Here is a 57,108-nt window from a genome sequence, read left to right on the forward strand (position 1 = left end):
GTGAGCAGGGCGCCGAGGAGCAGCAGGAACAGCAGGGCCAATTGATCCACGGGCCCACCCTGCCACGTATGCCCGTTCTGTCCGCCGATACCCCCTGTGTACGTCTCCGCGCGGCGGGTGCTACGGGGGCGGCGGGCCGCGCCGGAGGGCCGGACGGCGCCGCCGGTCCGCTACAGGGCCCTGCGCATCGCCCGGTGCGGCATGTCCGCGTCCGGGAACTCGGGGCCGTACGCCGTGTAGCCGAGCCGCTCGTAGAAGCCGAGGGCATGGGTCTGGGCGTGCAGGTCGACGGCGGCCAGGCCGCGCTCGCGCGCCGCGTCCTCGATGCCCCGCACCAGCGCCGCGCCGACGCCGAGGCCACGGGCCGCCCGGACGACCGCGAGCCTGCCGAGCGAGCCCACCGAGGCGTCGGCTCCGGTCCTCCCGGCGGCGTCCGCGCCGTACAGCAGGCGTCCGGTGCCCAGCGGCAGCCCGTCCGCGCCGACCGCGAGGACGTGCACCGCCGTCCCGTCGAACGCGTCGTACTCCAGTTCGCCCGGCACGCCCTGTTCCTCGACGAAGACCTCACGGCGCACCGCGAAGCACGCCTCGCGGTCCTCGGCGCCGACCGCCTCGCGCACGGTGCACGCGCCGGTGGCGGTCACCGGCTCTCCGAGGCGATCCGGTCCAGGGCCCGCTGGAGGTCCTCGGGGTAGGTGCTGGCGAACTCGACCCAGGAGCCGTCGCCGGGGTGCTCGAAGCCGAGCCGGACGGCGTGCAGCCACTGCCGGGTCAGCCCGAGGCGCTTGGCGAGCGTCGGGTCGGCGCCGTAGGTCAGGTCGCCGACGCAGGGGTGCCGGTGGGCGGACATGTGCACCCGGATCTGGTGGGTGCGGCCGGTCTCCAGCTTGATGTCCAGCAGCGAGGCCGAGCGGTACGCCTCGATGAGGTCGTAGTGGGTGACGGAGGGCTTGCCGTCGGCGGTGACGGCCCACTTGTAGTCGTGGTTCGGGTGCCGCCCGACGGGGGCGTCGATGGTGCCGCTCATCGGGTCGGGGTGCCCCTGGACCAGCGCGTTGTAGCGCTTGTCGACCGTGCGCTCCTTGAACTGGCGCTTGAGCGAGGTGTACGCGTACTCGGACTTGGCGACCACCATCAGACCGGAGGTGCCGACGTCGAGGCGGTGCACGATGCCCTGGCGCTCGGCGGCGCCGGAGGTCGAGATGCGGTACCCGGCGGCGGCGAGGCCGCCGATGACCGTGGTGCCGGTCCAGCCGGGGCTGGGGTGCGCGGCCACTCCGACCGGCTTCATGATCACGACGATGTCGTCGTCGTCGTGAATGATCTCCATGCCCTCGACGGGCTCGGCGACGATCTGCACCGGAGCCGCGGCCCCCGGCATCTCGACTTCGAGCCACGCGCCGCCGCTGACCCGCTCGGACTTGCCGACGACGGCGCCGTCGACCTGGACCTTCCCGGCGGCGGCCAGCTCGGCCGCCTTCGTACGGGAGAAGCCGAACATACGGGCGATGGCGGCGTCGACGCGCTCGCCCTCCAGGCCATCGGGAACGGGCAGGGTGCGGATCTCGGGACTCGTGCTCACCCGTCGAGTATGCCTTGTGCGGAAGGTGCCGCGTTCTGCGTCAGTCCTTGTGGACGGTGCCGTCGGGGTCCAGACCCCGGAAGGACAGGATCACGATGAGGATGCCGCCGCAGACGATCGCGGAGTCCGCGAGGTTGAAGACGGCGAAGTGCGCGGGCGCGATGAAGTCGACGACGGCGCCCTTGAAGACGCCCGGGGAGCGGAAGATGCGGTCCGTGAGGTTGCCGAGCGCGCCGCCGAGCAGCAGTCCGAGCGCGATGGCCCAGGGCAGGCTGTAGAGCTTCCGGGCCAGCCGGATGATCACGACGATCACGGCCGCCGCGATACAGGTGAAGATGATCGTGAAGGCCTCGCCCATGCCGAACGCGGCACCCGGGTTGCGGATGGCGTCGAAGCGGAGCAGATCGCCGATCACCTCGATCGGCTCGCGGCCCTCCAGCTTCTCGACCACCAGCATCTTGGTGCCCAGGTCGAGCAGGTAGGCGAGCAGCGCCACCACGAAGAGCGCGAAGATCTTCCGGCGGCCCCTGGGACGCTCCTCGACGGCCTCGCCGCCGTCGGCGTCCACCGCGCCGCCCCGGGCGTCCGCGCCCCCGGCTCCCGCGCCGCCGTCCGGCGTCGTGGCGCCCTCCGGCGCGGCCGTGCCGTCACCGGCCGCCGTCGCCTCGGAGGCGGCCGGGTCGTCGGCCCCTGCTGAATCCGGCGTACCGATGATGCGCTCCGCCTCTGCCACGTGAGTGAGTCCCTCGACCTCGATGCCTGACCGTGCCCCGAGGGTACGGCACAGGCGTACGAGACCCGCAGCCGAGACCTCAGCCGCGCCGCTCCTGCCGCTGCTTGTCCTCGACGCAGAGCGTGGCCCGGGGGAAGGCCTGCATCCGCGCCTTGCCGATCGGCTTCCCGCACACCTCGCACAGGCCGTACGTGCCCGCGTCGAGCCGTTCCAGGGCGTGCTCGGTCTGTTCCAGCATCTCGCGGGAGTGGGCGGCGAGGGCCAGCTCGTGCTCCCGGGTGATGTTCTTGGTGCCGGTGTCGGCCTGGTCGTCCCCGGCGCCGTCGCCGGAGTTCCGCATGAGACCGGTCAGCTCCTCCCGCGAGTGCGCCAGCTCGCTGCGCAGCCGGAGCACCTCGGACTGGAGGGTGGTACGGGCCTCGGTGACCTCGGCCGGGGTCCACGGCTCCTCGCCGGGCCGCACCGCCAGCCCGCCGGTACGGGCCGTGGGCACCACGGCCCCGTCCTCCTCGGCCGTGACGCCACCCGCGGTCTTCTTCGCTGTCACCGTCCTGGCTCCTGTCCGCTGCTCGGCGGCGGGCGCCTTCCCGGCGGCCGCCTTCTTCGCCCGGGTCCTCCCGGGCGGCTTCTCCCCGGCGGCGGCCGGGTCCCCGGCACCCGCCACCGCCGCCTTCTTCGCGGTGGCGGTCTTCGCGGCGGTCTTCCCGGCCGTGGTCCTCTTCGCCGCCGCGCTCTTCCCGGCCACCGCCTTCTTCGCGGCGCGCTTCTTCGCGGCGGGCGTCTCCGTGACGTCCGCCGCGCCCGGGTCCGCCGGCGGTCCACCGGCCGGTGGCGGCGCCCCGGCCACGTCCTCGGCACCCCCGGCCGGACCGGTGGAACCGGCGGCCGAGGTCTTCTTCGCGGCGGTCTTCTTCGCCACCATGTCGCGGCCCCTTCACATTTTGTGATCTTGCTCGCGCACCGTGGTGGGACGATAAATCGGCCCGGGGCCCGCGGCAACGGGGCACGCCGCCGTTCCCGCCCCGCCCCCGCCTCCCTCGGGGCGGACCTGCCTCCGTTGTTCCCAGCTCCCCGCCGGGTAATCCGGCCCGCCCTCCCCCACATGGCCGCATCCCGGGTCCGGCCGCCGCATATGGCCATTCGGGTCACGGGAAATCCGGTCCGCCTTCTCCGCCCCGGGCCCTTACACTGGGCGGAGCGAAAGGCTTGGATGGGGACGAGTAGCGTCGTACGCGGCCATGAGCGACCCGGGGACGGTGAGAGCCCGGGGGTCAGCCCGATGTGAAGCATCACCCCGGAGCCGTCGGAAGAAAGCCGCAGCACGACGCGGTGACTAGACCCGGCGTCGCACCCCAATGAGGGGGCTCGGGGCGTGCCCGCCCTGGGCCAAGGAGGGTGGTACCGCGGGAGCAGCGCTCTCGTCCCTCCGACGGAACGACACCAGTCCGCCGGAGGAACCGATGACACCGCCGCAGTACCGCCAGGTGCCCGCCCAGGTCGACCTGCCCTCGATGGAGCACGCCGTGCTCGATCTCTGGCAGGAGAACAAGATCTTCGCCAAGAGCCTGGAGCAGTCCGAGGGCCGCCCGGAGTGGGTCTTCTACGAGGGCCCGCCCACCGCCAACGGCATGCCCGGCGCGCACCACATCGAGGCCCGCGTCTTCAAGGACGTCTTCCCCCGCTTCCGGACCATGCGCGGCTACCACGTGGCCCGCAAGGCGGGCTGGGACTGCCACGGCCTGCCGGTCGAGCTCGCCGTCGAGAAGGAGCTCGGCTTCTCCGGCAAGAAGGACATCGAGGCGTACGGCATCGCCGAGTTCAACGACAAGTGCCGCGAGTCCGTGACCCGGCACACCGACGCCTTCGCCGAGCTGACCACCCGCATGGGCTACTGGGTCGACCTCGACGACGCGTACCGGACCATGGACCCCTCGTACATCGAGTCGGTCTGGTGGTCGCTGAAGCAGATCTTCGACAAGGACCTGCTCGTCCAGGACCACCGGGTCGCCCCCTGGTGCCCGCGCTGCGGCACCGGGCTGTCCGACCACGAGCTGGCGCAGGGCTACGAGACGGTCGTCGACCCCTCGGTGTACGTGCGCTTCCCGCTGACCTCCGGCCCGCTGGCCGGGAAGGCGGCGCTCCTCGTCTGGACGACGACCCCGTGGACCCTGGTGTCGAACACGGCGGTCGCCGCCCACCCCGAGGTCAGCTACGTGGTCGCCACCGACGGCGACGAGCGGGTCGTCGTCGCCCAGCCGCTGCTGGAGAAGGCGCTCGGCGAGGGCTGGGTCACCACCGGCGAGTCGTTCACCGGCGCGGAGATGGAGCGCTGGACCTATCGGCGCCCCTTCGACTTCATCGAGTTCCCCGAGCCCGCGCACTACGTCGTCAACGCCGAGTACGTGACGACCGAGGACGGCACCGGTCTGGTCCACCAGTCCCCCGCCTTCGGCGAGGACGACCTCAAGGTCTGCAAGGCGTACGGCCTGCCGGTCGTGAACCCGGTCCGCCCCGACGGCACCTTCGAGGAGGACGTGCCGCTGGTCGGCGGCCTCTTCTTCAAGAAGGCCGACGAGGCGCTCACCGCCGACCTGGACGCGCGCGGGCTGCTCTTCCGGCACATCGCGTACGAGCACAGCTACCCGCACTGCTGGCGCTGCCACACGGCCCTGCTCTACTACGCGCAGCCGTCCTGGTACATCCGTACGACCGCGGTCAAGGACCGGCTGCTCGCGGAGAACGAGCGGACGAACTGGTTCCCCGACTCGGTCAAGCACGGCCGCTTCGGCGACTGGCTCACCAACAACGTCGACTGGGCGCTCTCCCGCAACCGCTACTGGGGCACCCCGCTGCCGATCTGGCGCTGTGAGGACGACCACCTGACCTGCGTCGGCTCCCGCGCCGAGCTGACCGGGCTGACCGGCACCGACCAGTCCGGGCTCGACCCGCACCGCCCGTACATCGACGCCGTGACGTTCGCCTGCCCCGCCGAGGGCTGCGGGAAGACCGCGACCCGCGTCCCCGAGGTCATCGACGCCTGGTACGACTCGGGCTCGATGCCGTTCGCGCAGTACGGCTACCCGTACGAGAACAAGGAACTGTTCGAGAGCCGGTACCCGGCGCAGTTCATCTCCGAGGCGATCGACCAGACGCGCGGCTGGTTCTACACCCTGATGGCCGTCGGCACCCTGGTGTTCGACAAGTCCTCGTACGAGAACGTGGTCTGTCTGGGCCACATCCTCGCCGAGGACGGCCGCAAGATGTCCAAGCACCTGGGCAACATCCTTCAGCCGATCCCGCTGATGGACCAGCACGGCGCCGACGCCGTCCGCTGGTTCATGGCGGCCGGCGGCTCACCGTGGGCGGCCCGCCGGGTCGGCCACGGCACGATCCAGGAGGTCGTCCGCAAGACCCTCCTGACGTACTGGAACACGGTCGCCTTCCAGGCCCTGTACGCGCGGACCGCGGGCTGGGCGCCGAGCGCCGCCGACCCGGCCCCGGCCGACCGCCCGGTCCTCGACAAGTGGCTGCTGTCCGAGCTGAACACGCTGGTCGCCGAGACGACCGAGGCGATGGAGTCGTACGACACCCAGCGCACCGGCAAGCTCGTCTCGGCCTTCGTCGACGATCTGTCGAACTGGTACGTGCGCCGGTCCCGCCGCCGTTTCTGGCAGGGCGACAAGGCGGCCCTGCGCACCCTCCACGACGTGATCGAGACGGTCACGCGGCTGATGGCCCCGCTGACCCCGTTCATCACGGAGCGGGTCTGGCAGGACCTGGTGGTGCCCGTGACGCCGGACGCCCCGGAGTCGGTGCACCTGTCCACCTGGCCTGAGGCGGACACCTCCCGGATCGACAGGACGCTCTCCGAGCAGATGCTGCTCGTCCGGCGGCTGGTCGAGCTGGGCCGCGCCACCCGCGCGGAGTCCGGGGTGAAGACCCGTCAGCCGCTCTCCCGGGCCCTGGTCGCGGCGAACGGCTTCGCTGCCCTCTCCGAGGAACTCCGGGCGCAGATCACCGAGGAGCTGAACGTCAGTTCCCTGGCCTCGCTCTCCGAGGTCGGCGGTTCGCTCGTCGACACCACCGCCAAGGCGAACTTCCGTTCCCTGGGCAAGCGGTTCGGCAAGGGCGTCCAGGACGTGGCGAAGGCGGTGGCCGCGGCCGACGCGGCGGCGCTCTCCCTGGCCCTGCGGACCGGCGAGGCGAGCCTGGAGGTGAACGGCGAGACCATCACCGTCACCCCCGAGGAGGTCATCATCACGGAGACCCCCCGCGAGGGCTGGTCGGTCGCCTCGGACGCGGGCGCCACGGTCGCCCTGGACCTGGAGATCACCCCGGAGCTGCGCAAGGCCGGTCTGGCCCGTGACGCGATCCGGCTCATCCAGGAGGCCCGCAAGAACAGCGGTCTGGACGTGGCCGACCGGATCGCCCTGCGCTGGCTGACGGACTCCCCGGAGACGGCGGAGGCCCTGACGGCCCACGCGGAACTGATCGCGGACGAGGTCCTGTCGACGGACTACGCCCAGGCCGAGGCCGACGCGTCCTACGGGGCGCCGTTCACGGACGAGTCGCTGTCCCTGACGTTCCGCCTCCGCAAGGCCTGACGTCCCCGGAAGGCCCGGCTCCCCGGAAGGGGGAGCCGGGCCTTTCGCCTACCCGCTCCGGAACGGCAACCCTCGGACTCCCCCGCGCCGCCACCCCCGTGCGTCCGGGTCCGGGGTGGGGCCCATGTTCCGGGCAGGGCTGGCCCCGGATCCAGTCAGGGGCGGGGGGGTCCCGCCGCGGGCGGGCCCGTGCTCCTGGCCGCCGCCCGGCCCCGCACGGCCCAAGTCCGTGTCACGGACCTGCCCATGAGCCCGCCCGGCACCCCATCGCCCCGCGGCCGTGTCGGCCCGCCCCCGCCCACGGCAAAGGGCCGGGCCCCCGGTTTCCCGGGGGCCCGGCCCTTCAGCCTGCCGACGGCTACGCGCTCATCGCGCGACCGCCCGCCGTCAGTTGTCGTCCTCGTCGATGAGGAAACCGCGCATCGGCGCGGGCGCCTGCTGCATCGGCTGCGGAGCCTGCGGACGGACCGGAGCCATCGGCTGGGTCATCGCCGGAGACATCTGCTGCTGACCGCCGTAGGAGGGGGCACCGCCCATGGACGGCGCACCGCCCATCGCGCCGGTGCTGCCGTAGGACGGCGCACCCGCACCGGCCGAGGCCATCGACGGGGCCGGCGGCAGGGAGGCCGCCGCCGGGGTCCGCGGCGGGGCCAGCGAGTCGTCGGCCTGCGTCTCCAGCTGACGCAGCTGCGACTCCAGGTACGACTTCAGCCGCGTGCGGTACTCGCGCTCGAAGCCCCGCAGGTCCTCGACCTTGCGCTCCAGGGTGGCGCGGGCGGACTCCAGGGAGCCCATGGCGACACGGTGCTTCTCCTGCGCGTCCCGCTCCAGGGCGTCCGCCTTGGAACGGGCGTCCCGCTCCAGGCCCTCGGCACGCGAACGCGCCTCACCGACGATCTTGTTGGCCTCGGAACGGGCCTCGGCGATCGCCTGGTCGGCGGTCTGCTGGGCCAGCGAGAGGACACGGGCGGCACTGTCGCCACCGGGGCCCTGCTGCGGCTGCTGCATCTGCGGCGGCATCTGCTGCTGCATCTGCTGCGGGTGACCCATGGGGCCGCCCTGCATCTGGCCGGGACCCATCGGTCCGCCCTGCATGGGACCGCCCTGCATCGGGCCGCCCTGCATGGGACCGCCCTGCATGGGTCCGCCCTGGAGCTGGCCGGGACCCATGGGTCCGCCCTGCATGGGACCGCCCTGCATCGGGCCGCCCTGCATGGGGCCACCCTGCATCTGGCCGGGACCCATCGGTCCGCCCTGCATCGGACCGGCGGGAAGCTGGGGGGCACCGGACGGCAGCTGCGGCGGGCCCATCTGCGGCGGCTGCTGCTGGACCGGCGGTCCCGATATGGCGGCGGGCACCGGCGCGCCGGGTCCGACGGGACGGTCCTGCGGCTCCGGGGGCTTGCGCATGCCCTGCTGCTGCTGGTTCTGCGCGGCGGCACGCGTCGCGGCGGCCAGCTTGGCGCGCAGGTCCTCGTTCTCGCGGAGCAGGCGGGTCAGTTCGGACTCGACCTCGTCGAGGAAGGCATCCACCTCGTCCTCGTCATAGCCTTCTCGAAGGCGGACGGTCGTGAACTGCTTGTTCCGCACATCCTCGGGAGTCAGCGGCATCTCTTCTTCACCTCTACGTAGTCGTCGGCAGTCGGCAAGACCGTATCGTCCACATTCACCTCGCGAAGCTGCTCACGAGGGAGATCAGGATGTAGACGATGATCATCAGAACGAAGAAGGACAGGTCGAGTGCCACGCCCCCGAGACGCAGCGGCGGGATGAGTCGCCGCAGAAGCTTGAGCGGTGGATCGGTGACAGTGTAGGTGGCCTCAAGGACGACCACCATCGCCTTACCGGGTTGCCATGAACGGGCGAACTGGAAGACGTAGTCCATGACGAGCCGGACGATCAGTAGAACCAGGAAGCACATCAGCGCGATGTAGACCACTTGTAGTGCGACGCCCATCCCGCGCTTCCCTCTCCCCTGGCTTTCGTGCTCTCAACTTGTTCCGGCCGCTTCGCGACCGGTCCGTCCGGTTCTCGTGTTCTCAGCTCTGGTTGAAGAATCCGCCCTCTGCGATCCGGGCCTTGTCCTCCGCCGTGACATCGACGTTAGCAGGCGACAACAGGAACACCTTCTGCGTCACGCGCTCAATGCTGCCGTGGAGCCCGAAGACGAGTCCGGCGGCAAAGTCGACAAGTCGCTTCGCGTCGGTGTCGTCCATCTCCGTGAGATTCATGATCACCGGAGTGCCCTCACGGAAGTGTTCCCCGATGGTACGGGCCTCGTTGTAGGTCCGGGGGTGCAGCGTGGTGATGCGGTAGGGCTCCCGCTCGGACACGACCTTGGGCATGATCACCGGCGCGTTCTTCTCCAGGCTCGGGCGTTCGGGTGTGATGGATGCCACGGGGGCAATTCGGGCCGGACGTCCGCTTTCGGCGAGTACCGGGACGGAATGGGCGATCGGCTCCCGAGGGGCCGGAGGCTGCACCACTCGCACCGGTTCCTCTCGCTCCACCTGGCGCGGAGGGGTGTGCCGCCGGTCGCGCTCGGGCTCCGGCTCCAGCTCGGGTTCGAAGTCGTCGTCGGGGTCGAACCCCCGGCCGTCGTACCCATCGTCCTCCACGAGGCCGAGGTAGACCGCCATCTTGCGCATCGCGCCGGCCATTCTCTGAGTCCTCCGCTCTGTGGTGGATCGGCCTCGTCACCAAGTGTGCGATCCACGGGTCGTTCCGCCTGTTTTACGGAATGACCATATTTTCTGCTGTGGTCCGACCTGCTTGGCGACGTTACCCGAGCTTCGGGCGGACTCCGAGTACCGCAGTACCGACGCGTACGTGTGTCGCCCCGGCCGCCACGGCCTCATCGAGGTCCGCACTCATCCCTGCTGACACCATGTTCGCAGCCGGGCGGTCCGCGCGCAGGACAGTCGACAGATCCATCAGCCGGTCGAAGGCGGCGCGTTGCCGCCCGGCGTACGGACCGGCCAGCGGGGCCACGGTCATCAGTCCGTCGAGCCGCAGCGCGGGAGCCGCGTCGACCGCCGCCGCCAACTCCTCGATCCCGTCCGGGGCGATCCCGCCCCGGTCGCCCCGCTGACCGGACTCCGCGTCGAGCGCCACCTGGAGGAGACAGCCGAGCTCACGGCCCGCCCGCTCCGCGGCGGCGGAGAGCGCGGAGACGAGCCTCAGCCGGTCGACGGACTGGACCACATCGGCGTAACCGACCACGGACCTGACCTTGTTGGTCTGCAACTGGCCCACGAAGTGCCAGGTCAGGTCGAGGTCGGCACAGGCCGCCGCCTTGGGGGCGGCGTCCTGGTCCCGGTTCTCGGCGACGTGCCGCACCCCGAGCCCGTGCAGGATTCTGACGTCGCTCGCGGGGTAGGTCTTGGTGACGACGACGAGCGTCACCTCCTCCCGCGCGCGACCGGCGGCGGCACAGGCGGCGGCGATGCGCGCCTCCACCCGGGCCAGGTTCTCGGCGAGTTCCGACGTGCGGTCCGTCATGTCTCTTCTCAGTCCAGCCAGACATATCCCGCGAGTCGCCCGGTGGTGCGATCGCGGCGGTACGAGTAGTGGTCAGCGGATTCCAGGGTGCAGATCCCGCAGGACCGCCGGTCGGTGACGCCCAGTCGGTCGAGCTGGGCGAGCACTCCGGCGGTGACGTCGACGGCGGGGGTGCCCCAGCTCGTCTCGGCGCTCGCCGCGGGTTCGGTCTCCGCGACCTCGGCGCGCATCGCCTCCGGCACCTCGTAGCAACGCCCGCAGACGGCGGGGCCGGTGCGGGCGACGACACGGGCGGGATCGGCGCCGAGCCGGACCATGGCCGCGAGGGTGGCGGGGACGACCCCCGCCACCATCCCGGGACGCCCGGCGTGGGCGGCGGCCACGACCCCGGCGACGGGGTCGGCGAGCAGGACCGGGACGCAGTCCGCGGTGAGCACGGCGAGGGCGAGGCCCCGCCGGGCGGTGACGAGCGCGTCCACCGGGGGGATCTCCCCGGTGGGCCACGGGCCGTCCACCTCGGCGACGTCGGCGCCGTGGACCTGGTTCATCCAGACCACCCGCGCCGGGTCGAGGCCGAGGGCGTCCGCGGCGAGCGCCCGGTTGGCGCGCACGGCCCCGGGGTCGTCCCCCACCGCGCCGCCGAGGTTGAGCTCCTCGTACGGAACGGCGCTCACCCCGCCCCACCGGTCGGTGAAGGCGAAGTGCGCGCCGTTCGCGTCGAAGCGTCGACCTATCACTTCAGGAAGTCCGGGACGTCCAGCTCCTCGGCCTGGGAGTCCGCGTACGGGCGGGCCGGCGGAACGACCGGCGGGGCGGGCGGCAGCGGGATCTCGTTGACGGCCGGGACCGGCTCGACCGGAGCGCGTACCGGCTCCTCGCGCGGGGCGACGGTGCCGAGTCCGCCCATCGGGCGGGAGGTCTCGGTGTGGCGGGGCGCCGGAGCCGGCTCCTCGCGCTTGCCGGAGGCCGAGCCCATGATGGTGTCCCGGCGGGCCGGCGGCTGACCGCCGTCGAAGCCGGCCGCGATGACGGTGACCCGGACCTCGTCGCCCAGGGCGTCGTCGATGACGGCGCCGAAGATGATGTTGGCCTCGGGGTGGGCGGCCTCGCTGACCAGCTGGGCAGCCTCGTTGATCTCGAAGAGACCGAGATCGCTGCCGCCGGAGATGGAGAGCAGTACGCCGCGGGCGCCGTCGATGGATGCCTCCAGGAGCGGCGAGGAGATCGCCATCTCCGCGGCGGCCACCGCGCGGTCGTCGCCCCGGGCGGAGCCGATGCCCATGAGGGCCGAACCGGCCTCGGACATGACCGACTTGACGTCGGCGAAGTCGAGGTTGATCAGGCCGGGGGTGGTGATGAGGTCCGTGATGCCCTGGACGCCGCTCAGCAGCACCTGGTCGGCCGACTTGAAGGCGTCGAGCACGGAGACCTGACGGTCCGAGATCGACAGGAGCCGGTCGTTGGGGATGACGATGAGGGTGTCGACCTCTTCGCGGAGTTCGGCGATGCCGTCCTCCGCCTGGTTGGCGCGACGGCGGCCCTCGAAGGTGAACGGCCGGGTGACCACACCGATCGTCAGGGCGCCGAGCGAGCGCGCGATGTTGGCCACGACGGGGGCGCCGCCGGTGCCGGTGCCGCCGCCTTCGCCTGCGGTGACGAAGACCATGTCGGCCCCCTTGAGGACCTCCTCGATCTCCTCACGGTGGTCCTCTGCCGCCTTGCGACCGACGGCCGGGTTGGCCCCGGCCCCGAGGCCGCGGGTGAGTTCACGGCCGACGTCGAGCTTGACGTCGGCGTCGCTCATCAACAGCGCTTGCGCGTCGGTGTTGATCGCGATGAACTCGACGCCCTTGAGGCCGACCTCGATCATTCGGTTGATGGCATTGACACCACCGCCGCCGACACCGATGACCTTGATGACTGCGAGGTAGTTCTGCGGTGCTGCCACGTCGAAGGCCTCTCGCCTCGAGTTACGTGCGTCGCCGCGCGTTGGTCGCGCTGCTCCGACGGATGCCGATTGGGACGGTCCGAAACGCCGACCCAAACCCTAACGTTCAAGTTTAGGGTTACCAGTGTCTCTGTTCGCTGGACTCTTCCGAACAGGACACTAAGTCGACAAGTGGCGCACGTTCAACGAACACGCCGAACCTCCCGTTTTTCTTTTCACCCTATGTGATCACCCGTAGCGCTGGCCAACCAGGGTGCTGGCCAGGGGCGATGTGCGTCAACTCCCGGACGAGGCGGGCGCCGTGGGGGCACTTACATCGAAGTGCCCCGCTTTGGGGGTGGCCTTCATGAGCGCGGTGAGGACCCGGGCCTTGACCGGACCGTGTTCCCCGCTGCCCCAATAGACGGTGCGCTCCCCGCTCAGCTCCAGAGTGACGGAGTCGTACGAGGTGACGCGCACGACACGAGTGTCCCGGGCGATTCGGGGCGGGAGTTCACCCCGTACGCGCACCGCCTCGTCGAGCAGCCGGTCCGCGCCGAAGCGGCGGAGGCTGGGCGAGGAGGCGACGTCCAGGACGAGCCGGGGGACGCCCTTGGGGGCGGTGGGCACCGTGGCGAACCGCATTCCGGTCCTGTCCACTTCGGTGAACCTCCCCCCCTTCTCCATCACGAGGACGGGCTGCCGTTCCGTCACTTTCAGGCCGATTCCGTGTGGCCACGAGCGGACCACGTCCACCGACTCGACGCGCGGCAGCCGGGCCCTGATCCTGGCCTCGATGCCGTCGGTGTCGACGGAGACGAGGGGGGCGCCCACCGGCACGGCGGCGACCGCCTCGACCTCACGCGGGGTCAGCACCGCCGTGCCGTAAGTCTTCACACGTTCCACACGGAACCAGGAGGAGCCGTAGAGCGCCCAGATCCCGGCGACCACGAGCACGAGAACGCCGGACGCGATGAGGAGCGTTCGGGTGCCGGGCACCCGGAACCTACGATTCCGGGCACCCTCGCCGGACGGACCACCCGACGGCCCCTTCGGCCTGCTCGTGCCGCTCTTCTCGGCCGTCGTCGGTCCGGCTGCCATCCGGCGCCTCCTGCCCTCAGCCGCCGCGCTACGCCTGACGGCGGGCGGCGATCGCCTCGTACACCATGCCGACGAGCAGGTCGTCGGCGTCCCGGCGGCCGAACTCGGCGGCGGCGCGGGACATCTCGTACAACCGGTGCGGATCGGCCAGTACGGGCAGGACGTTGCCCTGCACCCACTGCGGTGTCAGCTCCGCGTCGTCGACGAGGAGTCCGCCGCCCGCCTTCACCACCGGCTGGGCGTTGAGCCGCTGTTCGCCGTTGCCGATCGGCAACGGGACGTACGCGGCGGGCAGCCCGACGGCGGAGAGTTCGGCGACGGTCATCGCACCCGCGCGGCAGAGCATCATGTCGGCGGCGGCGTACGCGAGATCCATCCGGTCCACGTACGGTACCGGCACGTACGGCGGCATACCGGGCATGTTGTCGACGCGCGGCATCTCGTTCTTCGGGCCGACCGCGTGCAGGATCTGGATGCCCGAGCGCTGGAGCACCGGAGCGACCTGCTGGACCACCTCGTTGAGCCGCCGGGCGCCCTGCGAGCCGCCCGAGACCAGCAGCGTCGGCAGGTTCGGGTCCAGCCCGAAGGCGGCGCGCGCCTCGGGCCGCACCCGGGCCCGGTCCAGGGTGGCGATCGTGTACCGCAGCGGGATGCCGATGTAGCGGGAGTTGCGGAGCTTGCTGTCCGGGGTGGCGACGGCGACCCCGGCCGCGTACCGCGAACCGATCTTGTTGGCGAGTCCCGGCCTGGCGTTGGCCTCGTGGACCACGATCGGCACCCCGAGGCGCTTGGCCGCGAGATAGCCGGGCAGGGCCACGTAGCCGCCGAAGCCCACCACGCAGTCCGCCCTGGTGCGCTCCAGGACCTGCTCGGCAGCCTTGATCGTGCCGCGCAGCCGCCCGGGGACGGTGATCAGTTCGGGGGTGGGCCTGCGGGGCAGCGGTACGGCGGGGATGAGCGCCAGCTCATAGCCCCGCTCGGGCACCAGCCGGGTCTCCAGACCCTTCTCCGTGCCCAGCGCCGTGATCCCCACGGTGGGGTCCTGCCTGCGCAGGGCGTCCGCGAGGGCCAGCGCGGGCTCGATGTGGCCGGCGGTCCCCCCGCCGGCGAGTACGACATGCACCGAAATTCACCGCTCTCCGGACGGACGCTTCTTGACGCGCCGTCGCATCGACTTCCATCTCACCCCGGCCCGCTTGCCCCAGCCGGGGCGGCGCATGGCCAGGGCCGCTTTCGCGGCGGGTTCCTGTCGCGCGAAGGCGATGAGGAGCCCGACGGCGAACATGGTCGGCAGCAGGGCCGACCCACCGTAGGAGAACAACGGGAGCGGGACACCGGCGATCGGCAGCAGACCGAGCACCGCACCGATGTTGATCACGGCCTGCGCCGTGATCCAGGTGGTCACACCTCCCGCGGCGAACCTCACGAAGGGGTCCTCCGTGCCTCCGGCCACGCGGATACCCGCATAGCCTAGGGCCGCGAACAGGGCGAGTACCGACAGCGTCCCCGCGAGGCCCAGTTCCTCACCGGTGACCGCGAAGATGAAGTCGGTGTGCGCTTCCGGCAGTTGGCCCCATTTCTCGACGCTCGCGCCGAGTCCGGAACCGAACCAGCCGCCCGAGGCCAGCGCGTAGATTCCGTGCGCGGCCTGGAGGCAGGGGGCTCCCTCGCCGCCGGGATCGGTCGCGCCGATGCAGTCGAAGCGCCTCATCCGGTTGTCGCTCGTCTTGATCAGCAGGAAGCCGATCGCACCGGCCACGGTGAGCACCCCGGCGAAGAGCCGGGTGGGCGCGCCCGCGGTCCACAGCAGGCCGAAGAGGATCGCGGCGAGGATGATCGAGGTGCCCATGTCGCCGCCGAGCATGATCAGGCCGAGCAGCATGAAGGTGCCGGGTACCAGGGGCACCAGCATGTGCTTCCACTGTGTGAGCAGTCTCATGTCGTGCTTGCGGGCGAGCAGGTCGGCGCCCCAGAGGATCAGCGCCAGTTTGCCGAACTCGCTGGGCTGGAGCTGGAAGGGGCCGCCGAGGGAGATCCAGTTCTGGTTGCCGTTGACCGCGTGCCCTATCCCGGGGATCTGTACGAGCACCATGAGGAAGACCGCGCCGACCAGGATCGGGTAGGCGAGGGCCCGGTGCAGTTTGACCGGCATCCGGGAGGCGAGCAGGAGGAGTCCGGTGCCGAGCAGGGCGGCGAAGAACTGTTTGCGGAAGAAGTAGGAGGGCACCAGGTCGTAGGTGAGTGCCGTGATCATCGAGGCGGAGTAGACCATCACCAGGCCGAGCGTGGTGATGAGCATCCCCGCGCCGATGATCACGTAATAGGCGGTGAGGGGCCGGTCCCAGGCCTTCCTGGCCCGCTCGTGGAGGCCCCTCAGGCCTCCTCGGGGCCGTCCCGGCGGTGCGGGGGCCCGCCCTCCGCCGCGTGCGGCGGAGGGCCTGCGAGTCCCGACGATCTTGCTCGGCATGGTCGCTGCCCCCTCCGGTCGTGCCCGGTACGGCCGGACCCTCCCCGTCGGGCGGGTCAGGCGTCCCCGGTGGCGGCGAGGGCGCGGACGGCGTCCGCGAAGGCCTCGCCCCGCTTGTTGTAGTTGGTGAACATGTCCATCGAGGCGCAGGCCGGGGCGAGGAGGACCGTGTCCCCCGGGCGGGCGAGCCGGGCCGCTTCGCGGACCGCCTCGGACATCGCCCCAGTGTCGGTCCGGTCGAGGTCCACCACCGGGACCTCCGGGGCGTGTCGCGCGAGGGCTTCGCGGATCAGGGCCCGGTCGGCGCCGATCAGGACGGCCGCGCGCAGGTGCTTCGCCGACTTCCGGACGAGTTCGTCGAAGGTCGCGCCCTTGGCGAGGCCGCCGGCGATCCAGACGATCGGGTCGTAGGCGGCCAACGAGGCTTCGGCGGCGTGGGTGTTGGTGGCCTTGGAGTCGTCGACGTACGCGACTCCCCCGACCTCCTCGACCAGTTCGATGCGGTGCGGGTCGGGCCGGAATGCCTTCAGTCCGTCCCGTACGGCCTTGGCGTCCACGCCGAAGGCGCGGGCCAGGGCCGCGGCGGCGAGCGCGTTGGCGATGTTGTGCGGGGCGGGCGGCTGGACGTCGGCGACCTCGGCGAGCTCCTGGGCGTTCTCCCGCCGGTTGTCGACGAAGGCCCGGTCGACGAGGAGGCCCTCGACGACGCCGAGTTCGGACGGGCCGGGGGTACCGAGGGTGAAGCCGATGGCCCGGCAGCCCTCCTCGACGTCGGCCTCGCGGACCAGGTCCTCGGTCGCCGGGTCGGCCCTGTTGTAGACGCAGGCGACCTGGTTGCCCTCGTAGATCCGGCCCTTGTCGGCGGCGTACGCCTCCATGGAGCCGTGCCAGTCGAGGTGGTCGGGCGCCAGGTTGAGCACGGCGGCCGAGTGCGCCCGGACCGAGGGGGCCCAGTGGAGCTGGTAGCTGGAGAGCTCCACGGCGAGGACGTCGTACGGTTCCCCGCCGAGGACGGCGTCGAGGAGCGAGACGCCGATGTTGCCGACGGCGGCGGTCCGCAGACCGGCCGCCTCCAGGATGGCGGCGAGCATCCGCACGGTGGTGGTCTTGCCGTTGGTGCCGGTGACGGCGAGCCAGGGGGCCGCGTCCGGGCCCCGCAGCCGCCAGGCCAGCTCGACGTCGCCCCAGACCTCCACGCCCGCCTCGGCGGCGGCCGCGAAGAGCGGCTTGTCGGGCCGCCAGCCCGGGGTGGTGACGATCAGCTCGGTGCCGGTCGGCAGGGTGGCCCCGTCGCCGAGGCGGACGGTGATGCCCGCCGCCTCCAGGTCCGCGGCCTGGGCCCGGGAGCGCTCGTCGTCGCCGTCGTTGACGACGGTGACGTGTGCGCCCCGGGCGGCCAGGACGCGGGCGGCGGGGATGCCGGAGACGCCGAGGCCCGCGACGGTGACCTTCTTGCCGGTCCAGTCGAGCTGTTCTGTCACTTGTCCGCTGCCCATCCCGCGTAGAAGAGGCCCAGGCCCACGATCACGCACATGCCCTGGATGATCCAGAACCGGACGACGACCAGGACCTCCGACCACCCCTTGAGTTCGAAGTGGTGCTGGAGGGGGGCCATCCGGAAGACGCGCTTGCCGGTCATCTTGAACGAGCCGACCTGGATGACCACGGACATGGTGATCAGCACGAACAGGCCGCCGAGCAGCGCGAGGAGCAGCTCCGTACGGGAGCAGATGGCGAGACCGGCGAGCGCGCCGCCGAGGGCGAGGGAGCCGGTGTCACCCATGAAGATCTTGGCGGGCGAGGTGTTCCACCAGAGGAAGCCGAAGCAGGCGCCCATCAGGGCGGAGGCCACCACCGCGAGGTCGAGCGGGTCGCGGACCTCGAAGCAGGCGCTGGGGTTGGTGAGGGTCAGCGCGTTGGCGCAGGACTCCTGGAACTGCCACAGCCCGATGAACGTGTAGGCGCCGAAGACCATCACGGAGGCGCCGGTGGCCAGGCCGTCCAGACCGTCCGTCAGGTTCACGCCGTTGGACATGGCCAGGATCATGAAGAGCGCCCAGACCACGAACAGCACCGGTCCGATGGTCCAGCCGAAGTCGGTGATGAAGGAGAGCCGCTCGGAGGCCGGGGTGAGGCCGCGTGAGTCGGAGAACTGGAGCGCGAGCACCGCGAAGGCGATGCCCACGATCAGCTGTCCGGTCATCTTCGCCTTGGCCCGCAGGCCCAGCGAACGCTGCTTGACGATCTTGATGTAGTCGTCGAGGAAGCCGACCAGGCCCATGCCGGTCATCAGGAAGAGCACCAGCAGGCCCGAGTACGAGACGGGCTCGCCAGTGATGACCTTGGCCAGGGCGTACGCGATGAGCGTGGCCAGGATGAAGGAGATGCCGCCCATGGTGGGCGTGCCCTTCTTCCCGGCGTGGCCCCGGGGGCCGTCGTCGCGGATGAACTGCCCGTATCCCTTGCGGGCGAGCAGCTTGATCAGCAGCGGGGTACCGATCAGTGTCAGGAAGAGCCCGATGGCCCCCGCGAAGAGGATCTGCCTCATCGGCCGGTGACCTCGCCCTCGGTGTCGAGGAGGGCCAGGGCGACCTGTTCGAGACCGACCGACCTGGAAGCCTTCACAAGGACGACGTCCCCCGGTCGCAGCTCACTGCGCAACAGGTCGACCGCCGCCTGCGCGTCGGACACGTGCACCGACTCCTCACCCCACGAACCCTCGTTATATGCGCCCAGTTGCAGCCAGGACGCTTCCCTGTCCCCGACCGCGACGAGCTTGCTGACGTTGAGCCGGACGACCAGCCGTCCGACCGCGTCGTGCTCGACGAGCGATGCGTCACCGAGCTCGGCCATCCTGCCGAGCACCGCCCACGTACGAGCCCCTCGGGCCTGTGCGGCCCTGCCCATGGACGCGAGCGCGCGCAGGGCGGCTCGCATGGACTCGGGGTTCGCGTTGTAGGCGTCGTTGACGATCGTCACGCCGTCCGGACGCTCGGTGACCTCCATGCGCCAGCGCGACAGGGTGCCCGCCCCGGAGAGCGCGGTGGCGATCTCTTCGACGGACATTCCCAGCTCGTGCGCGACGGCGGCCGCGGCGAGCGCGTTCGACACGTGGTGCTCACCGTACAGGCGCAAGGTCACGTCGCTGCACCCGGTGGGTGTGTGAAGCCGGAAAGAGGGCTGTCCGGTCTCCGTGAGGCGGACGTTCTCGGCCCGTACGGCCGCTTCGTCCGCTTCGCCGAACAGGGTCACGCGGGCCTTGGTGCGGCTCGCCATGGCGCGGACGAGCGGGTCGTCGGCGTTGAGGACCGCGATACCGCCCTCCTCGGCCGACGGCAGTGCCTCGACCAGTTCGCCCTTGGCCTGGGCGATCTGCTCCCGGCCGCCGAACTCTCCGATGTGGGCGGTGCCCACGTTGAGGACGAGGCCGATGCGGGGCGGGGTGAGGCCGGTGAGGTAGCGGATGTGGCCGATGCCCCGGGCGCCCATCTCCAGGACCAGGTGCCGGGTCTCGTCGCCCGCGCGGAGCGCGGTGAGCGGCAGGCCGATCTCGTTGTTGAGCGAACCGGGCGTCCACACCGTGGGGGCGTGCCGGTCGAGGACCTGGGCGATCAGGTCCTTGGTGGAGGTCTTGCCCGCCGATCCGGTGAGGGCGACGACATCGGTGCCGAGCCGTGCGACGACCGCGCGGGCGAGGGCCCCCAGCGCGGTCTGGACGTCGTCGACGACGAGGGCGGGTACGCCGACGGGCCGGGCGGCCAGTACGGCCACCGCACCGGCGGCGACGGCGCGTTCCGCGTAGTCGTGGCCGTCGACGTGCTCACCGGCGAAGGCCGCGAAGAGGCTGCCGGCCCGCACTTCCCGGGAGTCGATGACGACGGGCCCGGTGATCCGGGCGGCCGGATCCGGTATGTCGTGCGCCTGCCCGCCGACGATTTCGGCGATCTCGGCGAGGGAGAGGGCGATCACTGCTTCATCCCTGACTGTTCTGGTGGCTGTCTGTTCCGCTCGGCGCGGTGGTCTGGGTGTGCAAGCGGTCGGCGATGGCCGCGCGCAGGACCTCACGGTCGTCGAAGGGGCGTACCGTTCCGGCGGCCTCCTGGCCCTGTTCGTGGCCCTTGCCCGCGACCAGGACGGTGTCGCCGGCCTCGGCGCGGGCGACGGCGGCGGCGACGGCCGCGGCGCGGTCGGCGAGGACGAGCACCTCGCCGCGTTCCTCCGCGGGCACCTCGGCGGCGCCCGCGAGCATGGCGGTGAGGATCACGAGGGGGTCCTCGGAGCGGGGGTTGTCCGAGGTGAGGACGGCGGTGTCGGCGAGCCGGGCGGCGGCGGCGCCCATCGGGCCGCGCTTGGTGGTGTCCCGGTCGCCGCCGCAGCCGATGACCACGTGCAGACGGCCGTCGGTGACCTCGCGCAGGGAGCGCAGGACCGACTCGACGGCGTCCGTCTTGTGGGCGTAGTCGACGACGGCGAGGTACGGCTGGCCCGCCTCGACGCGCTCCAGCCTGCCGGGGACGCCGGGGACGGCCGCGACGCCCGCGGCGGCGGCCTCGGGGTCGGCGCCCGCGGCGGCGAGGGTGGCGAGGGCGGCGAGGGTGTTGGCGACGTTGAACGGGCCGGGCAGCGGGGCGGTGGCGGGAACCCGCTCGCCCCGGGGGCCGACGGCCGTGAACGTCGAGTCGTGGGAGCCGAGGACGAGGTCCTCGGCGCGCCAGTCGGCGTCGGCGCGGCCTTCGGCGGAGAAGGTGACGACCGGGACGGTCGCCTCTCCGGCGAGCCTGCGGCCGTACGCGTCGTCGAGGTTGACCACGCCCAGGCGGCTGCGCTCCGGGGTGAAGAGCGAGGCCTTGGCCCGGTAGTAGTCCTCCATGCCGGAGTGGAACTCCATGTGCTCCGGGCTGAGGTTGTTGAAGACGGCGACGTCGAAGACGCAGCCGTCGACCCGGCCGAGCACCAGGGCGTGGCTGGAGACCTCCATGGTGACGGCGTCGACGCCCCGCTCGCGCATGACGGCGAAGAGGGCCTGGAGGTCGGTGGCCTCGGGGGTGGTGCGCTCGGACTTGATGCGCTCGTCGCCGATCCGCATCTCGACGGTGCCGACGAGTCCGGTGCGGTGTCCGGTGCCGCGCAGTCCGCCCTCGACGAGGTAGGCGGTGGTGGTCTTGCCGGAGGTGCCGGTGATGCCGATCTGGAGGAGGTCGTCGCCGGGCCGTCCGTAGATCCGGGCGGCGAGTTCCCCCATCCGGCCGCGCGGGTCCTCGACCACGAGGACCGGCAGGCCGGTCGCGGCGGCGCGGTCGGCGCCCGTCGGGTCGGTGAGGACGGCGGCGGCGCCGAGCCCGGCGGCCTGGGCGGCGAAGTCGGCGCCGTGGACGCGGGCGCCGGGCAGGGCCGCGTAGAGGTCGCCGGGGCGCACGGCCCGGGAGTCGTGGGTGATGCCGGAGATCACGGCGGTTCCGGGGGTGTCTGCCCCCAGCTGCGCGGCCAGGTCGCCCAGGGGTGTCGGGCGGGCCTGCTCCGGCCGGGGCGGGGTCGTTCGGTACTGATCAGCGTGTGGCACGGCGGTGAGCGTACCGGGCGCACCCTGTGGGGGGCCAAAAGAGCCCGGGGCCTCGCCGGAGTTCGATTTCCGGTTCCCGGATGGGGGGGTGATCGTTGTCACTGGTGCTCCCGGAGTGTCACGGGGTGGGGTCGAAGGTGACCGGCAGTCGGGCCGGTGTGACGCCCGTGGGGGCGATGTGGAGGGTCTTGAGGGCGAACTCCATGACCTTCTTGTAGATGGGTCCGCAGATCTGGCCGCCGAAGTAGCTGCCCTTGGTGGGGTTCTGGATGGCGCAGTAGACGGTGATCCGTGGCTCGTCGGCGGGGGCGAAGCCCGCGAAGGAGGCGGTGTAGCCCTTGTAGCGGCCGAGTTCGGGGTCGACGCGGTTGGCGGTGCCGGTCTTGCCCGCGACGCGGTAGCCGGGGATGGCGGCCTTGGTGCCGGTGCCCTCCTCGTTCCCGACGACGGACTCCAGCATGGTGGCGAGGGTGTGGGCGGTCTTCTCGCTGACGACCCGTGATTCCTTGGGCTTGGGGCCGGGGGCGAACCGTCCGTCGGGGCCTTTGCTGCCCCGGACGAGGGTGGGTTCGACGCGTACGCCTCCGTTGGCGATGGTCGAGTAGACGGAGGCGGCCTGCATGGCGTTGAGGGAGAGTCCCTGGCCGAAGGGGATCGTGTACTGCTGGGAGGTGGACCAGTCCTGGGGCTCGGCGAGGATGCCCGGGGTCTCGCCCGGGTAGTTCAGGCCGGTGGGGCTGCCCATGCCGAACTTGCGCAGGTAGGCGTGGAGGACCCGGTTGGACTCCGGCTGGGTGGCGCCGAGCCGCCCGGTGGCGAGGATGGTGCCGATGTTGCTGGACTTGGCGAGGACGCCGTTGAGGGTCAGGTACCAGGTCGGGTGGTCGATGTCGTCCTTGAAGAGCCGGTCGCCGCGGTGGAGCCGGTTGGGGACGGTCACATGGGTGTCGGGGGCGGCCTTGCCCTCCTCCAGGACGGCGGCCATGGACATGACCTTGCTGGTGGAGCCGGGCTCGTAGGCGTCCTGGAGGGCCGCGTTGCCCATGGAGGCGGCGTTGGCGGCGGAGAGGTCGTTGGGGTCGAAGCCGGGGGCGTTGGCCATGGCGAGGACCTCGCCGGTCCTGGTGTCCTGCACGATCACGTAGCCCCGGTCGGCCTTGGACTTGCGGACCTGGTCGGTGATGGCCTGCTGGGCGGCCCACTGGATGTCCCGGTCGATGGTCAGCTCGATGTCGGAGCCGGGGACGGCGGGGGTGCCCTGGGAGCCCGCGGTGGGTACCTGGCGGCCGCCGGACTGGGTGAAGCGGATCTTGCCGTCCTTGCCCGCGAGCTCGGGGTCGAGCATGGACTCGACGCCGCCCGCGCCCCTGCCCTCGGCGTTGACGTATCCCAGTATTCCGGCGGCGAGCTCCCCGTTGGGGTAGACGCGCTTGGTGCTGGGCTCGCTGAGGACGCCGCCGAGGAGGTTGACGCCGTTGCCGCCCGCGGAGCGCTGGGCCTTCTGGCCGTAGACCCGCTTGAGGTCCCTGATCTGGTTCCAGACCTGCGGGGTCTGCTTGCGGGCCAGCAGGGTGTAGCGGGACTTGGGGGTGCGGAGCTTCTTCGCCAGTTCGGCGGGCTCCTTGCCGAGGAGGGGGGCGAGGAGGGCGGCGGCCTGCTCGGGGGCGTCGCTGACCTTGGACTCCTCACGCGTGAAGAGCTTGGGGTCGGCGGTGATGTCGTACGCGTCGACGCTGGCGGCGAGCGCGATGCCGTTGCGGTCGGTGATCTCGCCCCGCTCGGCGGAGAGCGTGTACTCCTGGAAGCGGTACTTGTCGGCCTTGGCCGCGTACGCGCTGGCGTCGACGGCCTGGACCTGGAGGAGCCGCACCACGAAGACCAGCATGACGAGCGTCAGACCGAGGGAGATCAGCCGCAGCCGGGGCCGGGGGCTGCCGAGCCGGATGGTGCGGGGCCTGCGGGCCGGGGGGCGCGGCGGGGTCCGCTGCGGGGCGGGCCGGGGCGCGGGGCGGGACGGGCGGGCTCCGGCGGAGGCGGGCCGGGGGCGCGCGGGCCGGGCGGGGCCGGGGACGCGGCGGCGCGGGGGCTCCTTGGGGGGCACTGCTCGGTCACCTGCCGGAGGTCGTGGGGTCGGGCGCGGTCGCGGTCGTCCGCGGTGCGGTGGTGCCGGTGCCGGTGCCGGTGCCGGTGGTGCCGGGTGCGGTGGGCGGCTTCGCGGTGCCCGAGGCGGTCCCCGAGCCGGTGGCGGCGGGCGGCGGGGTCGCGGGGGCCGTGGTGCGCGCGGGGGCCGGCGGGGGTGTCGGGGCCGCGGTGGGCGTGGGGCCGGGCTTCGGGGCGACCGCCTCGGACGGTTCGCCGAGCACCTTGCCGTCCGGGCCGAGGAAGGCGGGGCTGCCGCCGGGCACCATGCCCAGCTCGCGGGCCCGGCGCTCCAGGGCGTCGGGGGCCGCGTAGTCGTCGACGTCCCGCTGGAGCGCCTGCTCCTCGTCGGTGAGCTCGGTGGTCCTGTTCTTGAGCTCGTTCAGCCGGAAGGAGCCCTGGTTGAGGGCCGAGTTCAGGACGAGCAGGCTGATCAGGCCGCCGCCGAGGAGCACCACGACGAGCAGGACGAAGGGGGTGCGGGCCGCCGAGCTGGGCCCGGACGGCATCAGCCGTCCGAGCCGGGCGGCCCGCCCTTTGTGGGGCCCCTTCGCCGTGCTCACCGGACGTCCTCCCGGATGCGCTCGACGCCGCGGAGCCGGGCCGGGGCGGCGCGCCGGTTCTCGGCGACCTCCTCCTCGGTGGGCAGTTCGGCGCCCCGGGTGAGCAGCTTCAGGCGGGGCTGGTACTTCTCGGGGACGACCGGCAGGCCGGGCGGGGCGGTGTTGGCGGCGCCCGCCGCGAACACCTGCTTGACCAGCCGGTCCTCCAGGGAGTGGTAGGAGAGGACGGCGATCCGGCCGCCGACGGCGAGGGCCTTCACGGCGGCCGGGACGGCCCGCTCCAGGACGGACAGCTCGCCGTTGACCTCGATGCGCAGGGCCTGGAAGGTGCGCTTGGCCGGGTTGCCGCCGGTGCGCTTGGCGGCCTGCGGGAGCGCGTCGCGGATCAGCTCGACAAGCCGGGCGCTGTGGTCGAACGGCTCCTTCTCGCGTTCGCGGACGATCGCGGAGACGATCCGCTTGGCCTGCTTCTCCTCGCCGTACGCGCGCAGGATGCGGACCAGCTCGCCCGGCGGGTAGGTGTTGAGGACCTCGGCCGCGCTGATGCCGGTCGTCTGGTCCATGCGCATGTCGAGCGGGGCGTCCTGGGCGTAGGCGAAGCCCCGGTCGGCCTCGTCCAGCTGCATCGAGGAGACGCCGAGGTCGAAGAGGACGCCGTCGGCGGCGGGGATGCCGAGCCGGTCGAGGACCTCGGGCAGTTCGTCGTAGACGGCGTGCACGAGCGTGGCGCGCTCTCCGTACGGGGCGAGCCGCTCGCCGGAGAGCCGCAGGGCCTCCTTGTCCCGGTCGAGGGCGACGAGCCGCGCCTCGGGGAACCGCTTCAGGAGTGCCTCGCTGTGGCCGCCGAGGCCCAGGGTGCAGTCGACGACGACCGCGCCGGGGCGCTCGAGGGCGGGGGCCAACATGTCCAGGCACCGCTGGAGCATGACCGGGACGTGTCGGTCGTTGCTCAATGCGCCCTCTCAGATCGGGCGCGGAGGTCACCGGCGAGCGGGAGGAGGCCGAGCCGTAGGTACCGCCGCACACACGGGGGAGAAACCGCGGAAGATCGCTCGTTGTCTCCAGGAACTCCGCGTCACTTTAGTCCACGGCACGCGCCGGTCAATCAACCCGCTGGCGCGTCGCCCGATGGGGGACGTTCCGGGCGAGTCACTCGTTCGGGGCCACGCCGCCGGCTCCTGTGGGTTAGCTCACAACAAGGCCCGATGCGGTTCTTTGTCCGCTCTCACAGCGGGCCCGGAGGGCCCTTGACCGTTAACGTCGGAACCATGTCGACCTCCACGCACCCCTCTGCCGATGCCATACGCAACAGCGGCACGGTCACCGACCGTCTCGTCGAGGCCAACGCCCGGTACGCCTCCGGCTTCGCCGACCCCGGAATGGACGCGCGGCCGGTGCAGCGCGTCGCCGTCGTCGCCTGCATGGACGCCCGGCTCGACCTGCACGCGGCCCTCGGCCTCCAGCTGGGCGACTGCCACACGATCCGCAACGCGGGCGGGGTCGTCACGGACGACGTCATCCGTTCGCTCACCATCAGCCAGCGCGCCCTGGGCACCCGCAGCGTGATGCTCGTGCACCACACGAACTGTGGTCTGGAGTCGCTGACCGAGGACTTCCGGCACGAGCTGGAGGACGAGGTCGGGCAGCGTCCCGCGTGGGCGGTCGAGGCCTTCCGCGATGTGGACCAGGACGTGCGGCAGTCGATGCAGCGGGTGCGGACCTCCCCCTTCCTGCTGCACTCCGACGACGTCCGGGGCTTCGTCTTCGACGTGACGACGGGCCTCCTGCGGGAGATCGACCCGTCGGACGAGACGGAGACCGACCCGGCTTAATCCACTAAACCCCGGCATACCGGCCGCACTTGTCCACCCCCGAGTGACACGGCCCGGCCCCGCGAACAAGAATGCCCGTGGACACCCCCCGACGATTCCACGGGGGCAGGTGTCCCTGTTCCGGAAGGCCGAGGAGGGCCGGGGTGACGACCTATGACGATCGAGCGAGCCTCACTGATCTGACCACCACCGTCGAGCGTGTCCGCAGGTCGGTGGAGAGCGTGATCGAGGGCAAGCCCGAGGTCGTACGGCTTTCGCTGACCGTGCTGCTCGCCGAGGGGCACCTCCTCATCGAGGATGTCCCCGGCGTCGGCAAGACCATGCTCGCCAAGACCCTGGCCCGGTCCATCGACTGTTCCGTGCGCCGCATCCAGTTCACCCCCGACCTGCTGCCGTCCGACGTCACCGGTGTGTCGATCTTCGACCAGCAGCAGCGGGACTTCGAGTTCAAGCCGGGCGCGATCTTCGCGCAGATCGTGATCGGCGACGAGATCAACCGCGCCTCGCCGAAGACCCAGTCGGCGCTCCTGGAGTCCATGGAGGAGCGCCAGGTCACCGTCGACGGCCAGACCTACGAGCTGCCCAGCCCGTTCATGGTGGTCGCCACGCAGAACCCGGTCGAGATGGAGGGCACCTACCCGCTGCCCGAGGCCCAGCGCGACCGCTTCATGGCCCGGGTCTCCATGGGCTACCCCAGCGCCGAGGCCGAGCTGCGGATGCTCGACGTGCACGGCTCGGCGTCCCCGCTGGACGACCTCCAGCCGGTGGCCCACGCCCACGACGTCCTGAAGCTGGTGGAGGCGGTGCGCGCGGTGCACGTCGCCGACGCCGTGCGCCGGTACGCGGTGGAGCTCGTCGCCGCCACCCGCACCCACCCCGACCTGCGGCTCGGCGCCTCCCCCCGGGCCACCCTGCATCTGCTGCGGGCCGCCAAGGCCTCGGCCGCGCTCAGCGGCCGGGAGTACGTGCTGCCCGACGACCTCCAGGCACTCGCCGCGCCCGTCCTCGCCCACCGGCTGCTGCCGACGGCACAGGCCCAGCTCAACCGGCGGACCGCCGAGCAGGTCGTCCAGGACGTCCTCCAGCGCACCCCCGTCCCGGCCGCGGCCCCGCCCACCGGACCGCTCCACGGCCAGCAGTCCGGCGCCCGGCGGCTGTGATGGAAGCCGCCGCCGCACCGGACGGACAGCGGGGCGGGGAGGACGACCGGGGCGGTCTGCGGACCGCCCTCGGCGGTCTCACCACCCGCGGCCGCTCCTTCCTCGCCGCCGGGGTGGCCGCCGCCGTCTGCGCGTACGTCCTCGGCCAGGCCGATCTGCTCCGCGTCGGACTGCTGCTCGCCGCGCTGCCGCTGCTCTGCGTCCTCGTGCTGCACCGCACCCGCTACCGGGTCGCGACCTCCCGCAGGCTCACCCCGCAGCGGGTGGAGGCGGCCACCGAGGCCCGGGTGCAGCTGCGGATGGAGAACGTGTCCAAGCTGCCCACCGGGCTCCTGATGCTCCAGGACCACGTGCCGTACACGCTCGGGCCCCGGCCCCGTTTCGTCCTGGACCGGGTCGAGGCGGGCGGGCGGCGCGAGGTGTCCTACCGGGTCCGCTCCGACCTGCGCGGCCGCTTCCCGCTCGGGCCGCTCCAGCTGCGGCTGGGCGACCCCTTCGGGATGTGCGAGCTGACCCGCTCCTTCCACGCGCACGACACCCTCACGGTCGTGCCCAGGACCGAACCCCTGCCGCCGGTGCAGCTCACCGGGGAGGCCTCGGGCCACGGCGACGGGCAGCAGCGCGCCCTCGCCCTCTCGGGCGACGACGACATCATCCCGCGCGCCTACCGCCACGGGGACGACCTGCGCCGGGTCCACTGGCGCTCCACCGCCCGCTACGGCGAGCTGATGGTCCGGCGCGAGGAGCAGCCGCAGCGGGCCCGCTGCACGGTCCTCCTCGACACCCGGGGGATCGCCTACCAGGGCTCGGGGCCCGACTCGGCCTTCGAGTGGGCGGTCTCCGGGGCCGCGTCCTCGCTGGTGCACATGCTGGAGCGCGGCTACGCCGTCCGGCTGGTCACCGACACCGGCAGCTGCGTGCCCGGCGAGGGGTCCGAGGGCTTCGCCGCGGCCCAGGACGCGGCCGAGTCGGCCGGACTCCTGATGGACACCCTCGCGGTCGTCGACCACTCCGAGGGCGCCGGTCTGTCCCGTGCCTCGGACGCGCTGCGCGGCGGTGGTGAGGGCCTGCTGCTGGCCTTCCTCGGCGACCTCGACGAGGAGCAGGCCGCGCTCACCGCGCGGATGCGGGGCCGGACCGGCGCGGCCGTCGCGTTCGTCCTGGACTCCGGGTCCTGGCTGACCGGCGGCGCCGTCACCGGGGCCGTCGAGGAGCGGCTGCGGCTGCTCCGGGAGGCGGGCTGGACGGCGCTCGCCGTACCGCCCGGGGCCCGGCTCCCCGAGCTGTGGCGGACGGCCGCCGGGATGCGCGCCGAGTCCGCCGCCGACACCTACGGAGGATGGGCATGAGCGGGCGCACCCGGCTGACCCTGGCCGCCTGGGCCGCCACCCTGATGGGCGCGGGGGCCCTGCTGCCGCTGGTGAGACCGGCGACCTGGATCTTCACCGCGGCCTTCGTCCTCGCCCTGGTGAGCGGGGCGGGCGCGGTGGCCCGGCGGATACCGCTGGCCCGGCCGCTGACCCTGCTCGCCCAGCTGGCCGTGGCCCTGCTCGCGCTGACCGCGCTCTTCGCCGGGGAGCGGGCGGTGCTGCTGTTCCTGCCCGGCCCGGAGGCCCTCGCGCACGCCGCCGGGCTGTTCCGGTCGGGCGCCGCGGACGTCGGGCACTACGCGGTGCCCGCCCCGGACACCGAGGGCATCCGGCTGATGCTGGTCTGCGGGGTCGTCGCGATCGGCCTCCTGGTGGACGGCCTCGCCGTCACCTTCCGCCGGGCCGCCCCGGCCGGTCTGCCGCTGCTCGCCCTGTACTCGGTCGCCGCCGGGCTCTCCGGCGGCGGCGCGGGCTGGCTCTGGTTCCTCCTCGCGGCCTCCGGTTATCTGCTGCTGCTCCTCGCCGAGAGCCGCGACCGGCTCGCGGCGTGGGGGCGGGTCTTCGGCGGCGCGCCGCGCCCGGCGCGCTCCGGGTCCGCCGCGACGGCCGGCGGTACGACCGCGTCCCCGGCCCGTACCGGCCGCCGGATCGGCGCGGTGGCCATGGGCGTGGCGCTGGTCGTGCCGCTGGGCCTGCCCGGCTTCAGCGGCGGTCTGTTCGGCGAGGGCGGCGGCGAGGGGGGCGGGGGTGGCGGCGGGGGCGGCACGATCTCGGCCGTGAACCCGCTGGTCTCCCTCCAGAACAACCTGCGCCAGCCGGAGGACCGGGAGGTCCTGCGCTACCGGACCAACGCCCTCGACCCCTCCGGCCTGTACCTGCGGCTGGTGGCCCTCGACCAGTTCGACGGCACCTCCTGGAAGTCCTCGGTCCGCCCCATCGAGGACGTGCCGAAGCGGCTGCCCCGGCCGCAGGGGCTCGACCGGTCCGTCACGACCACCGAGGTGACCACCAACTTCGTCGCCTCCGACGGGTACGAGCAGAAGTGGCTGCCGATGCCGTACCCGGCGTCCCGGGTCGACGTCGACGGCCGCTGGCGGTACGAGCCGACCGGCAGGACGCTCGTCGGCGACGACGGGCAGACCACCCGGGGCACCCGCTACCAGGTCGTCAGCCTGGACGTGCGGCCGACGGCCACGCAGTTGGCGACGGCCCCGCCCGTACCGGAGAAGCTGCGCCGCGAGTACACCCAGGTACCGCCGTCGCTGCCGGAGGACGTACGGACGGCCGCCCTGGAGGTGACCAGGGGCGCCCGGGGCAACTACGAGCGGGCCGTGCGGCTCCAGGACTGGTTCGCCAAGGACGGCGGCTTCCGCTACGACGTCGAGGTCGAGTCGGGCACCGGTGTGCAGGCGATCTCCCGCTTCCTGAAGGACAAGGAGGGCTTCTGCGTCCACTTCTCCTTCTCGATGGCGGCGATGGCCCGGACGCTGGGCATTCCGGCACGGGTGGCCGTGGGCTTCATGCCGGGGACCCCGCAGAGCGACGGCTCGGTCTCGGTCGGCATCCGTGACGCGCACGCCTGGCCCGAGCTGTACTTCGAGGGGGCCGGGTGGACCCGGTTCGAGCCGACGCCCTCGCGGGGCTCGGTCCCCTCGTACACCCGGCCCGACACGCCGTCCGGTACGGCCACCGGGCCCGCGCGGCCCCAGCAGAGCGCCTCGGCCCAGCCGTCCGCCGGGCCGAGCGCCTCGGAGTCCTGCACGGCGCAGATGCGCAGGCAGGGCGACTGCGGTCCGGAGGCGGCGGCGGCCGGGGCGTCCTCGGGCGGCTCGGGACCGGATCTGTGGACGGTGCTCCTGTGGGGGCTGGGGGTGCTCGTGGTGCTCTCCCTGCCCTTCGGGCCGCTGCTCTGGCGCGGCCGGGTGCGGGCCCGGCGGCTCGGTCCGGCGGGGGCGCGGAGCCCGGCGGGGACGGCCGCCCGGACGCTCGCGGTCTGGCAGGAGGTGGTGGACACCGCCTGGGACCACGGGATCGAGCCCGACGAGTCGAGGACGCCGAGGAACACGGCGGACCGGATCGTCCGGCTGGGCGAACTGGACGAGGAGTCGGCGCGGGCCGTGCACCGGATCGCGGGCGCCGTGGAGGAGGTCCTGTACGCGCCCCGTCCGGCGGCCCGCCCGGGTCTCGCGGAGGAGGCCGTCCGGGTCAGGGCGGGCTTCCGCGCCTCGGCGGACCGCCGTACGCGGCTCCGCGTGCTGCTCGCGCCCCGTTCGGCGGCGCGGCTGCGCTGGTCGGCGGCGGCCCGGTGGGCGTCCGTGACGGACGGCTGGTCGCTGCGGTGGCACACCGCGGCCGGGCGGGTGGCCTCGTCCTTCCGCCGCCCGCCCCGCGAGACGGGCTGAGCGGGCGCCCGGAAGGGGCTGCGGAGCGGAAGTGGGGGGGGGCGCGGTACGGGCCCCCGCCCACTGGCGTCGGGAGGCCGTCGGGGGCTGCCCGGGGTCCGGGGGGCCTCGGGTCGGGGCCTCCAAGCCCCCGGAGCCTTGGGGTTCCGGGCCTCCGGGCGCGGGGGCTCCCCCGGTTCCGGGCCTCCGGGCGCGGGGCCTCCCCCGGTTCCGGGCCCCGGGGGCACCCCGTAGCCCGGTTCCGGGCCCCGGGGGCACCCCGTACCGGATCGTCGAGGGCCCTTTCGCCGGGGCGCGCGGCTGAGCCCCGTGGGCGCGCGCTCGGCGCGGTGTCCACGGGGCTCAGCCGTAAGAAATCGTTCGGAGGGATGCGGGGCCACCGCTCACGGGGCGGTCAGTGGCCGCCGCCCTGCTGTTCGTCGCGGCGGCGCTGCCACCGCTCCTCGATGCGGTTCATCATGGAGCGTCGCTGCCGGGTACGGCGGCCACCGGCCGCCGTTCCTCCACCATGGGGCTGCTGCTGCTCACCCGGCTTGGGCGCCTTGCGCCATCCGGTGACCGCCAGGACCGCGCAGCCCAGCATGACGAGGAATCCCACCACGCTGATCCAGATCTGCTGTGCGACCATTCCGGCCATGAGGAGCGCGATACCCACCAGGAAGCCGGCGACTGCCTGGTAGACCCGTCGCCGGGTGTACGTACGCAGTCCGCTTCCCTCGAGCGCTGTCGCGAACTTGGGATCTTCGGCGTACAGCGCTCGCTCCATCTGCTCGAGCATTCGCTGCTCGTGCTCCGAGAGCGGCACGGAGTCCTCCTAGTCGTCGGTCGCGGGGGCGACCGGTTTGCGGCCCTTTCAGGATAGGCAGGGAATCGCCCCCGTGAAACCCGCCCTCAATGCCGAATAGCCAATCCGGGCCGCCATGCGGATCGGTTGCTGAGGCGTTGATTCCCCAGCCCCTTCCCCGTCATGCCGGATGCTGTCCCCCGATCATACGGGGCGGAGCCCCTGACCGGGCATGCTGTGGCGTACTGCATCGGCGGCGCGGCCCGCACCGCCGAACGGGTGAGGTCCTGTTCAGGCCCTCTTCTCGCCCAGCAGGTGCAGCTGGGTGGCGATGGCGTGGAAGGACGGCAGCTCGGCGGCGGCCGCCTCCAGCTTGAGCAGGGCCTCCGCCGCACCGGACTCGGTGTCGACGAGGGCGCCGGGGACGAGGTCGGCGAAGACCCGGACCCCGTGCACCGCGCCGACCGCGAGTCCGGCCCCGTCGGCCAGCTCGGTGAGCTGCTCGGCGGTGAAGCGGCGGGGCACCGGGTCGCCGGGGCCCCAGCGGCCCGCCGGGTCGCCCAGGGCGTGGCGGGCCTCGGTGAAGTGTCCGGCGAGGGCGCGGGCGAGGACCGCGCCGCCGAGACCGGCCGCGAGCAGGCTGAGGCTGCCGCCGGGGCGGAGCGCGGCGGTCGCGTTGCGCACGCCTTCGGCGGGGTCCTCGACGTACTCCAGGACGCCGTGGCAGAGCACGGTGTCGTAGCCCTCGCGTCCGACCACGTCAAACAGGCCGCTGATGTCTCCCTGGACGCCGGTGACGAGGTCGGCGACCCCGGCCTCGGCGGCGCGGCGCTCCAGCGCGAACAGCGCGTTGGGGCTGGGGTCGACGACGGTGACCCGGTGGCCGAGGCGGGCGACCGGCACCGCGAAGTTGCCGGAGCCGCCGCCCGTGTCGAGGACGTCGAGACCGGCTTTCCCGGTGGCCTCGACCCGGCGGTCGAGGGCGTCCTTGAGGACGTCCCAGACGACGGCGGTGCGCAGGGAGGCGCGCGACGGGCGCGAGGTCGCCTCTCGACCGAAGACAGGGGAAGGGTCCGGCACGGCTGTTGACTCCTCGGTGACGGGTACGGACGCTCCCCCACCCTATGGCCTGGGCCCCGTCTTCCGGATCATCCTCCGGCCCGCCCGGTCCCTCCCGCGCCGGGCGGGCCCGGGTGCAGGGCGAGCAGCCGCTCGACGAGACGGAGGAAGAAGGCGGCGTCCCTGAGCAGGTCGTCGGCCTCGCGCCGGGTCGCCGCGCTCGGGATGCCCGCCTCGGCGCGGGCCCTGCGGTCGGCTCCGGCGGCGAAGAGTCCGCCCCACTCGGCCAGCTCGGGCGCCAGCTCGGCGAGGAGTTCCCAGGCGCTCCGTATCCGCTGCCGTCGGCGGCCGGTCTCGGGCCTGGCGCGGGCGGCGAGGACGGCGGCGGCGGCCCGGAGGGCGGCGAGGTGCGCGACGGCGTACCTCTCGTGGGGGCGGTCGAGGGTGGCGGCCTCGGCGAGTCCGGACCTGGCCTTGGCGAGGAGGTCGAGGGCGGCGGGCGGGGCGGTGGCGCGGCGCGTGACGGGGTGGATGTCGGAGGCGGGTCCGGACTGTGCGGGGACGGATCGGCGGCGGGGCGCGGCTGCTGCGGAAGGGCTTGCCATGACGAGTCCTCCTGTCGTCGCGTGACGGTCCTGTGGCCGTATGTGTTCATCGTGCACCGCCCCACTGACAATCCGCGCCGAGCTGGGGCTTTGCCTGAACTCCCCGCCCCGGGGTAGCTTTTGAACTGACCAGTCAGTTCAAAAGGGGAATCGGGGGGTGGGGCTCGTGGAATCCGTGCGAACGGAGGCCGGGGAGCGGCCGCACGGCGCCGCCGTCGTCGCGGACGGCTTCGGACTGGAGGGCCCGCGCGGCTGGGCGTTCCGGAAGGTCTCCTTCCGGGCCGAGCCGGGCGCGCTCGTGGCGATCGAGGGCCCCTCGGGCTCGGGCCGCACCTGTCTGCTGCTCGCGCTCACCGGCCGGATGAAGGCCACGGAGGGCGCCGCCGAGGTCGGCGGTCTGCCGCTGCCCCGGAAGATGGCCGCCGTGCGCCGGATCAGCGCCCTCGGCCAGGTCCCCGGCGTCAGTGAGCTCGACCCGGCCTTCACCGTCGCCGAGCACCTGCGCGAGCGGGCCCTGCTCCAGCGCCGGTTCGACGGCTCCGTCCGGACCCTGCTGCGCCGCCCCGCCGAGCGGGCCGCGGCCTCCCGGGCCCTGATCGACGAGGCCGTGACCGCAGCGGGACTCGACCTGACGGCCCTGCCGAAGGGCGAGCGGACCTCCGTACGGGATCTGGAGCGGCTGGAGGCGCTGCGACTGTCCCTCGCGCTGGCCCTGATCGGCCGGCCCCGGCTGCTCGCCGTCGACGACACCGACCTGAAGCTCTCGGACGCCGACCGGGTGCGGGTCTGGGAGCTGCTGCGTTCCGTGGCCGCGTCCGGCACCACGGTCCTCGCGGTCTGCAGCGAGTCCCCCGAGGGCGTCCTGCGCATCACGACGCTCGACGGGGAGGCCGGGCCGGAGCCGGAGCCGGAGGAGCCCGCCGGGACGGCGGAGACGCCCGCGAAGGACCTCGCGGAGACCGGGAAGACCGGGGAGGCCCGCGCGGAGACCGGAGAGGCCGGGGAGGCCCGCGCGGAGACCGGAGAGGCCGGGGAGGCCCGCGCGGAGACCGAAGGCCCCCGGAACGACACCGAAGACACGACCGAGGAGGGGGCGGCCGATGCGCTCGCCGAAACTGGCCGCGCTTGAGCTGAAGCGCTTCGGCAGGGGAAAGCTGCCGCGCGCCGCGCTCGTCGCGATCCTGCTGCTGCCGCTGCTGTACGGAGCCCTGTACCTGTACTCGTTCTGGGACCCGTACAGCAGGCTCGACAAGCTCCCCGTCGCCCTCGTCAACGAGGACCGGGGCGCCACCACCGACGGCAAGCGCGTCAGCGCCGGTGACGACATCACCGAGGGGCTCCTGAAGAGCAACACCTTCGAGTGGCACCGGGTGAGCGACGCCGAGGCCCGCGAGGGCGTCGAGAACGGCACGTACTACCTGTCCCTGACCATGCCCGGCGACTTCAGCTCCCGCATCGCCTCCAGCTCCGGCGACTCGCCCGAGACCGGCGCCCTGCGGGTGCGCACCAACGACGCCAACAACTACATCGTCGGCCAGATCTCCCGGACGGTCTTCTCCGAGGTGCGCACCGCCGCCTCGACGAAGTCCTCCCGCACCTTCCTCGACAAGATCTTCATCTCCTTCTCCGACATCCACGACGCCACCGCGAAGGCGGCCAAGGGCGCCGACGACCTCAAGCAGGGCGTGGACAAGGCGAAGAAGGGCTCCAAGGACCTCGCGGACGGCCTCAAGGACGCCAAGACCGGCAGCGGTGACCTCGCGGCGGGCCTGACCAGGCTCGACAAGGGCGCGAAGGACCTCCAGAGCGGCTCCCGCAAGGTCGCGGACGGCACCCAGGCCCTCGCCGACAAGGTGAACGGCACCGCCGACAAGGTCCGCCCCTACCTCGCGGACAACGGCCGGTCGATCCGGGACACCGCCCGGCTCGTCTCCGACTCCGCGACCGCCGTCCGGCACAACCTCGACGACCTGGTGAAGCGCGCCCCCGCGGTCCGCGGCGCCGCCCACAAGGCCGACGAGGGCCTGACCGCGCTGCACCGGGAGCTGTGTGTGGACGCCCCCGAGCCCGACGCCCGGGTCTGCGGCCCCCTGAAGGAGGCCACGGTCACCGCGAACGACGTCGCGACCATCGCCGACGACGTCCACGCGCTGACCAAGGGCGGCGGGGACGACCTGAAGACCCTGGACGCCCGGCTCGTCACGCTCAAGAAGCAGGCCGACGAACTGGCCGCCCGCGCCCCGCACCTCGACGAGGACGTGGCGGGCGCCATCCGGAAGATCAACGAGCTGAACACGGGCGCGAGGAAGGTCGCGGCGGGCGCGGCGAAGCTGCACACCGGCGTCAGCGACGCCCACACGGGCTCGGTGAACCTCGACAGCGGCGTCGGCAAGCTGAAGAAGGGCGCGGGCGACCTCGACGGCGGTCTGTTCCAGCTCGCCGACGGCTCGGGCGAGCTGGCCGGCGGGCTGCGCGACGGCGTCGACCGGATCCCGGACTACGACCAGCAGGACCGCGACCGGCGCACCGAGGTCATGGCCGACCCGGTGAAGCTGGCCGCCCAGTCGCTGCACAAGGCGCCGAACTACGGCACCGGCTTCGCCCCGTACTTCATCCCGCTCTCCCTCTGGGTCGGCGCGATGGTCGCGTACATGATCATCCAGCCGTTGAACCGGCGCGCGCTCGCCGCGGGCGGCTCCGCCTGGCGGATCGCCCTCGCGGGCTGGCTCCCGGTGGCGGCGATCGGCGTCCTCCAGGTCGCCGCGCTCATGTCGGTGCTGCACTGGGGCCTCGGCCTCCAGATGGTGCGGGCCGCCGGAACCGTCGGCTTCCTCGCCCTGGTCACCTGCTGCTTCTCCGCGATCATCCAATGGCTCAACGCCCGCTTCGGCGCGGCGGGCCGCATCCTGGTCCTCGCCGTCCTGATGCTCCAGCTGACCTCGGCGGGCGGCACCTACCCCGTACAGACCAGCCCGGCGTTCTTCAACGCCATCCACCCCTTCCTGCCGATGAGCTACGTGGTCGAGGCACTGCGCAGACTGATCACGGGCGGGGAGATCGGACCCGTCTGGCAGGCCTGCGCGGTCCTGACCGCGTTCACCGTCGGCGCGCTGGCGCTGACCGCCCTCTCGGCCCGCAAGCGGCAGGTGTGGACGCTCGACCGGCTCCACCCGGAGCTGAGCCTGTGAGACGCGGCCGGTGCCACCCGCCACACCTGTGAGAATCGAGCCCATGGACAGCAGCAGCACCCGACGCCAGGCCACGCGCGCCAAGCTCTACGAAGCGGCGGTCACCCTCATCGCGGAGCAGGGCTTCTCCGCGACGACCGTCGACGAGATCGCCGAACGGGCGGGCGTGGCCAAGGGCACGGTCTACTACAACTTCAAGAGCAAGACCGAGCTCTTCGAGGAGCTGCTGCGCCACGGGGTGTCGCTGCTCACCGCCTCCCTGCGGACGGCCGCCGAGGAGACGGCCGCGCGCGGCGGCAGCCGGGTGGACGCCCTGGACGCCATGATCCGGGCGGGACTCGTCTTCATCGACCGCTACCCGGCCTTCACCCAGCTGTACGTGGCCGAGCTGTGGCGCACCAACCGCGCCTGGAACTCCACGCTCCTGGTGGTCCGCCAGGAGGCGGTCGCGGTGATCGAGGGGGTGCTGCGGGAGGGGGTGGCGGCCGGGGAGCTGAGCGACGGGATCGACGTCCCGCTGACGGCGGCGGCGCTGGTCGGCATGGTGCTGGTGGCGGCCCTGGACTGGCAGGCCTTCCAGAGCGAACGCTCCCTGGACGACGTGCACGCGGCCCTCTCCCGGCTGCTGCACGGCCGGGTGAGCGGCGGCCACTGAACCACCACGGGCCGCTGATCCCACGGGAGCCGGTGGCTCCCCATCCGGGCCGACGGGTCCCACATCGGCCGGTGCGGCGGCCTCCGAACGGCCGGTGCGGCGCGGCTCGATCCCCCCGAGCCCCGCCGCACCTCCCCCGTGACGGCAGACGCACGACCCCGTTCCGCAGCCCCGTGCCGGCGGTGCCGGAGCCGCGCCCCTTCCGTGGGCTCCACTCTCTCCCCCGCACCCGCCCGGCCCCATCCGCGCACCTACTCATCTCCTCCTCTGGGTACGGATACTCAGAGCTGGTTACGATCGCCCGCATGTCGGTACTTCCCCTGGTCTTCACCAGTGGCTGGGCGAGCGGGATCAACGCGTACGCGGTGGTTCTGCTGTTCGGCCTGTTCGGCGCGACCGGGCTCACCGACGAGGTGCCCGAGGCCCTGCAGCGGACCGATGTCCTCGTCGTCGCCGGGGTGCTGTTCCTGTGCGAGGCGGTGGCGGACAAGATCCCGTACGTCGACTCGGTGTGGGACGCCGTCCACACGGTGGTCCGGCCGGTCTCGGGGGCCGTCGTCGGGGCGCTGCTCGCCGGGCAGAGCGGGTCGCTGCCGGAGCTGGCGGCGGGCGCGGTCGGCGGTTCGACGGCCCTGCTGAGCCATGTCGTCAAGGCGGGGACGCGGATGGCGGTCAACAGCTCGCCCGAGCCGTTCTCCAATGTGGCGCTGAGCCTGGCGGAGGACCTGGGGGTGGCGGGGATCGTCACCTTCGCGCTCTTCCATCCGGTGGCGGCGGCGGTCGTCGCGGGGACGCTGCTCGTCCTGGGCCTGGTGATACTGGTCTTCCTCGCCCGGCGCATCCGGCGTTTCCTGCGCCGCAGGGCGCAGCACCGGGAGGAGCGGAGGCTCGCCCACGCGGAGGCCAGGGCCCGGGAACGGCCGCCGTCCGGGGACGGCTCCGAGCACTTCTGACCGGCCCGGGGGTCCCCGGGGCGGGCCGGATAGGCTCGCCGTCATGGCACGGATTGTGGTGATCGGCGCGGGACTCGGCGCCATGGCGGCGGCGGCCCGGCTGGCCGTGGCGGGCCACCGGGTGACGGTGTACGAGCGGACCGGGACGTACGGCGGGGCGGTCGGCCGCCACGAGCGGGACGGGTTCGCGTTCGACACGGGGCCGGGGCTGCTGCATCTGCCCGCCGTCTACCGGGACCTGTTCGTGAAGACGGGCAAGAAGTCGCTGGAGGAGTGCGTCACCCTGACGCAGGTCGATCCGGCGAGCCGTCATGTCTTCGCCGACGGCACCCGGGTGGACCTGCCGAACGCCTCCCGCGCCGGGACGGTCGCCGCCCTGGACGCGGCGCTCGGCACGGGCGCGGGCGACCGCTGGGGTGCATTCCTGGTGCGGGCCAGGGAGGCCTGGGACGCCACCCGCCGCCCCCTCCTGGAGGAACCGAGGCCGAAGGACCCGGGGCCGCCGCCGGCCGACCCGTACCCGGCCCTGAAGACGGGTCTGCTGCGCCGTCCGACGACGACGCTCGCCCGGATCGGGGAGCGGGAGCTGCGCGATCCGAGGCTCGCGGCCCTGCTCGACGGCTACGCGTGGAGCTACGGCTTCGATCCGGCCACCGCCCCGGCGTCCGCCGCCGTCCTGCCCTACATGGAGCAGAGCTTCGGCAGCTGGTACGTGGCCGGGGGGCTGCGGGCCCTCGCGGACGCGGTGTACGAGCGGTGCCGCGAGCGGCGGGTGGAGTTCGTCTTCGGCGCGCCCGTGACGGACGTCCTAGAGGAGGACGGCCGGGCGGTGGGCGTCCGGCTGGCCGACGGCACGACGACGGCGGCCGACCACGTCGTCTCGGGGGCGCCGGTGCCGTCGCTCTACCGCGACCACGTCGTCGACTGGACCGACGGCGACGAGGTTCCGCACCACCAGGCCAACGGAACGGGCCGGGTGACGGTCTGTCTGGCGCTGCGCGGGCCCCGGGAGGCGGGGGCGGCGCACCGCACGGTGGTGCACGCGGCCGAGGGGCGGCCGACGGTGACGGTGCTGCGGCCGGACGACCCGGCGCTGCGGCCGGACGCGGAGCACGAGTCGGTGACGGTCACGGCGACCGTCCGGCTGCTTCCCGGGCGGGACTGGGAGGCGTTCGCCGACGAGCTGGCCGGGGCGGCCGGGCGGGCGGTCCCGGGGCTCGCGGAGCGGCTGCTGTGGCGGCATGTGCGCACCCCGGAGGACGTACGGCGGGACACCGGTGCGGCGGAGGTGCCGGGGCCGGCGCTCGCGGGGGCCCGGGGGCTGCTGATGCCCGCGGACAACCGTTCCCCGCTGCCGGGCCTCTGGTTCGCGGGCGGCTGGTCGCACCCGGGCGGCGGGCTGGCCCACGCGGGCATGTCGGGGGCGCTGGTGGCCGGACTGATCGTGGAGGGCGCGGACTTCCGCGGCTCGCAGTGAGACGGCCGGGGTGCCGGGGCCGGTGGGTCCGCGACCCCCGGTCTCCGGCCCGCGCTCAGTACCGGTAGTGCTGCTGGTCGTCCGGGTGCGGCTCGTGGCCGTACCCCCCCGGGGTCTGCGGCTGGGGCGGCTGGTCGGTGTCACGCTGCTGCGGGACCCAGACGCCGCCGGGCGGGGTGTCGTAGGTGTACGAGGGGGCGTACGGGTCACCGTAGTAGCCGCCGTACTGCTGGGTGTCCGCGCCCTGGCCGATGTACGGGTCGGAGTAGGCGGCGTACTGCTGCTGTCCGGTGGTGTCGTAGCCGTAGGCGGGCTGCCGCTGTTCGTGGCCGGGCTGCTGCTCGTAGCCCGGCAGGTAGGGGTCGTGGCCCGGTGTCCCGTACCCGGTGGGGTGTCCGGTGTCCTGGGCGGACGCGTCGGGGGCGGGGGTCCGGTCGTGGCCGTAGACCCCGTACTGGCCGGTCTCGTCGGGCAGCGGCAGGGGCTCGTAGACGGCGGTCGTCTCGGCGGCGGCCGGTTCGGGGGCGCCTTCGGGGCCGTCGTACGGGGTGGCCCCGGCGTCGTAGGCGACCTCGGTGACCTCCAGGGTCGGGCCGCCGCGCGAGGCACCGCCCGCCCGGCGGCGGCGGCTCGCGCCGGGGCTGCCGCCGATGGCCCAGCCGGTGGAGAAGCCCCGGCGGAAGGAGAGCGTCACATACGTCTGGCCGACCGCGAAGGCGACGGCTCCGGCGACGATGACCGGCACCGAGGGCAGCAGCACCCCGAGGACCACGCCGAGGAAGCCGCAGAAGGCGAGCACGCGCCAGCGGAGCCGCGCCTTGTACTGGAGGAGCACCTCCCCCAGCAGCCAGAGCGCGACCACTCCGAACGCGATGTAGAGGACCGTCCACCCCATGCCCCGCCGCCCCTCTCCACGGTCACCGCCGCGGTTCGGGGCGGGTACGACCGGTCACGACTGCTGGTGCAGTCCGAGATTCTCGTAGATCTCGAGCGTCGCGGTGGAGCTGTTCAGCGTGATGAAGTGCAGTCCGGGGACGCCCTCGGAGAGCAGCCGCGCGCAGAACTCCGTCGCGAACTCGATACCGATGGAGCGTACAGCGGCGGGATCGTCCTTGACGGCGAGGATCCGCTCTTTCACGTCCGGGGGAAAGAGCGCGTTGCTCAACTGGGGCAGCCGGTCGAGGGTCTTCACGTTCACCACGGGCATGACCTCGGGGATGACCGGGGTCTCGCAGCCCGCCTTGGCGACGCGGTCGCGCAGCCGCAGGTAGTTCTCCGGGTCGAAGAACATCTGGGTGATCGCGTAGTCCGCGCCCGCGCGGCACTTGGCCACGAAGTGCCGGACGTCGGTGTCCCAGTCGGTGGACCTGGGGTGCATCTCGGGGAAGGCGGCGACGCCAACGCAGAAGTCTCCCGACTCCTTGATCAGCCGTACCAGGTCGGCCGCGTAGCGGACGCCCTCGGGGTGCTCGACCCACTCGCCCAGCGGGTCGCCCGGCGGGTCGCCGCGGACGGCGAGCATGTTCCGGATGCCCGCGTCGGCGTACTGGCCGAGGATGTTGCGCAGCTCGGCGACCGAGTGGTCGACGGCGGTGAGGTGCGCGACCGGGGTCAGCGTGGTGTCGGAGGCGATCTTCTGGGTGGCCTTCACGGTGCCGCCTCGGGTGGAGCCCCCGGCGCCGTAGGTCACGGAGACGAAGCTGGGCCCGACCGCCTCGACGCGCCGCATCGCGTTCCAGAGCACCTGCTCGCCCTTCTCGGTCCGGGGTGCGTAGAACTCGAAGGAGTACGACGTGCCGCCGGAGGCGAGGATGTCCCGGACCGTGCGGGCACGGTCCGAGCGGACGGAAGCGGTACCAAGGGCCATAACGGCAGGTTAGACGGGGCACGGCGAGCCGCGTACCGGGCGTCCGGTGGATGGACATGTTTTCGGACAGACGGACGGATCGGGGCGTGTCCGGACTCGGGCCGGATGTCCGCCCGGATGTCCGCCCGGGGGCGGGAACGGGTCCGGGGGCGGGGACCCGGGGTCCAGGGGCGGAGACGGGTGTCTAGCCCTGCCGGGCGCGCTCCCGGACCCGGGCGGCGAGGGACGCGGTCGCGGCGGCGGGGTCGTCCGCCTCGGTGATCGCGCGGACGACGACGATCCGGCGGGCGCCCGCGTCCAGGACCTCGTCGAGGGTGGTCCCGTCGATGCCGCCGATGGCGAACCAGGGCCGGTCCCGGGCCAGCTCCGCCGCGTACCGCACGAGGCCGAGGCCCGGCGCGTACCGCCCCGGTTTGGTGGGGGTGGGCCAGCAGGGTCCGGTGCAGAAGTAGTCGACGCCCGGTGCGGCGGCCGCGGCGGCGACCTCGTCCTCGGCGTGGCAGGAGCGGCCGATCAGGACCCGGTCGCCGAGGATCGCGCGGGCGGCGGGCACGGGCAGGTCGCCCTGGCCCAGGTGGAGCACGTCGGAGCCGATGGCGTGGGCGACATCGGCCCGGTCGTTCACCGCGAGGAGCTTGCCGTGGCGGCGGACCGCGTCGGCGAACACGGCGAGGTGTTCCAGTTCCTCGGCCGCCTCCATGCCCTTGTCGCGGAGCTGGACGACGTCGACGCCGGAGGAGAGCACCGCGTCGAGGAAGGCGGGCAGGTCGCCCTGGCGCTTCCGGGCGTCGGTGCACAGGTAGAGCCGGGCGTCGGCGAGCTGCTCACGAGGCGTGGGCACGGTTGGGTTCCCCCGTCGGTGGCGCGGGGCGCGGCGGCCGGTCCCGGGCGGGGCCGGACGCCGCGACACGCGGGTGGTGTCTTCGGTGCCGGGTCAGAGGGCGAGCGCCTGGGCGCGGCGCTTCACCTCCGTGCCGCGATTCTCGCCGAGGGCCTGCGCGGGCGTGCCCGGCAGGCTCTCGTCCGGAGTGAAGAGCCACTCCAGCATCTCCTCGTCGCTGAAACCGTCGTCGCGCAGCAGCGTGAGGGTGCCGACGAGGCCCTTGACGATCCGGTCCTCCTGGAGGAAGGCGGCGGGGATCTGCAGGGCGTTGTTCTCTCCCCGGCGGACGGCGATGAGCTGGCCTTCCTTGATCAGCTGCCGCACGCGGGTCACGTCGATGTCGAGCATCTCCGCGATGTCGGGCACGTAGAGCCAGGCGGGGACGAGCGCATCGATCTTTACGTCAATCTGGGTCACGGGGACAAGCCTGCCATCCCGGACCGACAGCCGGTAGTCGGGCCCTACCCGACGGCCGCCTTCAGGGGGACGGAGGGGTCCGCCGCGCGGACCGGGTCGACCGGGGTGCCGGTCTCGATGAGCCTGCGGCCCTGGGCCAGGTCGCGGGGGCGGCCGACGGCCAGCAGGGCGACGGGGACCCCGGCGCGCAGCCAGAGCACGGACCAGGCGTCGTCGGCGGGGTCGCCGCGCCGGACGAGCGCGTCCGCGCGGGCGTGGTGGCCGGCGTACTGGACGAAGCGGCCGAACTGCTCGGACCAGAAGTACGGGACGGGGTCGTACGGCCCCCGGTCGGTCCCGGTGATGGCCGAGGCGACGGTGCGCGGGCCCTGGAGGGCGTTGTCCCAGTGGTGGACGAGGAGCCGTTCGCCGTAGCGGGCGGAGGGGAAGGAGGCGCAGTCGCCGACCGCGTACACATCGGGCAGGGAGGTGCGCAGCCGGTCGTCGGCGGTGACGGCGCCGCTCGGGTCGAGGGCGATGCCGGAGCCGGTGAGCCAGTCGGTGGCGGGGCGGGCTCCGATGCCGACGACAACGGCCTCGGCGGGGAGTTCGCGGCCGTCGGCGAGGACGACCCGGCCGGGTGCGACGGTGGCCACGCGGGCGTGGGTGAGGAGTTCGGCGCCGCTCGCCCCGTACCACTCGGCCATGGGGGCGGCGATCTCGGCGGGCAGGATCCCGGCGAGGGGGAGGTCCGCGGCCTCGACGACGGTGACGGGACATCCGGCCGCGCGGGCGGCGGTGGCGAACTCGGCGCCGATCCAGCCCGCGCCGACGACCACGACGGCGCTGCGGCGGGCCAGGACGGGGCCGAGGCGGACGGCGTCGTCGAGGGTGCGGAGCAGATGGACCCCGGGGACGCCCTCGGTGCCGGGCAGGGTGAGGGGGTGGGCGCCAGTGGCGAGGACGAGGACGTCGTAGCCGACGGGTCCCTCCTCGGTGTCGATCTCGTGGGCGTCGGCGCGCAGTCCGGTGACGCCCAGGCCGAGGCGGAGGGTGACGCCGAGGTCGTCGAAGTCGATGTCGAAGGCGGAGTCCTCGGCCTCGCCGAGGAGGACGGCCTTGGAGAGCGGGGGCCGGTCGTAGGGCTGGTGGGGTTCGCCGCCGATGAGGGTGACGGGGCCGGTGAAGCCCTGTTCGCGCAGGGCGACGGCGGTCTGGACGCCCGCCATCCCGGCGCCGACGATCACGACGTGCTGCTGGTCCCGCTTCTGCTCGCTCACCCGGCCACCCTACGCACCTGATGGACCGTCAGGAAGTCGGGGTGGGGCGGGGTCCTGCGGCCGCCCGGCGGCGCGGGCTAGTCTGGCGGGCGTAAAGCACTCGCGGGAGCCCGGACGCACCGGGCTGAGAGGGAGGCTGGGACGGCCTCCGACCGTACGAACCTGATCCGGGTCATGCCGGCGAAGGGAGGGGCTGGACGCCCATGCGTTCTTCCGATGTCCTCGTGGTCGGGGGCGGCATCATCGGCCTGGTCACGGCCTGGCGGGCCGCGCGGCGCGGACTGCGCGCCGCCGTGGTCGACCCGGATCCCGGCGGCGGAGCGGCCCGGGTCGCCGCCGGGATGCTCGCCGCCGTCACCGAACTCCACTACGGCGAGGAGACCCTCCTCGGGCTCAACCTCGCCTCCGCCGCGCGCTACCCCGCCTTCGTCGCCGAGCTGGAGGAGGCCACCGGCCACGACGTCGGCCACCGCGCCTGCGGCACCCTCGCCGTCGCCCTCGACGCCGACGACCGGGCCCATCTGCGCGAGCTGCACGCCCTCCAGACGCGCTGCGGGCTCGCCTCCGAATGGCTCAGCGGGCGCGAGTGCCGCCGTCTGGAACCGATGCTCGCGCCCGGGGTGCGCGGCGGGCTGCGGGTGGACGGCGACCACCAGGTCGACCCGCGACGGCTCGCCGCCGCCCTCCTCGTCGCCTGCGAACGCGCCGGGGTGGTCTTCCACCGCGCCCTCGCCCACGGTCTGACGGTCACCGCCGACCGGGCGCGCGGCGCCGGGCTCGCCGACGGCGGGCACCTCGCCGCCGACCAGGTCGTGCTCGCGGCGGGCAGTCTGAGCGGGCGCCTCGCGGGCGTGCCCGAGGAGGTCCTCCCGCCGGTGCGCCCGGTCAAGGGCCAGGTCCTGCGGCTGCGGATACCGGCCGCGTACGCCCCCTTCCTGTCCCGGACGGTCCGTGCCATGGTCCGGGGCAGCCATGTCTACCTGGTGCCCCGTGCCAACGGCGAGCTGGTCGTCGGCGCCACCAGCGAGGAACTCGGCTGGGACACCACGGTGACCGCGGGCGGGGTGTACGAGCTGCTGCGCGACGCCCACGAACTGGTCCCCGGCATCACCGAGCTGCCGCTCACCGAGACCCTGGCGGGGCTCCGCCCCTGCTCTCCCGACAACGCGCCCCTGCTGGGCCCCACCGCGCTGCCCGGCCTGCACCTGGCCACCGGCCACCACCGCAACGGGGTGCTGCTGACCCCCGTGACCGGCGACGTGATGGCCGAGGTCCTCACCACCGGCGTCCTCCCCGAGGAGGCGCGCCCCTTCTCCCCCCGCCGCTTCGCCCCCGCCCCTCCCGTACGCCAGGAGCAGCCCGCATGATCGTGTCCGTGAACGGGGAGGCGCGCGAGCTGCCCGGCCCGCTCTCCCTCGACGCCCTCGTCGCCACCCTGACCACGGCCCGCTCCGGGGTCGCCGCGGCCCTCAACGAGACGGTCGTGCCGCGCGGCGAGTGGGCCACGACCCCGCTCGGCGAGGGCGACCGGGTGGAGGTCCTCACCGCGGTCCAGGGGGGCTGAGCGCGATGTCCGACGACGTGTTCGTCCTCGGGGGCGCGGAGTTCTCCTCCCGGCTGGTCATGGGTACCGGCGGGGCCCCCAGCCTCGACGTCCTGGAGCGCTCCCTGACCGCCTCGGGCACCGAGCTGACCACCGTCGCCATGCGGCGGCTCGACCCGACCGTGCGGGGCTCGGTCCTCTCCGTCCTGGAGCGGCTCGGCATCCGGGTGCTGCCCAACACGGCGGGCTGTTTCACCGCGGGCGAGGCGGTCCTGACCGCCCGGCTCGCCCGGGAGGCGCTGGGCACCGACTGGGTGAAGCTGGAGGTCGTCGCCGACGAGCGGACCCTGCTGCCGGACGGGGAGGAGCTCCTCGCCGCGGCCGAGACCCTCGTCGACGACGGGTTCACCGTGCTCCCGTACACCAACGACGACCCGGTCCTCGCCCGGAAGCTGGAGGACGTGGGCTGTGCGGCGATCATGCCGCTGGGCTCCCCCATCGGCTCCGGACTCGGCATCCGCAACCCGCACAACTTCGAGCTGATCGTGGAGCGGGCCGGGGTGCCGGTGATCCTCGACGCGGGCGCGGGCACCGCGTCGGACGCGACGCTCGCGATGGAGCTGGGGTGCGCGGCGGTGATGCTGGCCTCGGCGGTGACCCGGGCGCAGGAGCCGGTCCTGATGGCGTCGGCGATGCGGCACGCGGTCGAGGCGGGCCGGCTGGCCCGCCGGGCGGGCCGCATCCCGCGCCGCCACTTCGCGGAGGCGTCCTCCCCGGTGACGGGCCGGGCCGACCTGGACCCGGAGCGCCCGGCCTTCTGAGCGCCCCGGCGGGACGCTCGTCACAGCTGTGCCCCGGTACCTCGCGGCCGGGCGGGCGCCGGGCCCGCGGCTCGTAGACTCGACGCCGTGGACACGACCCTTCAGGACCCCCTCGTCGGGCGGCTGCTCGACGGCCGCTACCGCGTCGACGCGCGCATCGCCGTCGGCGGGATGGCCACGGTCTACCGGGCCGTCGACACCCGTCTCGACCGCGTCCTCGCGCTCAAGGTGATGCATCCGGCCCTCGCGGTCGACGCCGAGTTCGTCGGGCGGTTCATCCGGGAGGCGAAGTCCGTCGCCCGGCTCTCCCACCCGAACGTGGTCGGCGTCTTCGACCAGGGCGCCGAGGGCGCGTACGTCTACCTGGCGATGGAGTACGTCGAGGGCTGCACCCTGCGGGACGTGCTGCGCGAGCGCGGGGCCCTGGCGCCCCGGGCCGCCCTGGACATCCTGGAGCCGGTCCTCGCCGCGCTCGGCGCCGCGCACCGGGCCGGGTTCGTGCACCGGGACATGAAGCCCGAGAACGTCCTGATAGGGGACGACGGGCGGGTCAAGGTCGCAGACTTCGGCCTGGTCAGGGCGGTGGGCTCGGCGACCGCCACCACCGGTTCGGTCCTCGGCACGGTCTCCTACCTGGCGCCGGAGCAGATCGAGCACGGCGCCGCCGACACCCGCGCCGACGTGTACGCCTGCGGTGTCGTCCTGTACGAGATGCTGACCGGCGGCAAACCCCACGCGGGCGACACCCCCGCCCAGGTGCTCTACCAGCACCTGCACACCGACGTGCCCGCGCCCTCCCGGACCGTCCCCGGGCTCGCCCCCGGACTGGACGGACTGACCGCCGCCGCGACCGCCCGCGACCCCGAAGCCCGCCCGTACGACGCCGTCGCCCTGCTCGCCCTGGCGCGGGAGGCCCGTGCCCGGCTGACCGACGAGGAGCTGGACGCGGAGCCGCCGCGCTCCCGGTCCGGGGACCGCGGCGGCTCCGAGGACCGGACGAGTGTGATCGCCCGCGCCGTGGAGGACCCGGCCGACGGGCCGCCGGTGGCGCGCACCGGCCGGATGCCGGTCCCGGAGCCGCCGCCCGCGACCGCCCGCCGCCGTCCCCCGAACGGCCCGCTGCTCCTGGTCGTCGGCGTCCTGCTCGCCCTCGGTCTGGGCGTCGGCGTCTGGTACATCAATTCCGGCCAGTTCACCCGCGTCCCCGCCGTCCTCGGCCAGACCGAGACCGCCGCGACCGAGCGGATCACGGGCGCGGGCCTGGAGGTCGGCTCGACCGCCCGCGCCTTCAGCGACGTGTACGAGCGCGGCACCGTCATGGCGGTCGACCCGGCCCCCGGCGAACGCCTGCGGAACAACGGCAGGGTCACCCTCACCCTGTCCAGGGGCCCGCAGATCGTGAAGGTGCCCCTTCTGAAGAACCAGCCGCTCGCCGAGGCCAGGCGCGCCCTGGAGCGGGAGGGCCTGGCGGTCGGAGTGATCACCCGGGCCTTCAGCGAGACCGTCGCCCAGGGCTCCGTGATCGGCTCCGACCCCGAGCCCGGCACCGGGCGGGCACCCGACTCGGCCGTCGCCCTGGTGGTCAGCAAGGGCGCGCCGATCGATGTGCCCGACGTCACCGGGGAGACCGTCGCCGACGCCACGGCCGGACTCCAGGAGGCCGGGCTCACCGTCCAGGTCGCCCCGGAGCGGATCCACTCCCCCGAGGACCCGGGCGCGGTCGCCGCCCAGTCCCTCGCCGAGGGCAGCAGGGCCGCCGGGGGCGACACGATCGTCCTGACCCTCTCCAAGGGCCCCCGGTCCGTGGAGGTCCCGGACGTGACCGGCGAGACCGCCGACGACGCGCGGGCCGCCCTGGAGGACGCGGGCTTCGAGGTCGAGGTGAAGAAGACCTTCCCCTACCTGGGCGACACCGTCTCGGGACAGTCCGTCGAGGGCGGCTCGACCGCGCCCGAGGGCTCCACCGTCACCCTCACGATCAAGGGACTGTAGGAATGCCGCGCAACCCCGTCGGTGGTCATGTCCCGGTGGCCGGTGGTCTCGCCACCGTCGGTCTCGGCTACGCCCGTGAGCTGGGCGCCGAGGCCGTGCAGGTCTTCGTCGCCAATCCGCGCGGCTGGGCCACCCCGCCCGGCGACCCGGCGCAGGGCGAGCGGTTCAGGGCCGGGTGCGAGGAGGAGTCGCTCTCGGCCTGGGTGCACGCCCCCTATCTGATCAACTTCGGCTCCCACACCGAGGCGACCGCCGAGAAGTCGGTGGAGTCGATGCGGCACTCGCTGCGCCGGGGCCGGGAGATCGGCGCGCGGGGCGTGGTGGTGCACACCGGTTCGGCGACCGGGGGCCGCCCGCGCGCGGTGGCGCTCGCGCAGGTGCGGGAGCTGCTGCTGCCGCTGCTCGACGAGCTGACGCACGAGGACGACCCGGATCTGCTGCTCGAATCGACGGCGGGCCAGGGCTCCTCGCTCTGCTCGCGCGCGGAGGACTTCGGGCCGTACTTCGACGCGCTCGACCACCATCCGAAGCTCGGCATCTGCCTGGACACCTGCCATGTCTTCGCCGCCGGACACGACCTGACCGGCCCGCACGGGGCCGCGCGGACGCTGGACCAGCTGGTGGCGACCGTGGGCGAGGGACGGCTGCGGCTGATCCACGCCAACGACTCGCAGGACGTGGTGGGCGCCCGGAAGGACCGGCACGCCAACATCGGCGCGGGCCACATCGGGCAGGACGGCTTCCGGAACCTCCTGCGGCACCCGGCGACCGACGGTGTGCCGCTGATCATCGAGACGCCCGGCGGCAAGGCGGGGCACCTGGCGGACGTGGAGCTCCTCAAGAAGCTCAGGGACTGACGTCCCGGCCCGTCCCGTCCCGTCCCGTCGAGGAGTACCCCAGGGGGTCATACGGTTCCTGACGAGGGCAGGAACCGCTGCCCGAGCCCCGGGGGCACCGACACGTGGATGATCGGCCGGGGCAGGGGCCATGCGGTGGTCCACCGGTACCAGTGACCGGCCCGACCGTGTCGTACGGCGGCCGGGAGCGCTACAGCTCCGGGCCGTCGCCCGCTTCCTCCTGGTACGAGTAGCGCTGCTCGGTCCACGGGTCGCCGAGGTTGTGGTAGCCGCGCTCCTCCCAGAAGCCCCGGCGGTCGGCGGCCATGTACTCCACGCCCCGGACCCATTTCGGGCCCTTCCAGGCGTACAGGTGCGGCACTATCAGGCGCAGCGGGAAGCCGTGCTCGGCGGTGAGCAGCTCGCCGTCCTTGTGGGTGGCGAAGATCGTGCGGTCCGAGGCGAAGTCGGAGAGCCGCATGTTGGCGCTGTAGCCGTACTCGGCCCAGACCATCACATGGGTGACCTGCGGCGCGGGCGGGGCGAGCGCCAGCAGCGTACGGGCCGGGACACCGCCCCATTCGGCGCCGATCATGCTGAACTTGGTGACGCAGTGGAGATCGGCCACGACCGAGGAGAACGGCAGGGCCGAGAACTCCTCGTGGTTCCAGCAGTGCTTGTCGCCGTCGGCGGTCGCGCCGAAGACGCGGAACTCCCAGCGGTCCGGCTTGAACTTCGGTACGGGCCCGTAGTGGGTGACCGGCCAGCCGCGCTGGATGCGCTGACCGGGCGGAAGGTCCGGTGAACGATCCGGCTGCCCCGCTTCCCGGTGTGCTCCGCTCTCCGGCTGACCCATGTCTTCCATGGTGACAGACGGCGAGGGGTGGTCATGACCAGGCTAAGGCCCGGCGGGCAGGATTCGGGGCAAGCCCCACTAAGCGTGCACTTACTGGACGCCCCCCATCCGGGGTGCGAGGATGCGGCCGTTCCGAGCGGTGACGACACAGACACACAGCGTGGAAGGAGCCTCTGCGATGCAGGGCGACCCCGAGGTCCTCGAATTCCTCAACGAGCAGCTGACCGGCGAACTCACGGCCATCAACCAGTACTGGCTGCACTACCGCATCCAGGACAACAAGGGGTGGACCAAGCTCGCCAAGTACACCCGTGAAGAGTCCATCGACGAGATGAAGCACGCGGACAAGCTGACCGAGCGCATCCTGATGCTCGACGGCCTGCCCAACTACCAGCGGCTCTTCCACGTACGGGTCGGCCAGACGATCACCGAGATGTTCCAGGCGGACCGCCAGGTCGAGGTGGAGGCGATCGACCGGCTGCGGCGCGGGATCGAGGTCATGCGGGCCAAGGGGGACGTGACGTCCGCCAACCTCTTCGAGGAGATCCTGGCCGACGAGGAGCACCACATCGACTACCTGGACACCCAGCTGGAGCTGATCGAGTCCCTGGGCGAGGCGCTCTACCTCTCGACGCTCATCGAGCAGCCGAGCTAGGGCCTGTCTGACAATTCCCGTCGTCGCCCGCAGGGCGGCCGCGCGGCGTCAGGTGCGTGCTCTCGGCGTGCTGGCCCCAGGCCCGCGTACTGGATGTACGTGGGTCTGGGGCCGGTGCGGCGAGAGTGCGTGCATGGCGTCGTGAGGCAGGCGGGAATTGTCAGACGGGCCCTAGGGCGCGTTTCGAAAGTCCCGCCTGCCTGGCGACGCCTGGCAGGCACGCTCGCCCCCAGGTCGCCTCAGGCGGCCCGTCCCAGATCGACGACGGGCTCCGCCGCGAGGGCGGGTGCGCCCTGGTCCACGAGCTCGCGCCGGGGGCAGGCACCGCGCCCGAGGATGGCCTGAATGCGACGGACGCAGGAACCGCAGTCCGTGCCCGCCTTGCAGGCGGAGGCGATCTGCCGGGGGGTACAGGCGCCCGCGTCGGCGTGCTCCTTGACCTGCTTCTCCGTGACACCGAAGCAAGAGCAGACGTACAACGCGGTTCACCTCCCGCCGTGATCGATAAGGCTAACCTAACCTTACCCGGCTCCGAGGTGCCCCAAAAGCCCCGGATACGACGATGGGGCGCGGATCACATGGATCCGCGCCCCGTCGTCGTACGCGCTCGCCTACTGGTCCCGGTACATCTCCGCGACCAGGAAGGCCAGGTCGAGGGACTGGCTGCGGTTGAGGCGCGGGTCGCAGGCCGTCTCGTAGCGCTGGTGCAGGTCGTCGACGAAGATCTCGTCGCCGCCGCCCACGCACTCGGTGACGTCGTCACCGGTGAGCTCGACGTGGATGCCGCCCGGGTGGGTGCCCAGCGCCTTGTGGACTTCGAAGAAGCCCTTGACCTCGTCGAGGACGTCGTCGAAGCGGCGCGTCTTGTGGCCGGAGGCGGCCTCGAAGGTGTTGCCGTGCATCGGGTCGGTGACCCAGGCGACGACCGCGCCGGAGGCGGTGACCTTCTCGACCAGCTCGGGCAGCTTGTCCCGGACCTTGTCGGCGCCCATGCGGACGATGAAGGTCAGCCGGCCCGGCTCGCGGTCGGGGTCGAGCCGGTCGATGTACGTGAGCGCGTCGTCCACCGAGGTGGTCGGGCCCAGCTTGATGCCGATCGGGTTCGAGATGCGCGAGGCGAACTCGATGTGGGCGTGGTCGAGCTGCCGGGTGCGCTCACCGATCCAGACCATGTGGCCGGAGGTGTCGTACAGCTTGCCGGTGCGCGAGTCCGTACGGGTCAGGGCGCCCTCGTAGTCGAGCAGCAGCGCCTCGTGGGAGGCGTAGAACTCGACGGCCTTGAACTCGGCCGGGTCGGTGCCGCAGGCCTTCATGAAGTTCAGCGCGTTGTCGATCTCGCGGGCGAGCGCCTCGTAGCGCTGGCCGGAGGGCGACGACCTCACGAAGTCCTGGTTCCAGGCGTGCACCTGGCGCAGGTCGGCGTAACCACCGGTGGTGAAGGCGCGGACCAGGTTCAGCGTGGAGGCGGAGGCGTGGTACATCCGCTTCAGCCGCTCGGGGTCCGGGATCCGGGACTTCTCGTCGAACCCGAAGCCGTTGACCGAGTCGCCCCGGTACGTCGGCAGGGTCACGCCGTCGCGGGTCTCGGTGCCCTTGGAGCGGGGCTTCGAGTACTGGCCGGCGATGCGGCCGACCTTCACCACGGGCACGGAGGCCGCGTAGGTGAGGACGGCGCTCATCTGGAGCAGCGTCTTGAGCTTGGCCCTGATGTGGTCGGCGGACACGGCGTCGAAGGCCTCGGCGCAGTCGCCGCCCTGGAGCAGGAACGCCTCGCCACGGGCGACGGCTCCCATCCGGGCGCGCAGCTGGTCGCACTCGCCGGCGAAGACGAGCGGAGGATACGACTCGAGGTCCGCGATCACATCGCGCAGAGCCTCGGCATCGGGGTACTCGGGCTGCTGCGCCGCGGGCAGGTCTCGCCAGGTCGCCTTGGCGACGGCGTGGGAATCAGCGTTCACGGTCACAAGCACAACATTACGGGGTTCTTCGTCCGGTCCTGTCCGCCTGCCCAATGACTGAGACGCGCGTCCGGAATGTCCACCGCCGATCTTCATGCCATCGGGGGGTGCTAGCCTCGGGCCCGTTTCATTGGAACCCGTTCCACAAGAACACAGTGGACCCAGTCGAACACAGGGGTGGGCGTGACCCAGAGGCACCGCAGGAACCGCGGGAAAAGACGACTCCTGTACGGAGCGGCGGCCGCTGTCGTCGCCACCGCCACGATCGGCACCCTCGCGGTCGCCTCACCGGGCCTCCTCGGCGCGGCCCCGGACCAGGCGTCCGGGGGTGACCTTCCCCTCGGGACTCAGTTCGCGAACGCGGCGCGCGAGTTCGACGTGCCGCAGAGCGTGCTGATGGCGGTGTCGTACCAGCAGACCCGGTGGGAGTCGCACGACGGCGAGCCGAGCACCACCGGCGCGTACAACGTGATGGGTCTGACGAAGGTCGACCCCGGCGACGTGGCCCAGAAGGTCACGGACGAGCAGATCGACCACTTCAACGGTTCCGGCCGGCCGGAGATCGAGAAGAAGTTCGACCGCGAGCTGGTCCGCCGCATCCTGGAGAAGGCCGTCGTCGACACCGACGACCCGCGCCTCCACACCCTGGACAGGGGCGCCGAGCTGATCGGCAGCTCCACGGAGACCGTGCGGAACGACACCGAGGCCTCCATCCGGGCCGGTGCCGCGCTGCTCGCCGACTACCAGAAGCAGGCCGGTGCGGAGCTGTCCGGGGATCCGGGCGACTGGTACCCGGCGGTGGCCCGCTACAGCCAGTCCCCGGAGCGGAAGGGGGCCGACCTCTTCGCCAAGCGCGTCTTCGCCTCGATCAAGGAGGGGGAGCGGGCGCTCACCCTCGACGGCGAGCAGGTCGCCCTGCCCGCCGACCCGTCGGTCGAACCGGTCAAGCCCTCGAACGTGCCGCTCGCGGCCAGCCCCGCGGCCACGAAGGCCGCCCCGGTCACCGAGTGCCCGGCCAGCCTGAACTGCAACTTCGTCCCGGTCCGCACCGACCCGGGCGGCGCGCGCAACTACACCCCCGCCAACCGCCCCGACCAGGGCGTCGGCATCCGGCAGATCGTGATCCACGACACCGAGGGCCCCTACCAGGGCTCCCTGGACACGCTGACGAACCCGAGGGGCGCGGGCAGCGCGCACTACCTGATCCGGGCCCAGGACGGCCTGGTCACCCAGATGCTGGAGAACAAGCAGCTGGCGTGGCACGCGGGCAACTGGACGCTCAACATGCACGCCATCGGCGTGGAGCACGAGGGCTTCGCCATGAAGGAGGGGAGCTGGTTCACCGAGCCGCAGTACCGCTCCTCCGCCGAGCTGGTGAAGTTCCTGGCCGACAAGTACGACGTGCCGATCGACCGCGAGCACATCATCGGCCACGACGAGGTGGCGCTCCAGACGGACAACCGCCTGTCCAGCCTCCACTGGGACGCGGGCCCGTACTGGGACTGGAACTACTACATGTCGCTCCTGGGCGCCCCGCAGGGCGACAAGGGCGCGGGCGGCCTCCTCAAGGCCGGCCAGGTGGTCCGCGTGGTGCCCCCGTTCACCACGGCGAACCAGCCGAAGCTGACCACCGGGGGCGTCGCCGCCGCCGCGCGTCCGGCCAACTTCGGCTACCTCTACACCTCGCCGTCGACGACCGCCGCGACGATCAAGGACCCGTACTTCACCTCGCTGTGGACCGAGGGCTCCAACTACGGCAACAAGGTCCGCGCGGGCGGCTCGTACGTGGTCGCCGAGTCCCGGAACGACTGGACCGCGATCTGGTACGCGGGCACCAAGGCCTGGTTCCAGAACCCCGGCGGGCAGTACACCGTGCCGGTGAGCGGTGCCACGACCGTCAAGGTCAAGGCCGGGGCCACCTCGGCCAGGATCTACGGCCGGGCCTTCCCGGAGACCGCCGCCTACACCGCGGCGGGTCTCGCCGCCCCTGGCGACGAGAACGCCTTCCTGACGAAGTTCACCTTCGACGCCTCGCAGTCATATGTGAAGGCCGGTCCCGCGGTGGCGGGCGACGACTGGTTCGGCTCCGCGCAGAAGAACGTCGTCGGCCAGACGATGTACGTCCCGATCCGCTTCCACCACAAGATCACCTGGGTGAAGCAGAGCGACGTCGTGGAGGCCCCGGCCGCCGCCCCCGTCGCCACGGACAACCGCTACAACCTCATCGCCCGTGACGCCTCCGGTGTCCTCTGGCAGTACCAGGGCACCGGTGACGGCGGGGCACCGTTCCTGACGCGTTACCGCGTCGGGCCCGGCTGGCAGGACTACGACGCCGTCACGCCCATGACCGCGCTGCGGGCCGACGGCACCGGGGACCTGGTCGCGCGCGGCAAGGACGGGGTGCTCTGGTACTACAAGGGCAGCGGCAACGCCTCCGCGCCCTTCGCCGGACGGCTCCGGGTCGGCGGCGGCTGGGGCGTCTACGACAAGCTGCTCGGCGCCCGGGACATGAACGCCGACGGGCGTCCGGACCTGATCGCCCGGGACAAAACCGGCGTCCTCTGGCTCTACACGAACACCGGCGCCACCCCCAACCCCTTCGCCACCCGCGTCCGGGTCGGCGGCGGCTGGAACATCTACGACGAGCTGATAAGCACCGGGGACATGACCGGGGACGGCAAGCCGGACCTGATCGCCCGGGACAGGACCGGCGTCCTGTGGCTGTACAAGAACACCGGCGGCTCGCCGAACCCGTACGCCACGCGTGCCCGGGTCGGCGGCGGCTGGAACGCCTACGACGTCATGGTCGGCCCGAGCGACCTCGACCGTGACGGCAGGCCGGACCTGATCGCCCGGGACAAGACCGGCGTCCTATGGTCGTACAAGAACACCGGCGGCTTCCCGAACCCCTACGCCGCCCGCGTCAGCGTCGGTAGCGGCTGGGGGGCCTACAACCTGATCGTCTGATCCGGACAGACCCCACGGGGCCCGTTCCCACCGTCCACGGTGCGGGACGGGCCCCGTTCCCGTCCCCGGCTGGGTTACAGTGCTGCCATGTTCGCGCCCCTGATCCAGAACTGGTGGTGGACCGCTCATCCGGCGGCCCACTGATCGCGCGTACACCGACACACGCACAGGCCGCCCGAGGGGCGGCCTTTCCCGTGCCCGGGGCCGTTCCTCTCCGCACTCCCACGGAAGGAACGACGGACCATGGACCTCTCCCGTCTCCTCGACGACTCCTGCCCGCCCTTCGCCCTGCTGCGCCGCCGCACCCCCGGCCGCGACCACGACACCGTCGAGGTCCTCCTCGGCCCGGTCCACGAGGCGGAGCTCCTGGCCGACCTGCCGGTGAGCAGCCGCCCGACGCTGGCCCTGGTGCCGTTCCGGCAGATCAGGGAGCGCGGCTTCGACGTCCGCGACGACGGCACCCCGCTCTCCGTCCTCGTCGCCGACGAGACCCACGAACTCCCCCTCGCCGACGCCCTGGCCCAGCTCCCCGCGCACGACGTACGCGTCGAGGGCGGCGCCTTCGACGTCTCCGACGAGGAGTACGCCGGGACCGTGCGGCGGGTCGTCGAGGAGGAGATCGGCTCCGGCGAGGGCGCCAACTTCGTCATCCGGCGCACCTACCGGGGCGAGATCCCGGGCTTCGGCCGGGCGGACGCGCTCGCCCTGTTCCGGCGGCTGCTCACCGGCGAGCGGGGCGCGTACTGGACCTTCGTCGTGCACACCGGCGACCGGACGCTCGTCGGGGCCAGCCCCGAGGTCCATGTGCGCATGTCGGGCGGCACGGTCGTGATGAACCCGATCAGCGGCACGTACCGCTACCCGGCGGGGGCCGCCCCCACCGCCGAGGGTCTGCTCGCCTTCCTCGGCGACCGCAAGGAGACCGAGGAGCTGTCGATGGTGGTCGACGAGGAGCTGAAGATGATGTGCACGGTCGGCGACCGGGGCGGGGTGGTGGTCGGCCCCCGCCTGAAGGAGATGGCCCATCTCGCGCACACCGAGTACGAGCTGCGGGGCCGCTCCACCCTGGACGTGCGGGAGGTGCTGCGGGAGACGATGTTCGCGGCGACCGTCACCGGCTCACCCGTGCAGAACGCCTGCCGGGTGATCGAGCGGCACGAGCCGCTCGACGCCGACGGGATCGCCCGCGGCTACTACGCGGGCGCCCTCGCCCTGCTCGGCACCGACGCCCACGGCTCCCAGACCCTGGACTCCCCCATCCTGATCCGTACGGCGGACATCGCGTCCGACGGCCGGCTGCGGGTCCCGGTCGGCGCGACGCTCGTCCGGCACTCCGACCCGGCGGGCGAGGTCGCCGAGACCCACGCCAAGGCCGCCGGGATCCTCACCGCC

51 protein-coding genes and 1 riboswitch (2 of these 52 cut by a window edge) are annotated in these 57,108 nt (G+C 72.8%); of the genes, 19 read left to right on the top strand and 32 right to left on the bottom strand.

Annotated elements, in window-relative coordinates:
- The 5 genes from ACIRQY_RS09055 to ACIRQY_RS09075 all read right to left on the bottom strand — a co-directional run.
- Window positions 1-50: the 5' end (the start) of a Na+/H+ antiporter gene (locus tag ACIRQY_RS09055; protein ID WP_403923205.1), read on the bottom strand. 1,537 nt of this gene lie to the left of the window's left edge; only the first 50 of its 1,587 coding nucleotides appear in the window; it begins with the start codon at window positions 48-50; the stop codon falls past the left edge of the window.
- A gap of 120 nt (window positions 51-170) precedes the next feature.
- Complete coding sequence (locus ACIRQY_RS09060; RefSeq protein WP_351779287.1) at window positions 171-644, bottom strand: GNAT family N-acetyltransferase; 474 nt, start codon at window positions 642-644, stop codon at window positions 171-173.
- Window positions 641-1,582, bottom strand: a complete 942-nt coding sequence (locus ACIRQY_RS09065) for an RluA family pseudouridine synthase (protein ID WP_351779290.1) — start codon at window positions 1,580-1,582, stop codon at window positions 641-643. Before ACIRQY_RS09065 ends, ACIRQY_RS09060 begins: the two co-directional genes overlap by 4 nt.
- 40 nt (window positions 1,583-1,622) lie before the next feature.
- Window positions 1,623-2,315 (bottom strand): signal peptidase II, encoded by a 693-nt coding sequence (gene lspA / locus ACIRQY_RS09070; RefSeq protein ID WP_403923208.1) that lies wholly within the window; start codon window positions 2,313-2,315, stop codon window positions 1,623-1,625.
- A gap of 79 nt (window positions 2,316-2,394) precedes the next feature.
- On the bottom strand, window positions 2,395-3,237 hold the full coding sequence (locus ACIRQY_RS09075; protein ID WP_403923210.1) for a TraR/DksA family transcriptional regulator: 843 nt from the start codon (window positions 3,235-3,237) through the stop codon (window positions 2,395-2,397).
- Between the two features lie 538 nt (window positions 3,238-3,775).
- Here ACIRQY_RS09075 and ileS point away from each other — a divergent pair.
- Window positions 3,776-6,919, top strand: a complete 3,144-nt coding sequence (gene ileS, locus ACIRQY_RS09080) for an isoleucine--tRNA ligase (protein WP_403923212.1) — start codon at window positions 3,776-3,778, stop codon at window positions 6,917-6,919.
- Window positions 6,920-7,306: 387 nt separating this feature from the next.
- Here ileS and ACIRQY_RS09085 read toward each other — a convergent pair whose 3' ends face one another.
- From ACIRQY_RS09085 to rsmH, 16 genes are all read right to left on the bottom strand, one after another.
- Window positions 7,307-8,530 (bottom strand): DivIVA domain-containing protein, encoded by a 1,224-nt coding sequence (locus tag ACIRQY_RS09085; RefSeq protein ID WP_351779302.1) that lies wholly within the window; start codon window positions 8,528-8,530, stop codon window positions 7,307-7,309.
- Between the two features lie 55 nt (window positions 8,531-8,585).
- Entirely contained in the window at window positions 8,586-8,876 is a 291-nt protein-coding gene (locus ACIRQY_RS09090; protein ID WP_351779305.1) for a YggT family protein, read from the bottom strand.
- Window positions 8,877-8,958: 82 nt separating this feature from the next.
- Window positions 8,959-9,579 (bottom strand): cell division protein SepF, encoded by a 621-nt coding sequence (locus tag ACIRQY_RS09095; protein WP_030693462.1) that lies wholly within the window; start codon window positions 9,577-9,579, stop codon window positions 8,959-8,961.
- A 121-nt stretch (window positions 9,580-9,700) separates the two neighbouring features.
- Window positions 9,701-10,420, bottom strand: a complete 720-nt coding sequence (locus tag ACIRQY_RS09100; protein WP_403923215.1) for a YggS family pyridoxal phosphate-dependent enzyme — start codon at window positions 10,418-10,420, stop codon at window positions 9,701-9,703.
- Between the two features lie 8 nt (window positions 10,421-10,428).
- Window positions 10,429-11,157: a peptidoglycan editing factor PgeF gene (gene pgeF / locus ACIRQY_RS09105; protein WP_403923217.1), complete on the bottom strand. Its 729-nt coding sequence runs from the start codon at window positions 11,155-11,157 to the stop codon at window positions 10,429-10,431.
- The gene (gene ftsZ / locus ACIRQY_RS09110) at window positions 11,154-12,368 is read right to left on the bottom strand and encodes a cell division protein FtsZ (protein WP_403923219.1); all 1,215 of its coding nucleotides are present in this window, start codon (window positions 12,366-12,368) and stop codon (window positions 11,154-11,156) included. The genes pgeF and ftsZ overlap by 4 nt, the downstream gene beginning before the upstream one ends.
- A gap of 276 nt (window positions 12,369-12,644) precedes the next feature.
- A complete protein-coding gene (locus ACIRQY_RS09115) occupies window positions 12,645-13,448 on the bottom strand; it encodes an FtsQ-type POTRA domain-containing protein (protein WP_351779317.1) in 804 nt (267 codons plus the stop codon).
- A 28-nt stretch (window positions 13,449-13,476) separates the two neighbouring features.
- Window positions 13,477-14,571: an undecaprenyldiphospho-muramoylpentapeptide beta-N-acetylglucosaminyltransferase gene (murG, locus tag ACIRQY_RS09120; RefSeq protein ID WP_351779320.1), complete on the bottom strand. Its 1,095-nt coding sequence runs from the start codon at window positions 14,569-14,571 to the stop codon at window positions 13,477-13,479.
- Between the two features lie 6 nt (window positions 14,572-14,577).
- Window positions 14,578-15,915 (bottom strand): putative lipid II flippase FtsW, encoded by a 1,338-nt coding sequence (gene ftsW, locus ACIRQY_RS09125; RefSeq protein WP_403923221.1) that lies wholly within the window; start codon window positions 15,913-15,915, stop codon window positions 14,578-14,580.
- Between the two features lie 56 nt (window positions 15,916-15,971).
- On the bottom strand, window positions 15,972-17,411 hold the full coding sequence (murD, locus tag ACIRQY_RS09130; RefSeq protein WP_403923223.1) for a UDP-N-acetylmuramoyl-L-alanine--D-glutamate ligase: 1,440 nt from the start codon (window positions 17,409-17,411) through the stop codon (window positions 15,972-15,974).
- Entirely contained in the window at window positions 17,393-18,463 is a 1,071-nt protein-coding gene (gene mraY, locus ACIRQY_RS09135) for a phospho-N-acetylmuramoyl-pentapeptide-transferase (RefSeq protein WP_403923224.1), read from the bottom strand. Before mraY ends, murD begins: the two co-directional genes overlap by 19 nt.
- Window positions 18,460-19,884 (bottom strand): UDP-N-acetylmuramoyl-tripeptide--D-alanyl-D-alanine ligase, encoded by a 1,425-nt coding sequence (murF, locus tag ACIRQY_RS09140; protein WP_351779332.1) that lies wholly within the window; start codon window positions 19,882-19,884, stop codon window positions 18,460-18,462. Before murF ends, mraY begins: the two co-directional genes overlap by 4 nt.
- 4 nt (window positions 19,885-19,888) lie before the next feature.
- Window positions 19,889-21,577: a UDP-N-acetylmuramoyl-L-alanyl-D-glutamate--2,6-diaminopimelate ligase gene (locus ACIRQY_RS09145; RefSeq protein ID WP_403923225.1), complete on the bottom strand. Its 1,689-nt coding sequence runs from the start codon at window positions 21,575-21,577 to the stop codon at window positions 19,889-19,891.
- 16 nt (window positions 21,578-21,593) lie between these two features.
- Window positions 21,594-23,576 carry a peptidoglycan D,D-transpeptidase FtsI family protein gene (locus ACIRQY_RS09150; protein WP_403923226.1) on the bottom strand — a complete coding sequence of 661 codons (1,983 nt, stop codon included), beginning with the start codon at window positions 23,574-23,576 and terminating at the stop codon, window positions 21,594-21,596.
- Window positions 23,577-23,583: 7 nt separating this feature from the next.
- A complete protein-coding gene (locus ACIRQY_RS09155; RefSeq protein WP_403923228.1) occupies window positions 23,584-24,177 on the bottom strand; it encodes a septum formation initiator family protein in 594 nt (197 codons plus the stop codon).
- Entirely contained in the window at window positions 24,174-25,130 is a 957-nt protein-coding gene (rsmH, locus tag ACIRQY_RS09160) for a 16S rRNA (cytosine(1402)-N(4))-methyltransferase RsmH (protein WP_351779343.1), read from the bottom strand. The genes ACIRQY_RS09155 and rsmH overlap by 4 nt, the downstream gene beginning before the upstream one ends.
- A gap of 315 nt (window positions 25,131-25,445) precedes the next feature.
- On the opposite strand from rsmH, the gene ACIRQY_RS09165 reads away from it, so the two are divergent.
- From ACIRQY_RS09165 to ACIRQY_RS09180, 4 genes are all read left to right on the top strand, one after another.
- Window positions 25,446-26,009 carry a beta-class carbonic anhydrase gene (locus tag ACIRQY_RS09165; protein ID WP_403923230.1) on the top strand — a complete coding sequence of 188 codons (564 nt, stop codon included), beginning with the start codon at window positions 25,446-25,448 and terminating at the stop codon, window positions 26,007-26,009.
- Window positions 26,010-26,152: 143 nt separating this feature from the next.
- Entirely contained in the window at window positions 26,153-27,169 is a 1,017-nt protein-coding gene (locus ACIRQY_RS09170; RefSeq protein ID WP_351779348.1) for a MoxR family ATPase, read from the top strand.
- Window positions 27,169-28,518 carry a DUF58 domain-containing protein gene (locus ACIRQY_RS09175; protein ID WP_403923232.1) on the top strand — a complete coding sequence of 450 codons (1,350 nt, stop codon included), beginning with the start codon at window positions 27,169-27,171 and terminating at the stop codon, window positions 28,516-28,518. Before ACIRQY_RS09170 ends, ACIRQY_RS09175 begins: the two co-directional genes overlap by 1 nt.
- Window positions 28,515-30,941: a DUF3488 and DUF4129 domain-containing transglutaminase family protein gene (locus tag ACIRQY_RS09180; protein ID WP_403923234.1), complete on the top strand. Its 2,427-nt coding sequence runs from the start codon at window positions 28,515-28,517 to the stop codon at window positions 30,939-30,941. The genes ACIRQY_RS09175 and ACIRQY_RS09180 overlap by 4 nt, the downstream gene beginning before the upstream one ends.
- A 394-nt stretch (window positions 30,942-31,335) precedes the next feature.
- On the opposite strand, the gene ACIRQY_RS09185 is transcribed toward ACIRQY_RS09180, so the two are convergent.
- From ACIRQY_RS09185 to ACIRQY_RS09195, 3 genes are all read right to left on the bottom strand, one after another.
- Window positions 31,336-31,746 (bottom strand): DUF3040 domain-containing protein, encoded by a 411-nt coding sequence (locus ACIRQY_RS09185; protein WP_351779357.1) that lies wholly within the window; start codon window positions 31,744-31,746, stop codon window positions 31,336-31,338.
- 270 nt (window positions 31,747-32,016) lie between these two features.
- A complete protein-coding gene (locus ACIRQY_RS09190; RefSeq protein WP_351779360.1) occupies window positions 32,017-32,805 on the bottom strand; it encodes a methyltransferase in 789 nt (262 codons plus the stop codon).
- 68 nt (window positions 32,806-32,873) lie between these two features.
- Window positions 32,874-33,389, bottom strand: a complete 516-nt coding sequence (locus ACIRQY_RS09195) for an SAV_6107 family HEPN domain-containing protein (protein ID WP_403923236.1) — start codon at window positions 33,387-33,389, stop codon at window positions 32,874-32,876.
- Between the two features lie 175 nt (window positions 33,390-33,564).
- Here ACIRQY_RS09195 and ACIRQY_RS09200 point away from each other — a divergent pair, with 175 nt between their 5' ends.
- The 5 genes from ACIRQY_RS09200 to ACIRQY_RS09220 all read left to right on the top strand — a co-directional run bounded on the left by ACIRQY_RS09200 (window position 33,565) and on the right by ACIRQY_RS09220 (window position 39,662).
- On the top strand, window positions 33,565-34,518 hold the full coding sequence (locus tag ACIRQY_RS09200; RefSeq protein ID WP_403923867.1) for an ATP-binding cassette domain-containing protein: 954 nt from the start codon (window positions 33,565-33,567) through the stop codon (window positions 34,516-34,518).
- Entirely contained in the window at window positions 34,490-36,577 is a 2,088-nt protein-coding gene (locus ACIRQY_RS09205; RefSeq protein WP_403923238.1) for a YhgE/Pip family protein, read from the top strand. Before ACIRQY_RS09200 ends, ACIRQY_RS09205 begins: the two co-directional genes overlap by 29 nt.
- A gap of 43 nt (window positions 36,578-36,620) precedes the next feature.
- Window positions 36,621-37,232, top strand: coding sequence for a TetR/AcrR family transcriptional regulator (locus ACIRQY_RS09210; RefSeq protein WP_351779371.1), 612 nt, complete (start codon window positions 36,621-36,623; stop codon window positions 37,230-37,232).
- 305 nt (window positions 37,233-37,537) lie between these two features.
- Window positions 37,538-38,185 (top strand): DUF4126 domain-containing protein, encoded by a 648-nt coding sequence (locus tag ACIRQY_RS09215; protein WP_351779373.1) that lies wholly within the window; start codon window positions 37,538-37,540, stop codon window positions 38,183-38,185.
- 43 nt (window positions 38,186-38,228) lie between these two features.
- On the top strand, window positions 38,229-39,662 hold the full coding sequence (locus ACIRQY_RS09220) for a phytoene desaturase family protein (RefSeq protein ID WP_403923241.1): 1,434 nt from the start codon (window positions 38,229-38,231) through the stop codon (window positions 39,660-39,662).
- Between the two features lie 55 nt (window positions 39,663-39,717).
- Here ACIRQY_RS09220 and ACIRQY_RS09225 read toward each other — a convergent pair whose 3' ends face one another.
- The 5 genes from ACIRQY_RS09225 to ACIRQY_RS09245 all read right to left on the bottom strand — a co-directional run bounded on the left by ACIRQY_RS09225 (window position 39,718) and on the right by ACIRQY_RS09245 (window position 44,088).
- A complete protein-coding gene (locus ACIRQY_RS09225) occupies window positions 39,718-40,557 on the bottom strand; it encodes a hypothetical protein (protein ID WP_403923243.1) in 840 nt (279 codons plus the stop codon).
- Window positions 40,558-40,611: 54 nt separating this feature from the next.
- Window positions 40,612-41,529 (bottom strand): methylenetetrahydrofolate reductase [NAD(P)H], encoded by a 918-nt coding sequence (metF, locus tag ACIRQY_RS09230; protein ID WP_403923245.1) that lies wholly within the window; start codon window positions 41,527-41,529, stop codon window positions 40,612-40,614.
- Between the two features lie 184 nt (window positions 41,530-41,713).
- Entirely contained in the window at window positions 41,714-42,370 is a 657-nt protein-coding gene (thiE, locus tag ACIRQY_RS09235; protein WP_351779385.1) for a thiamine phosphate synthase, read from the bottom strand.
- A gap of 93 nt (window positions 42,371-42,463) precedes the next feature.
- The gene (locus tag ACIRQY_RS09240) at window positions 42,464-42,829 is read right to left on the bottom strand and encodes an Rv2175c family DNA-binding protein (RefSeq protein WP_351779388.1); all 366 of its coding nucleotides are present in this window, start codon (window positions 42,827-42,829) and stop codon (window positions 42,464-42,466) included.
- Window positions 42,830-42,873: 44 nt separating this feature from the next.
- Window positions 42,874-44,088: an NAD(P)/FAD-dependent oxidoreductase gene (locus ACIRQY_RS09245; RefSeq protein WP_403923247.1), complete on the bottom strand. Its 1,215-nt coding sequence runs from the start codon at window positions 44,086-44,088 to the stop codon at window positions 42,874-42,876.
- 92 nt (window positions 44,089-44,180) lie between these two features.
- A riboswitch (TPP riboswitch) is annotated at window positions 44,181-44,294 on the top strand.
- Between ACIRQY_RS09245 and thiO the strand changes: the two genes are divergently transcribed.
- The 5 genes from thiO to ACIRQY_RS09270 all read left to right on the top strand — a co-directional run bounded on the left by thiO (window position 44,292) and on the right by ACIRQY_RS09270 (window position 49,301).
- Window positions 44,292-45,455, top strand: coding sequence for a glycine oxidase ThiO (gene thiO / locus ACIRQY_RS09250; RefSeq protein WP_403923249.1), 1,164 nt, complete (start codon window positions 44,292-44,294; stop codon window positions 45,453-45,455). (Overlaps the previous riboswitch by 3 nt.)
- Complete coding sequence (gene thiS / locus ACIRQY_RS09255) at window positions 45,452-45,652, top strand: sulfur carrier protein ThiS (RefSeq protein ID WP_403923251.1); 201 nt, start codon at window positions 45,452-45,454, stop codon at window positions 45,650-45,652. The genes thiO and thiS overlap by 4 nt, the downstream gene beginning before the upstream one ends.
- 5 nt (window positions 45,653-45,657) lie before the next feature.
- A complete protein-coding gene (locus ACIRQY_RS09260; protein WP_351779399.1) occupies window positions 45,658-46,452 on the top strand; it encodes a thiazole synthase in 795 nt (264 codons plus the stop codon).
- Window positions 46,453-46,539: 87 nt separating this feature from the next.
- Complete coding sequence (gene pknB, locus ACIRQY_RS09265) at window positions 46,540-48,444, top strand: Stk1 family PASTA domain-containing Ser/Thr kinase (protein ID WP_403923253.1); 1,905 nt, start codon at window positions 46,540-46,542, stop codon at window positions 48,442-48,444.
- 2 nt (window positions 48,445-48,446) lie between these two features.
- Window positions 48,447-49,301, top strand: a complete 855-nt coding sequence (locus tag ACIRQY_RS09270; RefSeq protein WP_403923255.1) for a deoxyribonuclease IV — start codon at window positions 48,447-48,449, stop codon at window positions 49,299-49,301.
- 190 nt (window positions 49,302-49,491) lie between these two features.
- Here ACIRQY_RS09270 and ACIRQY_RS09275 read toward each other — a convergent pair whose 3' ends face one another.
- Entirely contained in the window at window positions 49,492-50,136 is a 645-nt protein-coding gene (locus ACIRQY_RS09275; RefSeq protein ID WP_403923257.1) for a sulfite oxidase-like oxidoreductase, read from the bottom strand.
- Between the two features lie 178 nt (window positions 50,137-50,314).
- On the opposite strand from ACIRQY_RS09275, the gene bfr reads away from it, so the two are divergent.
- A complete protein-coding gene (bfr, locus tag ACIRQY_RS09280) occupies window positions 50,315-50,791 on the top strand; it encodes a bacterioferritin (RefSeq protein WP_041128810.1) in 477 nt (158 codons plus the stop codon).
- A 239-nt stretch (window positions 50,792-51,030) separates the two neighbouring features.
- Here the strand turns inward: bfr and ACIRQY_RS09285 are convergent, their stop codons facing one another.
- Together ACIRQY_RS09285 and ACIRQY_RS09290 are read right to left on the bottom strand one after the other, a co-directional pair.
- Window positions 51,031-51,270 (bottom strand): bacterioferritin-associated ferredoxin, encoded by a 240-nt coding sequence (locus ACIRQY_RS09285; RefSeq protein WP_384855289.1) that lies wholly within the window; start codon window positions 51,268-51,270, stop codon window positions 51,031-51,033.
- 132 nt (window positions 51,271-51,402) lie between these two features.
- Window positions 51,403-52,755, bottom strand: a complete 1,353-nt coding sequence (locus tag ACIRQY_RS09290) for a class II 3-deoxy-7-phosphoheptulonate synthase (protein ID WP_351779413.1) — start codon at window positions 52,753-52,755, stop codon at window positions 51,403-51,405.
- Between the two features lie 177 nt (window positions 52,756-52,932).
- Here ACIRQY_RS09290 and ACIRQY_RS09295 point away from each other — a divergent pair, with 177 nt between their 5' ends.
- The 3 genes from ACIRQY_RS09295 to ACIRQY_RS09305 all read left to right on the top strand — a co-directional run.
- Window positions 52,933-55,716, top strand: coding sequence for an N-acetylmuramoyl-L-alanine amidase (locus tag ACIRQY_RS09295; protein WP_403923260.1), 2,784 nt, complete (start codon window positions 52,933-52,935; stop codon window positions 55,714-55,716).
- Between the two features lie 87 nt (window positions 55,717-55,803).
- Entirely contained in the window at window positions 55,804-55,860 is a 57-nt protein-coding gene (locus ACIRQY_RS09300) for a trp operon leader peptide (protein WP_351779871.1), read from the top strand.
- Window positions 55,861-55,959: 99 nt separating this feature from the next.
- Window positions 55,960-57,108, top strand: partial view of an anthranilate synthase family protein gene (locus ACIRQY_RS09305; protein WP_403923262.1) — the 5' portion only. 735 nt of this gene lie beyond the right edge of the window; 1,149 of the gene's 1,884 nt are visible here — the first part of the coding sequence; its start codon is at window positions 55,960-55,962; its stop codon lies beyond the right edge, outside the window.

The organism is Streptomyces sp. NPDC101490 (assembly GCF_044767145.1).
Lineage (GTDB): Bacteria > Actinomycetota > Actinomycetes > Streptomycetales > Streptomycetaceae > Streptomyces.

What these genes read in the sequence shown, in the direction of transcription:
- ACIRQY_RS09075 (WP_403923210.1), bottom strand. Translation starts at nt 3,237, where the DNA reads ATGGTGGCGAAGAAGACCGCCGCGAAGAAGACCTCGGCCGCCGGTTCC.
- ileS (WP_403923212.1), top strand. Translation starts at nt 3,776, where the DNA reads ATGACACCGCCGCAGTACCGCCAGGTGCCCGCCCAGGTCGACCTGCCC.
- ACIRQY_RS09085 (WP_351779302.1), bottom strand. Translation starts at nt 8,530, where the DNA reads ATGCCGCTGACTCCCGAGGATGTGCGGAACAAGCAGTTCACGACCGTC.
- ACIRQY_RS09090 (WP_351779305.1), bottom strand. Translation starts at nt 8,876, where the DNA reads ATGGGCGTCGCACTACAAGTGGTCTACATCGCGCTGATGTGCTTCCTG.
- ACIRQY_RS09095 (WP_030693462.1), bottom strand. Translation starts at nt 9,579, where the DNA reads ATGGCCGGCGCGATGCGCAAGATGGCGGTCTACCTCGGCCTCGTGGAG.
- ACIRQY_RS09100 (WP_403923215.1), bottom strand. Translation starts at nt 10,420, where the DNA reads ATGACGGACCGCACGTCGGAACTCGCCGAGAACCTGGCCCGGGTGGAG.
- ACIRQY_RS09115 (WP_351779317.1), bottom strand. Translation starts at nt 13,448, where the DNA reads ATGGCAGCCGGACCGACGACGGCCGAGAAGAGCGGCACGAGCAGGCCG.
- ftsW (WP_403923221.1), bottom strand. Translation starts at nt 15,915, where the DNA reads ATGCCGAGCAAGATCGTCGGGACTCGCAGGCCCTCCGCCGCACGCGGC.
- murD (WP_403923223.1), bottom strand. Translation starts at nt 17,411, where the DNA reads ATGGGCAGCGGACAAGTGACAGAACAGCTCGACTGGACCGGCAAGAAG.
- mraY (WP_403923224.1), bottom strand. Translation starts at nt 18,463, where the DNA reads ATGAGGCAGATCCTCTTCGCGGGGGCCATCGGGCTCTTCCTGACACTG.
- ACIRQY_RS09165 (WP_403923230.1), top strand. Translation starts at nt 25,446, where the DNA reads ATGTCGACCTCCACGCACCCCTCTGCCGATGCCATACGCAACAGCGGC.
- ACIRQY_RS09175 (WP_403923232.1), top strand. Translation starts at nt 27,169, where the DNA reads ATGGAAGCCGCCGCCGCACCGGACGGACAGCGGGGCGGGGAGGACGAC.
- ACIRQY_RS09180 (WP_403923234.1), top strand. Translation starts at nt 28,515, where the DNA reads ATGAGCGGGCGCACCCGGCTGACCCTGGCCGCCTGGGCCGCCACCCTG.
- ACIRQY_RS09195 (WP_403923236.1), bottom strand. Translation starts at nt 33,389, where the DNA reads ATGGCAAGCCCTTCCGCAGCAGCCGCGCCCCGCCGCCGATCCGTCCCC.
- ACIRQY_RS09205 (WP_403923238.1), top strand. Translation starts at nt 34,490, where the DNA reads ATGCGCTCGCCGAAACTGGCCGCGCTTGAGCTGAAGCGCTTCGGCAGG.
- ACIRQY_RS09210 (WP_351779371.1), top strand. Translation starts at nt 36,621, where the DNA reads ATGGACAGCAGCAGCACCCGACGCCAGGCCACGCGCGCCAAGCTCTAC.
- ACIRQY_RS09215 (WP_351779373.1), top strand. Translation starts at nt 37,538, where the DNA reads ATGTCGGTACTTCCCCTGGTCTTCACCAGTGGCTGGGCGAGCGGGATC.
- ACIRQY_RS09220 (WP_403923241.1), top strand. Translation starts at nt 38,229, where the DNA reads ATGGCACGGATTGTGGTGATCGGCGCGGGACTCGGCGCCATGGCGGCG.
- ACIRQY_RS09225 (WP_403923243.1), bottom strand. Translation starts at nt 40,557, where the DNA reads ATGGGGTGGACGGTCCTCTACATCGCGTTCGGAGTGGTCGCGCTCTGG.
- metF (WP_403923245.1), bottom strand. Translation starts at nt 41,529, where the DNA reads ATGGCCCTTGGTACCGCTTCCGTCCGCTCGGACCGTGCCCGCACGGTC.
- thiO (WP_403923249.1), top strand. Translation starts at nt 44,292, where the DNA reads ATGCGTTCTTCCGATGTCCTCGTGGTCGGGGGCGGCATCATCGGCCTG.
- thiS (WP_403923251.1), top strand. Translation starts at nt 45,452, where the DNA reads ATGATCGTGTCCGTGAACGGGGAGGCGCGCGAGCTGCCCGGCCCGCTC.
- ACIRQY_RS09260 (WP_351779399.1), top strand. Translation starts at nt 45,658, where the DNA reads ATGTCCGACGACGTGTTCGTCCTCGGGGGCGCGGAGTTCTCCTCCCGG.
- ACIRQY_RS09270 (WP_403923255.1), top strand. Translation starts at nt 48,447, where the DNA reads ATGCCGCGCAACCCCGTCGGTGGTCATGTCCCGGTGGCCGGTGGTCTC.
- ACIRQY_RS09275 (WP_403923257.1), bottom strand. Translation starts at nt 50,136, where the DNA reads ATGGGTCAGCCGGAGAGCGGAGCACACCGGGAAGCGGGGCAGCCGGAT.
- bfr (WP_041128810.1), top strand. Translation starts at nt 50,315, where the DNA reads ATGCAGGGCGACCCCGAGGTCCTCGAATTCCTCAACGAGCAGCTGACC.